At 63.6% G+C, this 56708-nt stretch carries 50 protein-coding genes (1 of these 50 running past the window's edge); 22 read left to right on the forward strand and 28 right to left on the reverse strand.

The features are described from left to right. Positions 1–100 precede the first annotated feature (100 nt). Complete coding sequence (locus ACIQC5_RS16385; RefSeq protein ID WP_400284544.1) at positions 101–715, reverse strand: TetR/AcrR family transcriptional regulator; 615 nt, start codon at positions 713–715, stop codon at positions 101–103. A gap of 313 nt (positions 716–1028) precedes the next feature. On the opposite strand from ACIQC5_RS16385, the gene ACIQC5_RS16390 reads away from it, so the two are divergent. Next, positions 1029–1958, forward strand: coding sequence for a cytochrome b/b6 domain-containing protein (locus ACIQC5_RS16390; protein ID WP_400284547.1), 930 nt, complete (start codon positions 1029–1031; stop codon positions 1956–1958). Positions 1959–2026: 68 nt separating this feature from the next. Here ACIQC5_RS16390 and ACIQC5_RS16395 read toward each other — a convergent pair whose 3' ends face one another. The 5 genes from ACIQC5_RS16395 to ACIQC5_RS16415 all read right to left on the reverse strand — a co-directional run bounded on the left by ACIQC5_RS16395 (position 2027) and on the right by ACIQC5_RS16415 (position 7550). Then, positions 2027–2863 (reverse strand): hydroxymethylpyrimidine/phosphomethylpyrimidine kinase, encoded by an 837-nt coding sequence (locus ACIQC5_RS16395; RefSeq protein WP_400284550.1) that lies wholly within the window; start codon positions 2861–2863, stop codon positions 2027–2029. Between the two features lie 61 nt (positions 2864–2924). Then, entirely contained in the window at positions 2925–3941 is a 1017-nt protein-coding gene (locus tag ACIQC5_RS16400) for a TAXI family TRAP transporter solute-binding subunit (protein WP_400284553.1), read from the reverse strand. Further along, positions 3934–5355 (reverse strand): sensor histidine kinase, encoded by a 1422-nt coding sequence (locus ACIQC5_RS16405; RefSeq protein WP_400284555.1) that lies wholly within the window; start codon positions 5353–5355, stop codon positions 3934–3936. The genes ACIQC5_RS16400 and ACIQC5_RS16405 overlap by 8 nt, the downstream gene beginning before the upstream one ends. Next, on the reverse strand, positions 5352–6014 hold the full coding sequence (locus ACIQC5_RS16410) for a response regulator transcription factor (protein ID WP_400284557.1): 663 nt from the start codon (positions 6012–6014) through the stop codon (positions 5352–5354). The genes ACIQC5_RS16405 and ACIQC5_RS16410 overlap by 4 nt, the downstream gene beginning before the upstream one ends. A 117-nt stretch (positions 6015–6131) precedes the next feature. After that, on the reverse strand, positions 6132–7550 hold the full coding sequence (locus ACIQC5_RS16415) for an MFS transporter (RefSeq protein WP_400284559.1): 1419 nt from the start codon (positions 7548–7550) through the stop codon (positions 6132–6134). A 689-nt stretch (positions 7551–8239) separates the two neighbouring features. On the opposite strand from ACIQC5_RS16415, the gene ACIQC5_RS16420 reads away from it, so the two are divergent. Both ACIQC5_RS16420 and ACIQC5_RS16425 read left to right on the forward strand, forming a co-directional pair. Further along, positions 8240–8614, forward strand: a complete 375-nt coding sequence (locus ACIQC5_RS16420; RefSeq protein WP_400284959.1) for a methyltransferase family protein — start codon at positions 8240–8242, stop codon at positions 8612–8614. A gap of 330 nt (positions 8615–8944) precedes the next feature. Then, positions 8945–9655, forward strand: a complete 711-nt coding sequence (locus ACIQC5_RS16425; protein ID WP_400284562.1) for a queuosine precursor transporter — start codon at positions 8945–8947, stop codon at positions 9653–9655. A gap of 96 nt (positions 9656–9751) precedes the next feature. Here ACIQC5_RS16425 and tgt read toward each other — a convergent pair whose 3' ends face one another. The 8 genes from tgt to ACIQC5_RS16465 form a co-directional block, all read right to left on the reverse strand. Next, positions 9752–11041 carry a tRNA guanosine(34) transglycosylase Tgt gene (gene tgt, locus ACIQC5_RS16430; protein WP_400284565.1) on the reverse strand — a complete coding sequence of 430 codons (1290 nt, stop codon included), beginning with the start codon at positions 11039–11041 and terminating at the stop codon, positions 9752–9754. Between the two features lie 148 nt (positions 11042–11189). Next, a complete protein-coding gene (locus tag ACIQC5_RS16435; protein WP_400284568.1) occupies positions 11190–11900 on the reverse strand; it encodes an SRPBCC domain-containing protein in 711 nt (236 codons plus the stop codon). Between the two features lie 72 nt (positions 11901–11972). Beyond that, positions 11973–12929: a DUF6707 family protein gene (locus ACIQC5_RS16440; protein ID WP_400284571.1), complete on the reverse strand. Its 957-nt coding sequence runs from the start codon at positions 12927–12929 to the stop codon at positions 11973–11975. A 73-nt stretch (positions 12930–13002) separates the two neighbouring features. Then, entirely contained in the window at positions 13003–13542 is a 540-nt protein-coding gene (locus tag ACIQC5_RS16445) for an NUDIX hydrolase family protein (protein ID WP_400284574.1), read from the reverse strand. A gap of 77 nt (positions 13543–13619) precedes the next feature. Then, positions 13620–14228, reverse strand: coding sequence for an RraA family protein (locus ACIQC5_RS16450; RefSeq protein WP_400284576.1), 609 nt, complete (start codon positions 14226–14228; stop codon positions 13620–13622). Beyond that, positions 14225–14635, reverse strand: a complete 411-nt coding sequence (locus ACIQC5_RS16455) for a RidA family protein (RefSeq protein ID WP_400284579.1) — start codon at positions 14633–14635, stop codon at positions 14225–14227. Before ACIQC5_RS16455 ends, ACIQC5_RS16450 begins: the two co-directional genes overlap by 4 nt. Beyond that, the gene (locus ACIQC5_RS16460) at positions 14632–15999 is read right to left on the reverse strand and encodes an MFS transporter (RefSeq protein WP_400284582.1); all 1368 of its coding nucleotides are present in this window, start codon (positions 15997–15999) and stop codon (positions 14632–14634) included. The genes ACIQC5_RS16455 and ACIQC5_RS16460 overlap by 4 nt, the downstream gene beginning before the upstream one ends. A gap of 182 nt (positions 16000–16181) precedes the next feature. Beyond that, on the reverse strand, positions 16182–17393 hold the full coding sequence (locus ACIQC5_RS16465; RefSeq protein ID WP_400284585.1) for a PucR family transcriptional regulator: 1212 nt from the start codon (positions 17391–17393) through the stop codon (positions 16182–16184). Between the two features lie 137 nt (positions 17394–17530). Between ACIQC5_RS16465 and ACIQC5_RS16470 the strand changes: the two genes are divergently transcribed. The 5 genes from ACIQC5_RS16470 to ACIQC5_RS16490 are packed head-to-tail and all read left to right on the forward strand — an operon-like array spanning position 17531 to position 24898. Further along, positions 17531–18862 (forward strand): MFS transporter, encoded by a 1332-nt coding sequence (locus tag ACIQC5_RS16470; RefSeq protein ID WP_400284588.1) that lies wholly within the window; start codon positions 17531–17533, stop codon positions 18860–18862. Beyond that, positions 18859–20481 carry a thiamine pyrophosphate-dependent enzyme gene (locus ACIQC5_RS16475; RefSeq protein WP_400284591.1) on the forward strand — a complete coding sequence of 541 codons (1623 nt, stop codon included), beginning with the start codon at positions 18859–18861 and terminating at the stop codon, positions 20479–20481. The genes ACIQC5_RS16470 and ACIQC5_RS16475 overlap by 4 nt, the downstream gene beginning before the upstream one ends. A 14-nt stretch (positions 20482–20495) precedes the next feature. Continuing rightward, the gene (locus ACIQC5_RS16480) at positions 20496–21902 is read left to right on the forward strand and encodes a gamma-aminobutyraldehyde dehydrogenase (protein ID WP_400284594.1); all 1407 of its coding nucleotides are present in this window, start codon (positions 20496–20498) and stop codon (positions 21900–21902) included. A gap of 9 nt (positions 21903–21911) precedes the next feature. Further along, the gene (locus tag ACIQC5_RS16485) at positions 21912–23633 is read left to right on the forward strand and encodes an amidohydrolase (RefSeq protein ID WP_400284596.1); all 1722 of its coding nucleotides are present in this window, start codon (positions 21912–21914) and stop codon (positions 23631–23633) included. Between the two features lie 8 nt (positions 23634–23641). Beyond that, complete coding sequence (locus tag ACIQC5_RS16490; RefSeq protein WP_400284598.1) at positions 23642–24898, forward strand: M20 family metallo-hydrolase; 1257 nt, start codon at positions 23642–23644, stop codon at positions 24896–24898. Positions 24899–25018: 120 nt separating this feature from the next. Here ACIQC5_RS16490 and ACIQC5_RS16495 read toward each other — a convergent pair whose 3' ends face one another. Both ACIQC5_RS16495 and ACIQC5_RS16500 read right to left on the reverse strand, forming a co-directional pair. Next, positions 25019–26698, reverse strand: coding sequence for a collagen binding domain-containing protein (locus ACIQC5_RS16495; protein ID WP_400284601.1), 1680 nt, complete (start codon positions 26696–26698; stop codon positions 25019–25021). A gap of 377 nt (positions 26699–27075) precedes the next feature. Beyond that, on the reverse strand, positions 27076–27801 hold the full coding sequence (locus tag ACIQC5_RS16500; RefSeq protein ID WP_400284604.1) for a hypothetical protein: 726 nt from the start codon (positions 27799–27801) through the stop codon (positions 27076–27078). 85 nt (positions 27802–27886) lie between these two features. On the opposite strand from ACIQC5_RS16500, the gene ACIQC5_RS16505 reads away from it, so the two are divergent. Beyond that, positions 27887–28492: a YdeI family protein gene (locus ACIQC5_RS16505; RefSeq protein WP_400284607.1), complete on the forward strand. Its 606-nt coding sequence runs from the start codon at positions 27887–27889 to the stop codon at positions 28490–28492. 48 nt (positions 28493–28540) lie between these two features. Here ACIQC5_RS16505 and ACIQC5_RS16510 read toward each other — a convergent pair whose 3' ends face one another. After that, the gene (locus ACIQC5_RS16510) at positions 28541–29755 is read right to left on the reverse strand and encodes a glycoside hydrolase family 76 protein (protein WP_400284609.1); all 1215 of its coding nucleotides are present in this window, start codon (positions 29753–29755) and stop codon (positions 28541–28543) included. 83 nt (positions 29756–29838) lie between these two features. On the opposite strand from ACIQC5_RS16510, the gene ACIQC5_RS16515 reads away from it, so the two are divergent. Beyond that, positions 29839–30657 carry an SDR family NAD(P)-dependent oxidoreductase gene (locus ACIQC5_RS16515; RefSeq protein ID WP_400284612.1) on the forward strand — a complete coding sequence of 273 codons (819 nt, stop codon included), beginning with the start codon at positions 29839–29841 and terminating at the stop codon, positions 30655–30657. Beyond that, positions 30654–31997 (forward strand): acyl-CoA dehydrogenase family protein, encoded by a 1344-nt coding sequence (locus ACIQC5_RS16520; RefSeq protein WP_400284614.1) that lies wholly within the window; start codon positions 30654–30656, stop codon positions 31995–31997. Before ACIQC5_RS16515 ends, ACIQC5_RS16520 begins: the two co-directional genes overlap by 4 nt. A 22-nt stretch (positions 31998–32019) precedes the next feature. Here ACIQC5_RS16520 and ACIQC5_RS16525 read toward each other — a convergent pair whose 3' ends face one another. From ACIQC5_RS16525 to ACIQC5_RS16535, 3 genes are all read right to left on the reverse strand, one after another. Continuing rightward, positions 32020–32847, reverse strand: a complete 828-nt coding sequence (locus tag ACIQC5_RS16525) for a DUF1684 domain-containing protein (RefSeq protein ID WP_400284616.1) — start codon at positions 32845–32847, stop codon at positions 32020–32022. A gap of 145 nt (positions 32848–32992) precedes the next feature. Continuing rightward, a complete protein-coding gene (locus ACIQC5_RS16530) occupies positions 32993–34288 on the reverse strand; it encodes an Ig-like domain-containing protein (protein ID WP_400284619.1) in 1296 nt (431 codons plus the stop codon). 92 nt (positions 34289–34380) lie between these two features. Next, complete coding sequence (locus tag ACIQC5_RS16535) at positions 34381–34998, reverse strand: hypothetical protein (RefSeq protein ID WP_400284622.1); 618 nt, start codon at positions 34996–34998, stop codon at positions 34381–34383. 372 nt (positions 34999–35370) lie between these two features. Here ACIQC5_RS16535 and ACIQC5_RS16540 point away from each other — a divergent pair, with 372 nt between their 5' ends. The 6 genes from ACIQC5_RS16540 to ACIQC5_RS16565 all read left to right on the forward strand — a co-directional run bounded on the left by ACIQC5_RS16540 (position 35371) and on the right by ACIQC5_RS16565 (position 42736). Beyond that, entirely contained in the window at positions 35371–36864 is a 1494-nt protein-coding gene (locus ACIQC5_RS16540) for a sigma-70 family RNA polymerase sigma factor (protein WP_400284625.1), read from the forward strand. 257 nt (positions 36865–37121) lie between these two features. After that, positions 37122–38039 carry an ATP-grasp domain-containing protein gene (locus ACIQC5_RS16545; protein ID WP_400284628.1) on the forward strand — a complete coding sequence of 306 codons (918 nt, stop codon included), beginning with the start codon at positions 37122–37124 and terminating at the stop codon, positions 38037–38039. After that, a complete protein-coding gene (locus ACIQC5_RS16550; RefSeq protein WP_400284631.1) occupies positions 38036–38923 on the forward strand; it encodes a glycosyltransferase family 2 protein in 888 nt (295 codons plus the stop codon). Before ACIQC5_RS16545 ends, ACIQC5_RS16550 begins: the two co-directional genes overlap by 4 nt. A 105-nt stretch (positions 38924–39028) precedes the next feature. Next, positions 39029–39361 carry a hypothetical protein gene (locus ACIQC5_RS16555; protein WP_400284633.1) on the forward strand — a complete coding sequence of 111 codons (333 nt, stop codon included), beginning with the start codon at positions 39029–39031 and terminating at the stop codon, positions 39359–39361. Between the two features lie 118 nt (positions 39362–39479). Continuing rightward, positions 39480–42278: a phosphoenolpyruvate carboxylase gene (ppc, locus tag ACIQC5_RS16560; RefSeq protein WP_400284636.1), complete on the forward strand. Its 2799-nt coding sequence runs from the start codon at positions 39480–39482 to the stop codon at positions 42276–42278. A gap of 152 nt (positions 42279–42430) precedes the next feature. Continuing rightward, positions 42431–42736: a hypothetical protein gene (locus ACIQC5_RS16565; RefSeq protein WP_400284638.1), complete on the forward strand. Its 306-nt coding sequence runs from the start codon at positions 42431–42433 to the stop codon at positions 42734–42736. A 32-nt stretch (positions 42737–42768) separates the two neighbouring features. Here the strand turns inward: ACIQC5_RS16565 and ACIQC5_RS16570 are convergent, their stop codons facing one another. After that, complete coding sequence (locus ACIQC5_RS16570; RefSeq protein WP_400284641.1) at positions 42769–43404, reverse strand: DedA family protein; 636 nt, start codon at positions 43402–43404, stop codon at positions 42769–42771. A 53-nt stretch (positions 43405–43457) separates the two neighbouring features. On the opposite strand from ACIQC5_RS16570, the gene ACIQC5_RS16575 reads away from it, so the two are divergent. Continuing rightward, positions 43458–43997, forward strand: coding sequence for an O-acetyl-ADP-ribose deacetylase (locus tag ACIQC5_RS16575; RefSeq protein WP_400284962.1), 540 nt, complete (start codon positions 43458–43460; stop codon positions 43995–43997). Positions 43998–44001: 4 nt separating this feature from the next. On the opposite strand, the gene ACIQC5_RS16580 is transcribed toward ACIQC5_RS16575, so the two are convergent. After that, entirely contained in the window at positions 44002–44661 is a 660-nt protein-coding gene (locus ACIQC5_RS16580) for a hypothetical protein (RefSeq protein ID WP_400284643.1), read from the reverse strand. 90 nt (positions 44662–44751) lie between these two features. Continuing rightward, positions 44752–45681 (reverse strand): RluA family pseudouridine synthase, encoded by a 930-nt coding sequence (locus ACIQC5_RS16585; RefSeq protein ID WP_400284964.1) that lies wholly within the window; start codon positions 45679–45681, stop codon positions 44752–44754. 151 nt (positions 45682–45832) lie between these two features. Between ACIQC5_RS16585 and ACIQC5_RS16590 the strand changes: the two genes are divergently transcribed. Both ACIQC5_RS16590 and ACIQC5_RS16595 read left to right on the forward strand, forming a co-directional pair. Next, positions 45833–46486 carry an ArsR/SmtB family transcription factor gene (locus ACIQC5_RS16590; RefSeq protein WP_400284645.1) on the forward strand — a complete coding sequence of 218 codons (654 nt, stop codon included), beginning with the start codon at positions 45833–45835 and terminating at the stop codon, positions 46484–46486. Next, positions 46479–47171 (forward strand): SRPBCC domain-containing protein, encoded by a 693-nt coding sequence (locus tag ACIQC5_RS16595; protein WP_400284648.1) that lies wholly within the window; start codon positions 46479–46481, stop codon positions 47169–47171. The genes ACIQC5_RS16590 and ACIQC5_RS16595 overlap by 8 nt, the downstream gene beginning before the upstream one ends. A 61-nt stretch (positions 47172–47232) precedes the next feature. Here the strand turns inward: ACIQC5_RS16595 and ACIQC5_RS16600 are convergent, their stop codons facing one another. Beyond that, complete coding sequence (locus ACIQC5_RS16600; RefSeq protein ID WP_400284650.1) at positions 47233–47820, reverse strand: TetR-like C-terminal domain-containing protein; 588 nt, start codon at positions 47818–47820, stop codon at positions 47233–47235. An 88-nt stretch (positions 47821–47908) separates the two neighbouring features. On the opposite strand from ACIQC5_RS16600, the gene ACIQC5_RS16605 reads away from it, so the two are divergent. Then, positions 47909–48424 carry a DUF4188 domain-containing protein gene (locus ACIQC5_RS16605; protein WP_400284653.1) on the forward strand — a complete coding sequence of 172 codons (516 nt, stop codon included), beginning with the start codon at positions 47909–47911 and terminating at the stop codon, positions 48422–48424. A gap of 25 nt (positions 48425–48449) precedes the next feature. On the opposite strand, the gene ACIQC5_RS16610 is transcribed toward ACIQC5_RS16605, so the two are convergent. Next, positions 48450–49913 carry a PLP-dependent aminotransferase family protein gene (locus ACIQC5_RS16610; RefSeq protein ID WP_400284655.1) on the reverse strand — a complete coding sequence of 488 codons (1464 nt, stop codon included), beginning with the start codon at positions 49911–49913 and terminating at the stop codon, positions 48450–48452. A 60-nt stretch (positions 49914–49973) separates the two neighbouring features. On the opposite strand from ACIQC5_RS16610, the gene ACIQC5_RS16615 reads away from it, so the two are divergent. Then, entirely contained in the window at positions 49974–50603 is a 630-nt protein-coding gene (locus ACIQC5_RS16615; RefSeq protein ID WP_400284658.1) for a YitT family protein, read from the forward strand. A 37-nt stretch (positions 50604–50640) separates the two neighbouring features. Here the strand turns inward: ACIQC5_RS16615 and ACIQC5_RS16620 are convergent, their stop codons facing one another. The 3 genes in view from ACIQC5_RS16620 to ACIQC5_RS16630 are tightly spaced (at most 55 nt apart) and all read right to left on the reverse strand, a layout consistent with a single transcriptional unit that may run on beyond the window. Further along, entirely contained in the window at positions 50641–51471 is an 831-nt protein-coding gene (locus ACIQC5_RS16620; RefSeq protein WP_400284661.1) for a DNA-formamidopyrimidine glycosylase family protein, read from the reverse strand. Further along, complete coding sequence (locus ACIQC5_RS16625) at positions 51464–56389, reverse strand: ATP-dependent helicase (RefSeq protein ID WP_400284664.1); 4926 nt, start codon at positions 56387–56389, stop codon at positions 51464–51466. Before ACIQC5_RS16625 ends, ACIQC5_RS16620 begins: the two co-directional genes overlap by 8 nt. A 55-nt stretch (positions 56390–56444) precedes the next feature. Beyond that, positions 56445–56708, reverse strand: the 3' portion of a protein-coding gene (locus ACIQC5_RS16630) for a DUF4232 domain-containing protein (RefSeq protein WP_400284667.1). It continues 369 nt past the right edge of the window; the window shows 264 of its 633 coding nt (coding positions 370–633); its start codon lies beyond the right edge, outside the window; its stop codon occupies positions 56445–56447.

Consider the following 56708-nt stretch of genomic DNA (forward strand, 5'->3'; position numbering starts at 1 on the left):
CATCAAAAACAGAGCGTCGCAATCATGCCGGGACCGGCAGGCCAGCACACCCACATCCTTCACCAGAAAGGGGCTACGAAAAAGGTAACGAGCGACGGGGCTAGGCGACCAGCCGGGCAACCAGCACCGCAGCAGCATCAACAACGTCGTCCGCGTGGTGCCTGGACGGGCTCAAGGCTACTTCCTGCCCCGCCACCGTGATGATGTCCGTAATCACGGCAACGGTGAGCCGGCCCAGGGTGTCGTCGCTGGCGCCCAGGAGCACTGAGTTTTGCCGGACCCATTCGCGTCCGCGTTCCCGTCGCAGTACCTCGAAGCCCGGGGGAGTGTCGCCCTCGATGAAGACCCGTTCCAAGTCGCGGTGCTTCCAGGTGTAGTCGAAGTAGCTGCGGCTACCCACGTTGAACAGGGCAAGAGGATCGTTCTCGCCGGCCTTCCTCGCCTTCGCAACGGCAGCGGCAACGAGTTTCTCGTGTTCGTTTTGGTAGTCGTCCCAGAGCGCGAGGAAGAGCTCGGTCTTCCCGCCAAAGTGGTGGTAGAGGCTTCCCACGCTGGACCCTGCGCGGGTCACGATGTCCGCGATGCCGGCGTCGGTGAATCCGTGTTCACAGAAAACCGAGGCGGCCGCGTCCAGGAGGTGCCGCTGGGTGGCGGCCGTGCGGGTCCATTGCCAGGAGCCGGCGTTGGTGGCTGCTTCGGACGTCTTGCGGACCATGCTCGGACTCCTCTCGCAGGCTGATCGCGGGCGGACGAACATCGGAGTGTCGTGACGCCCCTTTTTGGAATCCTACCGTCCCGTAATGACGTACTTCCAGCACCAGCCCTTGACCATCCCATGATCCGCGCGAAATAATCCTAGAAGACCGTTCTAGAAATAGAGATTGCAGCACGTATCCAAATGCTGCGATTTTTGACGTCGAACGGCCCGAAAACCCGGAGCCGTTTTCACCGTCGGGCTGCAACTGGTTGAATCGCTATGAGAGCGCCAACTGGTCGCACGCCAACAAGCCAGAGAGGAACGCGGCCTGATGTCCGTTTCAAGCAAGTCGTCCGGGATCACGTCGAGCAGGTGGTTCAAGCCCGCCGTCGTCACCGCAGTGGCGTTGGTTGTGGCACTGATTCTGGTGCTCGTCGCTCAATGGCTCCGCACCATGCAGCCGGTCCAGCAGTTCCTGGTGGACTACCCCGGGCACTCGGCCATCCCCGAAGGCACGCCCACAGGGTTCCCTGCCTGGCTTGGTTGGCAGCACTTCCTCAACATGTTCTTCCTGGTCCTGATCATCCGTTCGGGCTGGCAGGTGCGGACCACCACGCGTCCCGCCGCCAACTGGACCAGGAACAACAAAGGGTTCATCAAGACCAAGAACCCACCCACCAAGATCAGCCTCGACCTGTGGTTCCACCTGACTCTGGATGCCCTCTGGGTCCTGAACGGGATCATCTTCATCGTTCTGCTCTTCGCCACGGGCCAATGGCTGCGGATCGTCCCTACCACCTGGGACGCGATCCCCAACGCACTGTCCGCCGCGCTGCAGTATGCCTCGTTGAACTGGCCGGTGGAGAACGGCTGGAACAACTACAACAGCCTGCAGCTGCTGACCTACTTCGTCACAGTCTTCATCGCATCGCCGCTGGCCATCATCACGGGCCTGCGCATGTCCGGAGCCTGGCCCAAGAAGGCTGCAATCAACAAGTTCTACCCGATCGAACTCGCCCGCAAGATCCACTTCCCGGTGATGATCTACTTCGTGGCCTTCGTGATTGTCCATGTCACGCTGGTCCTGGCGACCGGTGCGCTGAACAACCTGAACCACATGTACGCCACGAACAACGACTACAGCTGGTGGGGCTTCGGTATTTTCGCGGCTTCCATCGTGTTCACCGCCGGCGCTTGGTTCCTGGCCCAGCCCCTGTTCCTGCGCCCGATCGCCTCGCTCATGGGTAAGGTCTCGCGCTAGCCCTCACACACAGAAACAGCCGCCCCGGATTCGTTCGGGGCGGCTGTTTTCGCATGCAAGAGGGAAACCTAGGACAAAGCCCCGCCCTGCCACAGGGCATCGAAGGGCGCACCTGAAGCCACACGGTTCTTGATACCGGCGGTAACGAACGCCTTCGCGGTGCGGGCTGCCTCCAGGGGCGTCGCACCCTTGGCAAGCTCAGCAGTCACGGCTGCGGCCAGCGAGCAACCGGCACCGGACACTGCCACCTGGCCGACTTTCGGTGCGCGCAAGACTTCCAGCGTCTCGCCGTCGTAGTAGACGTCGACGGCGTCAGGGCCTTCCAGCCTCACCCCACCTTTGGCGAGGACTGCTGCGCCGCTCATCTCGTGGATCCGGATGGCTGCAGCCTTGAGCGACTCTTCATCGGTGATCGTGACCCCGGACAACGACTCTGCCTCGAAGTGGTTCGGGGTTACGAAGGTGGCCAGCGGCAGGATCCGGGCTTTCAAGGCCTGGTCGGTGTCCAAGGCGTGCCCGGGCTCCTGGCCTTTGCAGATCAAGACCGGGTCCAGCACCACGTTGGCGAACGAACCGTCAGCCAATGCCTTCCCAACAGTGCTGATCGTCGCGGGGCTGCCGAGCATGCCGATTTTTACCGTGTCCAGCACGGAAGGTGCGCCGGAAGCGGCACCGTATGCCGCCGTCGTCGCTTCCAATTGGTCCGCGATGACTTGCTGGTCAACCGGTGTAAAGCGGTGGTTCCAGTTGTCCTGAGGATTGAAGGAAACGATGCACGTGAGGTTCGCGATGCCGAAGACTCCCAGTTCCTGGAAGGTCTTGAGGTCGGCTTGGGCGCCGGCGCCGCCGGTCGCTTCGGAGCCGGCGATGGTCAGTGCAATGGCGGGGGCAACGGCTGAAGTCATGTCTTCCATCTTGCCATTGCCCGGAGGTGCCCCGATTTTGGGGCAGGGCGTGGGCCGCGACTCAGCCGTGCAGCCTCCGGTAGGCCGACTCGGCCGCGGGATGCAGAGGCACGCCGGCGGTGTTGATGAGCGTTTCGGGGCTGAGAAACTGTACGCCGGTGCTGGATTTCGGGACCAGATCCTGTGCATTTTCGACCATGAGTTCCACGGTCCGCCTGACGACATGATCGGCCAGGTCGCTGCGGCAGAGGAGCAGATTGGCCACGCCCACCGTCCACACGGCACGAGCAGTGCCGTAGCTGTTCGCGGGAATTAGAACGCGATCGTAGAACACTCCATGCTGCTCCCGCATGGTCTTGATGTACTCGGAGAGGTCGATCAGGCGGAGGCCCACGTCTTCTGCGGTCGTCGCGATGGCGGCTGTGGGTACGCCGCCGGACCAGAACAGGGCATCCACGGACCCGTCCCGGAGGGCCGCGAGTCCACCGTTGAGGCCGAGATTGACCTGCTTGATGTGGTTGTTGGGGCCGGCGCTGTTGGGGCCCGCGCTGTTGGGGCCGGCGCCTGCGGTTGCCGCTGCAATAATCCGTGGAGCCGTGAGCGAGGTTCCCGATCCCACCTCACCAACAGCCGCGGTCTTGCCCGCCAAATCGGCGAAGGTCCGGATGCCGCTGCCCTCGCGAACGATGCAGTGAACATAGTTCTGGTACACCTTGCCGAGAGCGGTCAGGCTCCCGGTTCCGGCGAGCTGAGTGGTGGCCAATTGTGCCGCGGCATCGGCCAGGGCGACGGCGAACGTCGCCTCGCCGGACAGCACGCGCTGGATGTTCTCAAGGCTTCCGCCGGTGGTCAGCGGTACGGCGGTTTCGGCGATCCCCTCGCGTTGCAGCAAAGCGGCAAGCAACGTAGCGAACTCCAAATAGAAGCCGCCCGTTTCGCCGCCGGCGACCGTCAGCTTTTGGGGCCTTTCGGTGGGGGTGCAGGCCGTGGTTGTTGGAATCATCAGGCCTGCCAAACCGGCGGAGAGTCCCAACTTCAGCGCCGCACGCCGCGGCGGCAAGGCGTCCCGCCTAGTCATCCGAAGCTCCCGACGGCGGCTCGGACGGAAACTCGAGGCGCGCAATGAGGCCATGAGGGTGGTTCGAGTCGAGGACGAGTCGGCCGCCGTTCGCCTGGGCCAGCCGATCCACGATAGTCATGCCCAAGCCGTTGCCGGGGAGCTTTGTGTGCTGCGGCGCCCGCCAGAACCGGCTGGTGGACGCGGCCCGTTGTTCGGCGGTGAGGCCGGGACCGTGATCGGAAATCACGACGGCGGTGCCTCCCTTAGTGGGCTTGGTCGCCACGGTGATGGTGGCGCCGGGCGCGTATTTGATCGCGTTGGCCAAAAGCTCGCCCACCATGTGCGCGAGTTCGTCCGGATTGCAGGCGATTTCACGTTCTGTGTCCGGGCGCTCCAGTGTCAGGTCCGACCCCGCGCGCGCTGCTGCAGGAGCGGCCCGTTCCACCTCCCCTTGCAGGACAGGAAAGGGGTCGATGACCGTCGGGCGCGAGTGTTCGCTTGATGGTTGCGCCCGGGCCGTCCCCTCAAAGGCGCGGTGTTCCGCCGTCGCGAGCTTCAGCACGCCGTCGAGCATTTCCTCCACCCGCTCAAGTTCCGCGACGACGCCGGCGGCAGCTGCCTTCTCGGGTTCGCCTTTTAGCTCCAGCTGCAGCAAATCGATCCGCAGGCGCAGGGCACCCACCGGGTTGCGCAGTTGGTGCGAGGTGTCGGCGATGAGTCGGCGCTGGGATTCCATGCTCTCAGTCACGGTGCCGGCCATGGATGTGAACGAACGGCTCAGTTCCCGCAATTCCGGTGGACCCGCCTCTGGGAGTTGGCCGGTTTTGCCGGTCGCCTCTAGTTCGTGGACCGCTTTGCTCAGCCGGCTGACCGGACGCAGTACCCAGCCCGTGATGCGCGATGCGGCCAGCAGGAGCAGTGCCCCCAACGCCAGGGCGGCAACCACCACCACGAGCCATCGCTCCCGGAGCTTCTGCCGGGCGGCGTCGAGGCTGACATCAAGGACAGCCTCCCCGAGGACCTGGCTTGCCGTGCCGAAGGATCTGGAGATGACCTCCGTGCCGGAGTCGAAGGGGCGTAGCGGGCCAAGGGTGGTGTCGCTGAGGTTGAGGCTTGCCCTGTTGAGGGCTTGTTTGACGTCGGCCCGGTTCTCCGTGAGGCCGCCGGAGCTAACGGTCTGTTGCTGCAGCCGGATCAGGATTCCCTCCCCGTAAAGCTCGGAATACCGGTCCATTTCACGTTGGAGTTGACTGGTGTCGCTGTCCATCGCGGCATCATTGGCGAGCTGCGCGAACCGGTTCAAAGCTGCAACGCGGTTGATCTGGAGCTCCTGTGTGAGCTCCCGGCTGGCCGACGTCAGTATCACGCTGGAAACCGTCACCACGATGATCACCACAAGCAAGCTCAGGATGCCCAGAACGCGAAGTTTCATCCTTGCTCCACGCGGTACCCCACGCCGCGGACGTTGATGATGAAACCGGGCAGCTGGAGTTTGGACCGGAGACCTGTCAGGTGGACGTCGAGGGACCTCGAGTTGGCCACGAAAGCGTCGCCCCAGAGCGCATCAAGAATCTGTTCCCTCGTGACCACGGAACCTGCGTTCCTGACGAGAAGGCTGAGGAGGTCGAACTCGGTAGCGGTGAGGGCGAGTTGTCTCTGGCCGACGGCAGCCACCCGGCGGTCGAGGTCCACCTCCAGTTCTCCGAGGACCACGTTGTGGGGGGTAGAGTTGCCCGCCCTGGTGGTTCGGCGCGTCACCGCTTCGATTCTGGCGAGTAACTCCACCAGCTTCACTGGCTTCACCAAGTAGTCGTCAGCCCCCGAGCGAAGGCCCAAGACCACGCTTCGCTCATCATCGCGGGCCGTCAGTATCAGGATGGGGATCTGCGTGACCTGGCGGAGCTTCCGCAAAACGTCCAATCCGTCCAGGTCCGGGAGGCCAAGGTCCAGCAGGATCACCTCATGCTGCCTGTGGGCCAGGAGTGCGTCCTCGCCGCGGGACACCCGGGTGTGTTTGTGCCCGGCGGAGGCCACGGCAGCGCTCAAGGCCGACGCCATTGCGTCGTCATCCTCGACGATGAGCACGTGCACTGTGTGGTCCTTTGGCTTGCTGGGCTGTTTCGCTACTAGAGCTTAACGTTGTGAGGCCCGCTCTGCGCCCTCTGGAGTATCCAAGGGGCGCAGAGCGGGCCTCACAAGGCAGCCTGCTTAGACGTTGAGGAGGTCCTTCTTGTCGTCGTCGCGCGAGCCCCGGCCGGCGCCATCCGACAAAGTGCCCTTTGCAGCGAAGGCGTTGCCCTGCTCGGCGTCCAGGTGTGTGGACTTCTTGTTCTTCAGCGCGAAGATGTACACCAGCAGCGAGATGAAGATCGCGGCTGTGACGTAGGTGAAGAACAGGTCCACCTGGTCCGACTTCTGCAGCGCGGCGCCGATCAGCGGAACAGTGCCGCCGAACAGCGAGTTCGCGATCGCGTAACCGAGTCCCACACCCAGTGCGCGGATCGACGCCGGGAACAGTTCGGCCTTCACGAGTGCGTTAATTGACGTGTAACCGCCCACCATCAGCAGGCCGCCGAGCATGAGCAAGAACGCCATGAAGGGATCCTTGGTCCCGGACAACGTGGAAAGCAGGGGCCACGTGAAGAGCACGCCGGTTACGCCGAACCAGATCAGCAGCGGTTTGCGGCCGATCTTGTCGGAAATCAGGCCATACACGGGCTGCAGCAGCATAAAGATGAACAGAGCCCAGAAGTTGATGACGGAGGTGTCGGTCTTGGCGATGCCGGACGTATCATTCATGAATTTCAGAATGAAGTTGGTGTACGTGTAAAACGCCACGGTGCCGCCAAGCGTGATCCCGATGCAGATCAGCAGAGGCTTCCAGTGCTTGGTGAACAGCAGTTTCATGGTGCCAGGCTGTGCCTCGCCCTCAACCTTCACGTGGGCGGCGCGGAGCTGATCGGAGGAGAGGGTTTCCTCCATCGAGCGGCGAAGCCACAGAACAACCAGCGCAGCGACGCCGCCTATAGCGAACGGAATTCGCCAACCCCACTCAGTCAGGTCTTCCTTGCTCATGGTGTTCTGCAGGATCACGAGCACCAGAAGGGCCAGCATCTGACCTCCGACGAGCGTCACGTACTGGAAGCTCGAGAAGAAACCACGGCGCTTGGCCGTTGCGGCCTCGGACATGTAGGTGGCGCTGGTTCCGTATTCGCCGCCCACCGAGAAGCCCTGCACAACGCGGATGAACACCAGCAGGATCAGGGCCCAGAGGCCGATCACATCCTGCGTTGGCAGGATCGCGATGGCGAACGAACCGGCCGACATCAGCGTCACACTCAGTGTCAACGCGGCTTTACGGCCCTTGCGGTCGGCGTAGCGGCCGAAGAACCAGCTGCCGATCGGGCGCATGAGGAACGACGTCGAGAAGACCGCCATTGCTTCCAGGCCGGCCTGCAGTTCGTCCTTGGAGTTGAAGAAGTGCGACTGGAAATACGCCGCAAAAACTGTGTACACGTAGAGGTCGAACCACTCCACGAGGTTGCCCGCGGAGCCCTTGAGGATGTTGCTCACGGCCTTGCGTGTCTGGGCGGCTTCGCTCAGAGGTGCAGCTTGTTGGGTGCTCATCAATGAACCTTCCTGGACGGCGCCTGATCCGGCAGCCGTGTCTTGCATGAGTTCGTTCTGTCCATGAAGCTCGTGCTCATGGCGTCCTTGCGCATGGCTCTTCGTCGACTAAGAAAGGCCCTCCTGGGGTGAAGAGGACTTAGTCCAAGCTATTCGTGATGCGGGGCACAACCAATGTGGGAAGGGATTTCCTAACACTTCCTTAGGTTTTCCATGGGATCGGTTGGGGCTCGACCACGGTTTGGCTGGATCCTCTTTCACGTCCCGCCGGGTTTGGCTGGATCCTCTTTCAGGTCCCGCCGCGGGGGTCTTAGGAACGTCCGACGGCGGTGCTCGGTTTGGGTTTGCGACCCGGCTTTCCGCTGTGGTCCCCTCGAATCCTCTCCCACATCCCGCCGGGTTTGGCTGGATCCTCTTTCAGGTCCCGCCGGGTTTGGCTGGATCATCACTCACGTCCCGCCGGGGTTTTGGCGAACGCTCTATCAGGTCCTTGTGCAGTACTGAGGACATCCGAGACCCGATGGGGTTACCGTTGCGCCATGGTCATGGATTCCGAGTTGGTTCCTCTCGCCATCAAGTGGAGGAAGGCGTTGAGCAACCTTCCGCTGCCGCCTGGGCAAGCGGCCGGTGCTGTTTTGGGTTTCGTCTTGGAGCGGCTGCGACCCTGGCCGCTCCCCGGCGCCGCCAAAATGCACAGCCTGGTGGGATCAGGGCTGTTGTTGGTTGGCGTCGGGTTGAACACGTGGGCCCTGGTCGAACGACACCGAGGATCGGCGGGAAGTTTCGATCTGGAGCGACCGTCGGAACTGGTCACAAGAGGCCCATACGCCTTCAGCCGACATCCTATGTACGTGGGTTGGTGGCTCATTCACTTGGGTGCGGGGACGCTCGCCAGTTCATCCTGGATGCTCGTGACATTGCCGATCGCGACGCTTGTGGAGCATGAGGGGGTGCTCCGTGAGGAGGCCGCCTTGTCGGAGTTATTTGGGGATTCGTACACGGAATATACAGAAAGGGTTCCTCGGTATGTCGCACTCCGGCGTCGCCGCCCCTCACCTTGGTGAATTGAGGATGTGGGTGAGGGTTGCCCGGAACGGGCCGGGATGTGGGTGAGGGTTGCCCGGAAGGGGCCGGGATGTGGGAGAAGGTTGCCCGGAACGGGCCGGGATGTGGGAGAAGGTTGCCCGGAACGGGCCGGGATGTGGGTGAGGGTTGCCCGGAACGGGCCGGGATGTGGGAGAAGGTTGCCCAAAAAGGGGCGGGATGTGGGGGAGCGTAGGGGAGTGGGACAATAAACGTGGTGTCGGGCTGAATGCCCCACCACCCACAGTGCTAATACAGCGGGGCGCGTCACCAAACAGCGCCTACGCGAACCACTACGAAATGGATGACCCATGCCCTCGCCTTCCGGCTCCAGCACCTTGAGCAAGCCTGCACCCCGCTTTGCCTCGATCGGATCCCCGTACTTTGGCATCATGCTCGCCGTCATGGCCGTGGTGCTGATCCTGTCCAACATCGGCGCTTCCAAAGGTGTGGTGCTTGGACCGATCATCACCGACGGCGGCTTCTTCCTCTTCCCGCTCGCCTACATTTTGGGTGACGTCCTGAGCGAGGTTTACGGCTTTAAGGTGGCACGCAAGGCCATTATCACCTCGTTCGCACTCTCGGTATTCGCGTCGCTCTGCTACTGGGTGATCATCGTGCTCCCCGGCTTCACTGACGAGTATGGAACCGCAAAGCAGGCAGCCATCGAAGGCGCACTTGGACCAGTCCCGTTGATCGTTCTCGCGTCGCTACTCGCTTTCCTGGCAGGGCAGACCATCAACTCGTGGATTCTTGTGAAGATGAAGGCGCGCACGGGCGAAAAGACCCTGTGGGCGCGCCTCATGGGCTCCTCCGTGGTGGGCGAGTTCGTGGATACGTTGATCTTCTGCAGCATCGCGGCCTCGGTCATCGGCATCACGGACTTCGGAATGTTCGCGAACTACGTCCTGGTGGGCTTTGTCTACAAGACCGCCGTCGAGTTCCTCTTTGTCCCGATTACTGTCCTGGTTGTTGGCTGGATCAAGAAGCGCGAGCCGAGCTACGGGGTTGTCGCGGCCTAGGTTTGCCGAGATCGCCGGAACCGTGCCAGTTCGTTGGAAGTTCGGAGTTCCACACGCCCTTGCACGTTTCCGGCGAAGTCGGTTCGCCAGCCAAAGCTACGAGTAATACCGCCCCAGCGTCTCCGCCTTGAACTCGAAGAACTCCCCGGAATCGATGGCCAGGCGGGCGTCGTCCACCATCTTCACCACGAAACGCTCGTTGTGGATGGAGATGAGCGTGGCCGAGACCATTTCCTTGGCTTTGAACAGGTGGTGGATGTACGCACGCGAATAGTTGAGGCAGGTGTAGCAGTCGCAGCCATCCTGCAGCGGCCCGAAATCGGTCTTATAGCGCGCACCGGAGAGATTGAAGCGGCCGGACGGCGTGTAGAACGCCGAATTCCGGGCAACACGCGTGGGGGAGACGCAGTCGAAGGTGTCCGCGCCGTTCTCGATGGCCGTGAAAATGTCATCCGGCTCCGAGATGCCCAACAGGTGACGCGGCTTGTCCTCGGGAAGTTCCTCGTTGCACCACCGCACAATCGTGCCCAGGTTTTCCTTCTCCAACGCCCCGCCGATTCCATATCCGTCGAAGGGCATGGCTCCGAGGTCCTGGCACGCTTTGCGCCGCAGGTCCTCGTACTGGGCTCCTTGGATCACGCCGAACAGTGCCTGGTAGGGCTTCCCAACGCGGGAAGACGTCAAAGAAGCGTGCTCCGCCAAACACCGCAGGGCCCACAGCCGCGTCCGTTCCAGCGACTCTTCTTGGTAGGCCCGCGAGTTTTGCAGCGTGGTGAGCTCGTCAAAGGCGAACATGATATCCGCGCCGATCTGATGCTGGACCTGCATGGAGATCTCCGGGGAGAAGCGGTGCCGGTCCCCGTTCAGGTGCGATTTGAACCAGACGCCATCGTCGTCGATGTGCGCCAGCCTTTCCTTGCCGGGCGCTACGGCGTCGTCCGGCCCGGAGGTGTCCACGTGCTTCATGTCGATGACCTTCTTAAAGCCCGACCCCAGGCTCATTACCTGGAATCCGCCTGAGTCAGTGAACGTCGGTCCGGACCAGTTCATGAACGCGCCCAGCCCACCCGCGGCGTCGAGGATCTCGGGCCCGGGCTGCAAATAGAGGTGGTAGGCATTGGCCAACACGGCTTGCGCACCGAGATCGGAGATCGACTCGGGCAGCACGGCCTTGACAGTTGCTTTGGTTCCGACGGCGATGAACGCGGGCGTCTGGATGGCTCCGTGCGGCGTGGTGATAGTGCCGGTCCGGCCGAGGAATTCGCCGCCGTTGGCGTCTACCCGGGAGTTCGACGGCGAACACGTTTCAGTCAGGCGTTGGACCACCGAAAACGAGAACTCCGATTGCCGGGCAGCCAAAGCAGACACAGCAGACACGTCAGACACGTCAGGAACAGGAACAGACACAGGGGAAGCAGGAACGGAAGCTGGCACGCTACCAAGTGTGCCAGCTTTACCGTGGAAGCCCGGCGCAACCCAGCAAGCCCAGGCCAGCCGCGGGCGCAACCAAGCCTAAGTCCGGCGCAACCCCGTCCTACGATCCGTAGTTTTCGGCCTTCCAGTTGTCCCACGAGGACCGGACGTCCGCCAGAGTGTGGGCCCCCAAATCGTAGGTCGAGGCAATCACCATTGACCCGCCGTCGGGCCTTTTTTCGGGAATCGGCAACTGGTCCGCGACGATCAGCAGCCCATCCCCGTGCTCCGCGTACCCGTGGACGGTGACGCCAACTTGGTGCCGGCTCTTGAACCACACTTTGCCGGAAATCGCCTCACCCGTTGTCAGCGTGAGCGAGTACTCGTCGCCGGCCGGTGGGAGGTCACCGAGGCCGAGCTTTTCGATGGCGGAACCTCCGCTCCCGGGCACGGAGAGGAAGTGCGTACGCCGGTGGCCGTGCGGGTGCCGTTCAAGGGCGAAACGGAGTTGGTGCAGGAACGTCAGCCAACCCTGGGTGATGTCCTCGTCCCACTCAGCCCATTCGGAATTGTGGTCCAGCGCGGCCCGGGTGACCTTGACTTCCGTGCCGCCGGAGACGGGATGCAGCTCGAACTCATCGCCGCCATGGACGGTCAAGCTCGTATGCTCGGGCCCTTCCACAACATTTGGATCGAAGTAGATTTGTTTGATTTCGTCGCCGAGGTCATCGGCTTCCCAGCCGTGCCATTGAGCCACCAGCGACGGTTCGCGCAGCATTGTCCAAACCTGCTGCGCGTCGGCATTCACCACAACGCTCAGATTGTTCGTCATGGCCCCGAATCTACCGCCGTTTGGGTCCACGCAACAGGCCTTGAACTTCCCGCCGCGGGGGCTTAAGGAAGGTCAAGCGCGGACGGCGTCCAGTTCGTTGCCGATCCGCCGGCTCAGCTCTTCTTCGCCGATCGTCTCGGAACCGCCGTGGGCCCGCAGGAACAGCAAGGATTCGAGCCGGAGGAATCGCCAGTCGCGCTCGGCTTCATGGTTCCCGCTGTCGATGGCGCGGAAGATTTCCTTGTCGTACAGGTTGGGTTCGTTCAGCGCGCGCTGGCGGACCTTGGCGGCGATCCGGGCCTTGAACGGGTCCGTTTCCTCCGATTCGTGGGCGCGCAGCAGCTTTTCATAGACTGCGGCGCGATCGGTCTGCCCGGCCTCACGGCAGATGAAGCTTGAGAGTGCCAGAGCACGTTCGATCGACGCCCAACGGTCCGGGTTGCCATCGAACGGCAGCACATTCAGGAGGTCTGCAACCGCGAGTGCCTGGTCCGGATCGCGCAGCACGATGCAGAGATCGAAGGCGAGGTTGCTCAGGTCCCGGAGGCAGCTGCCGGACTTCGTGTTGATGCCCTTCGCCAGCCGTTCGCCCAGCACCTGCACGCCGTTCTTGCCCTTGTGACCGGCGACGGCGGCGCGGACCACTGCCTCTGGCGTCCCGGTTGGTTCGGGGATTAGCGCGAGTTCCTCGGCGGCAGGCAAGATCGCGGCGGGCGGCGTCTCCGGGCGTGGCGGAACGACGACGGCGGGACCCGTCGCCGATTCAACGTCATCTTCGGCTGAGGTGCTGGAGCCGCCGGCCGAAACTCCGTCTCCCACTGGCACAGCGGACCCCACAGCGATCCGCACCGTGCCGCCGTCGACCATGGTCACCAGCAGCAGCGCAGGCACGCCGAAATCGTCGTTCTGAACCACTATGGTGCTGATTTCCTCGGCAGGTCCGTCGCCGGGTACGAACACAAAGTCTCCGGGCTGCAGGTCCCCAGCCTGCTTTTCGCGGTATTGCTGTGAGGCTGGGCTGTGAGTCATCGGAAGTCCTTTGGTTCTCTTGCTGTCCGCCGTCCAGTCTACAAAGTCCAGCCGCCGCAGAGGCCGGGACCCGCTAGACGGCCACGCCGGAGAAAGCCAGGGCCTGGCGCACGAGGTTACCGCGGCCGCCCTCGAATTCCTGTTGGACGTCGTCGCTGAGGACCTCTTGCGGTGTCATCCACGTGAGTTCCAGCGCGTCTTGGCGCGGATCGCATTCGCCGGTCACTGGAATGATGTACACGAGCGACACCGCATGTTGGCGGTCGTCAGTGAAACCGGTTTGGGACGGGGCCGGGAAATACTCGGCAACGGTGAACGGAACGGGGCTGATGGGCAGCTGCGGGAAAGCCAGGGGTCCAAGGTCCTTTTCCATGTGCCGCAGGAGGGCAGCGCGGATGGTTTCACGGTAGAGGACGCGGCCGGAGACGAGGTAGCGCACCATGTTGCCGTCGGCGTCGCCCTGCAGGAGTGTGCCAACCTCGTTCACATACCCGAGCGGATCCAGCCTGACCGGAACAGCCTCCACGTAGACCATGGGGAGACGGCCGCGGGCTTCGAAGAGGTCTTCGTCGGAAAGCCAGCCTGGATACGGGTCGGGTGTACGTACGCTCATGGTTAAGTTCTACCCCATCCCCAGCCGAAGTTCCTTGGTGGCGTCCCCGTGGCTCCGGCGTTACGCTCTCGGCTGTATTACAGAGCCAGGATCGACTCGAGCGGCTCCCCGGATGCGATGCGGGCCAGGATATCCGGCTCCGCGTCATCCGATGCCAACGCCCGCCCAAGGACGTCCCGCGCAGCATCGGGTGACAGGACGATCAGCCCGTTGTCGTCGCCGAGGACCAGGTCGCCGGGGTTGACCTCCACGCCACCGCACAGCACCGGGACGTTGACAGCGGAGTCGGTTCCGTGAAGGCGTTTGGTGGTCAGGCACGACGTCCCGCGGGCGAATACGGGCAAGCCGGTCTGCCGCAGTTCCAGGACATCGGTGGCCACACCGTCAACCACGACGGCGGCCGCGCCTTGGGCGAGCGCCGCGGCGGCCGTAACGGCCCCTACGGGCGCATGATGGTGGTCGCCGCCCATGTCCACCACGAGGACATCGCCGGGCTGCAGTGCCAGGAGGGCGCGGTTCATGGCGATGGCGTCATGGTCTGCGATCCGGACGGTCACTGCAGGCCCGGCGATCTTCACGTTTTCCAGCAAGGACTGGATGGCGGGGGAGACGAAGCCGGCCTCAAGGAAGTGGCCGATGGTGGGGTAGCTCACGCCTGTCAGGTCTTCAAGGAGGGTGTGGGTCACTGGGTAGCCTTCGGGGTTTGATCAGCGAGCACGGCCACGCACTCGATTTCCAACGACACGCCCCAGAGGCTCACGCATACCGTGGTCCGTGCAGGCTTGGCGGTGCCGAAGTACTCCACGTAAACACGGTTGTATTCCTCCAGCTGGTCCTGGTTGGTCAGGTACGTGTTGACCTTGACCACGTGCTCAAGGCTGGATCCCGCGGCTTCCAACACGCCCGCGAGGTTTTCGATGGTCTGCCGGACCTGCCCTTCGAAGGTGTCCGGCTGATCGTCCAGGCCCGTGATCGCGGGGATCTGGCCGGAAGTGAACACGAAACCGTTGGCAATGACCGCCGGGGAGAAGGGCCCGACGGCGGGCGCCTGGCCGGGGATACCGGCCAGGCGCTCGATGGTGGTGACGGTCACCGCGTTGCCGTGGCTTCCGTGGAGCGGGCTTCAGCAGGTGCTTCGTCGACGGCGTCGATGTTGCCGTACCGTGTCTCGGTCAGCAGGAAGAGGGCAACCAGCGACAATCCGGCCGCGGCCATGATGTACCAGGCGATCGAGGAGCTTTGGTGTGTCATGCCCAGGAGCCACGTAGTGACGAACGGGGTGGCGGCACTGCCCAGCAGGCCGGACAGCATGTAGGCCACGGACAGACCCGAGTAGCGGACCTTGGATCCAAAGAGCTCAGCCAGGAACGTGGCGATCGGTCCGTAGTTGGCGCAGAACGCGGTCATCATGGCGAGGTAGGCAACGAAGAGCAGTGCCACCGACTTGGTGTCCATGAGCCAGAACATCGGGAAGGCCAGGGCGGCCTCGGCAGCGACACCAGCGAAGATGATCGGTTTGCGGCCGTACTTGTCCGAAAGCCGGCCGAAGAACGGGATGAGGAAGAGTCCCAGGATGCAGGAGGCCAGAACCACCCAGAGCATGAGGCTCTCGGAGTGGCCGAGTTCCTTCTTGCCGTAGGAGACGCCGGAGGCAACCAACAGGGTGAACGTGCTGCCCGTGGAAAGGGTGGCGATGCCGCCCAGGACAACCTGCTTCCAGTACTTGGCCATCAAAGCGGCGAACGGCATCTTGGCCTTGGCGCCAGCGGTCTTGACTGCCTGGAAGGACGGGGTTTCCTCAATGTTCAGGCGGATGTAGATGCCCACCGTGACCAGGAGGACGGAGGCGAGGAACGGGATACGCCAGCCCCACGAATACAGTGCTTCGGTGCTGACCGTGGAGGCCACAATCAGGAATGCGACATTGGCGATCAACGTACCGGCGGGCACGCCAACCTGCACCAGGGAACCGTAGAAACCACGGCGGGTGGGAGGTGCATGTTCAACCGTCATGAGCACTGCACCGCCCCATTCGCCGCCGAGGGCCAGGCCCTGGATGACGCGGAGCAGAAGAAGCAGCAACGGGGCCATAATGCCGATGCTGTTGTAGTCAGGCAGCAGGCCGATGGCGAACGTGGCCGCTCCCATGGTCAGCAGCGAGACCAGGAGCATGGATTTGCGTCCCAGCCGGTCGCCGAAGTGACCAAAGATGATGGCGCCCACCATGCGGGCAATGTAGGCGGAAGCAAAGGTGCCGAAGGCCAGCATGGTGCCGACGATTGGATCGAAGCTGGGGAAGAAGATCTTGTTGAAGACGAGGGCCGACGCTGTTCCGAAGACGAAAAGGTCGTACCACTCGACGGTGGTGCCAATAACGCTGGCAAGGGCAATCTTGCGCATCTTGCTCAGGTCCAACCTGGCTGTGGATGCGGAGGAAGTATCTACCGTGGGGGCCATCTGATTCTCCGGATGGGGTGCGGGGACGAATGTCCGGTGCAAGGTAGATACAACTATGGTGTGTGCCCAATCACACCATCAATGGCATTACTTCCATCAAAACGCGGCTGGAAATGTGAAAACACACAGCGGAGCGGTGCGGCAACGCTCGGCGGCAACTCACGAAGGCGGGACCTCCTCGCTTATGCCCACGCCACCACCAGCCGGGCCGTCTTTGCGGGAACGGCGAGGTCGATCCCGGTCAGCTCCTGAAAGCGGTTGAGCCGGTTGAGAATGGTGTTCCGGTGGCAGAAGAGTTGCTCGGACGTGACCGTGACGTTGCCGGTGCCCAGATAGTTCCGGACCGTTTCCAACAGGCGCTCGCGCTCGCCGCCCCGGCACTCCGCCAGGGCCTCTTCGAGTTCAGCGGCGAGGTCCAGGCCGGCGTCCTGCAGGTTCTGCTGAGCCAATCGCGCCCAAGCAGAATCAGCGGACAGTGGGCCGGCGTCGCGGGGGCGGAGGAGCGCGGCCAGGCTCTCCGCCGTACGGGCGGCCGTGGGGAGGGCGCGAAGGCCAAGGACCTCGGGAACGTAGCCGCACGGGACATTGACGACGCCGGGAGGCAGCTGCTGCGCGTCGGTTTCGGTTCCGTGCGCCTCGCCTCGGGTTTCAGGACCGCGCGTCCGCCGTGTGGGCAAGGCCCAGAAAACGTAGGTGTTGCCCCCGGATTCATGGAGGAACAATCGTTGCCGGGTGTGCTGGCCTGATCCGAATTGGGATGCCGCTGCGCGCAGCCGTGCGCCTGGATCGCCGCTCGCGGCAACCAGTGCAAAGCGTGATTCGGGGTTGATGCCCAATGCCGAGGCAACCTGCGCGGAGGTCTCCAAGGACGGCGTGCTCTGGTTGAACAGGCGGGCAATGAACTCGCGTTGGATGCTCGATTCTTCCTGGGCCATCCTGACGCGTTCGGTCAGGTAACTCGTGTGCGTGCGGGTGGCGAATTCGTCCACGACACGCCACACCTGATCCACGCGCGTCGCCAGTAGCGCGGCGTCCTCGGTGTGCGCGATCTCCAACAGTTCAGCCCAGAGGATGCTGAAATCCAGGCGGACGGCTGAGGTCAGGGACTCTGGTGGGATACCGGCCCTTGCACGCTTGGATCCGAGGTCGGACGCGAAGTCGAGCAGACCCTCCCGGCTATCCGACTGTCCATTCCTGAGGCCGCGGATCAGGCGCCGGAAGGTCTCGCGCGCCGTCTCCTGGATTTCCTGGACGGTCACTTGGCTTTCGCCGTACTCCGGGATCTCACGGACCCTGGTGGTGAAGGCCTGCGCCAGAGTGTCCAGCCGGCCTTCAAGCTGGTCCACCAGCTCAGTCCAACGAACGGCATGCCCCGAGGTTTCAGAATTGTGCATTCACACATTCTAGCGGCATGATTCCGTGGTGGATTGCTAGTCTTTTTGGGAAAAACTACTGGCACTATGGAACGAGTCACACAAAAATTGCCCGGGCATCCCCAACGTCCGGTCCCGTTCGCACTCATGGAGCAACAATGGCAAGCACCGTCAGCGGAGCCACGGACGCCAGTCCCACGGCAGTACGCATCGTCGATGAAAGCGTCACCAAGAAGGTGGCCCTGGCTGCCCTCGTGGGCACTGCGCTGGAATGGTACGACTTCTTCCTTTTCACCACAGCCGCTGCTTTGGTGTTCAACGCACAGTTCTTCGTATCCCAGGATCCCTTCGTCGCTGCCATGGGCTCCTTTGCCACCCTCGCCGTTGGCTTCGTGGCCCGCCCGATTGGCGGCTTCATCTTCGGCGCCCTCGGTGACAAGGTGGGCCGCAAGAAGATCCTCATGGTCACGATCGTTGGCATTGGCATTGTCACCGGGCTCATCGGCCTGCTGCCGAACTACATGACCATCGGCCTGGCCGCCCCCATCCTGTTGGTTGCCTTGCGCATCGTCCAGGGCCTCGCCGTCGGTGGCGAGTGGAGCGGCGCGGTGATTATCGCCGTCGAAAATGCGCCGGTGGAAAAGCGTGCACGCTACGCCGCGCTTCCGCAGATCGGTTCCCCGATCGGTACCATCCTGTCCTCCGGCGGCTTCTTCGGCATGCTGTTCCTGGTAGGCCAGACCAACTTTGACGCCTGGGGCTGGCGCATCCCCTTCATTGCCGCCATCCCGCTGCTGGCCATCTCGCTGTGGATCCGCAGCCGCCTCAGCGAATCCCCGGAATTTGAAGCACTCATGGAGTCCGGCGAAACCGAGCATGCTCCCATCCGCGGCGTCCTGAAGAACAGCTGGCGCCAGATCCTGGTAGGTATGTGCTCGGCCCTGCTCGGCATCGGCGGTTTCTACCTCATCACCAGCTTCGTGGTCTTCTACGGCACCAAGGTCCTCAAACTGCCCTCCGAACTCCTGCTCTTGGGAACCCTGCTGGCCGCGGCCCTCGAAATCGGCGCGCTGATCTGGGCAGGCCGCCTGGGTGAAAAATTCGGCGCCAGCAAGGTCATCCTTTGGGGCGGCGTGGCCTCGGCCCTTATCGCAGTTCCTGTGTTCCTGGCCATCGACTCCCGCAACCCGGTCCTGGTGGTCCTGGGCATGATGATCGGCGTCGCCGTCCTTTCCATCCCGTACGCCGTCTCCGGCACCGCGCTGACCGCGCTGTTCGCCACGAAGGTCCGCTACACCGGCGTCGCCATCACGTCCAACACGGCGGGTGTTATCTCCGGCTTCGTGCCGCTGATCGCCACAGCGCTCGTGGCAGCCAATAACTCCTTCTGGCCTGGCGCCATCATCCTGCTGGTCGTCTCAGCATTGACCGCGCTGTCCGGCCTGTTCCTCCCAAGCCTTTCCATCGAAGAAGAAGGAATGAAGCATTGAGCACAACCACAGCTGGCCACCTGATTGTTGGCCAACTCGAACGGGCAGGCGTCAAGCGCGTCTACACCGTCCCGGGCGAGAGCTTCCTGGACGTCCTTGACGGCCTGCACGGCTCGCCGATCCAGAACGTGGTGGCCCGCCAGGAAGGCGGCGCCGGATTCATGGCACTCGCCGAAGGCCGACTGACCGGGCTTCCGGGCATAGCCATGGTGACCCGTGGCCCGGGCGCCGCAAACGCGTTCATTGCCATCCACACTGCCCATCAGGACGCCACGCCGCTGATCCTGTTCGTTGGACTGATTCCGGTTGCCGACCGCGGCCGTGAGTCCTTCCAGGAGTTCGACATCAACGCCTGGTTCGGCAGCACCGCCAAGAAAGTCGTAACGCTCGACGACGCCGCTTCCGCCGCCCGCGTGGTGGACGACGCCATCTTCACCGCCCTCAGCGGACGCCCCGGCCCGGTGGTGATCGGCCTCCCGGAGGACGTGCTGGTGCACGTCGTCCCGGACGCCACGGTGAAACCGCGCAAGATTGCCCGTCCCGAGCCGGCTGCCGCGGATCTGGACCAGCTGAACCAAAAGCTCAGCACCGCACGCAAGCCGCTCGTCGTCGTCGGCGGCGAAGGGTGGACGCAGGAGTCCGGGGAGCAGTTGGCCGCGTGGGCAAGCCGCAACAGCGTCCCGGTGGTGGCCGACTTCCGCGCTTACGACGCCGTCCCGCACCGGAGCGACGCCTACGCCGGTTTCCTGGGGTACGGCCGCAGCGACGCCAACGCCGAACGCCTCGACGACGCCGACCTGCTCGTCTTTGTGGGCTGCGTCCGCGGCGACGTCCTCTCCGATGGCTACAAACGCGGACTCGACGCCGAGACTGTGGTGGTCAACGCCGACGCCAACCTCCTGGGCCACTTTGGCCGGGTGGACCAGCACATCATTGCCGACGTGACGGCATTCGCCAGCGCCGTGGCTGCCACCAACACCACCGGTGAACGTGCGGAAGGCTGGTTCGCCAGCGCCCGCGCCGACCAGCTCAAGTTCTCCACGCCACAGCCCGACGGCGGCATCGGCGTCGACCTGGGCGTCGCCATGGAGGTCCTCAAGAAGGAAATGGACGCCGACGCCGTCCTCACCTTCGGCGCCGGGAACCACGCACTGTGGCCCGCCCGCTACCTGGACCACAACTCGGCCGATTCCTTGGCCGCACCCCGCAACGGCGCCATGGGCATGGGAATCCCCGCAGCCGTGGCAGCATCCCTTGCGTACCCCGGGCGCCAGGTCATCTCTGTTGCCGGTGACGGCTGCTTCATGATGAACGGCCAGGAAGTCGCCACGGCCATGGGCTACGGCGCCAAGTTCATCGTCCTGGTGGTGGACAACGGCATCTTTGCCACCATCCGCGAGCACCAGGAAGCGCACTACCCGGACCGCCCTTCGGGCACGCATATGACCAACCCGGACTTCGCCGCACTCGCCCGTTCCTACGGCGGTTACGGCGAGCGCGTGGACCGTACGGAGGACTTCGCAGCCGCGTTCCGCCGGGCCGTCGACTCCGGCCTCCCGGCCCTGCTGCACCTGCCACAGGACCCCACCACGCGTTCCCCCAAGACTTCAACAAACTGACCGGAGCCCTCACTGTGATCCAGCTTCAGAACATCATCAACGGCGAGTCCGTGGACGCCGCGGCCAGCCTGCCGTTCTTCGACCCCGCCACGGGCCAGCAGATCGGCACCGCGCCGGACAGTGACGCTGCCGCCGTCGACGCCGCCTTCCAAGCCGCTGCCGAAGCTTTCAAGAGCTACAAGCGCACGACGCCGGGTACGCGGCAGTCGCTGCTGCTGCAGTTGGCCGACCTCATCGAGGCGAATGCTGACCGTCTCCTCGAGGCCGAGGTTGCTTGCACCGGCAAGCCCGCAGCCTTGACCCGTGAGCTCGAAATCCTTCGCGGGGCGGACCAGCTCCGCTTCTTCGCGGGAGCTTGCCGCGTGGTCTCCGGGACTGCGCAGACGGAGTACGTGGAGGGTTTCTCGTCCACCATCCGGCGCGAGCCCATTGGCGTGGTCGCGCAGATCACGCCGTGGAATTACCCGTTCATGATGGCCATCTGGAAGATCGGTCCGGCTCTTGCCGCGGGCAACACTCTGGTCCTCAAGCCTGCAGACACTACTCCTTGGTCCACTGTTGTCCTGGGCGAACTGGCGCAGCAGGTCTACCCGGCCGGCGTAGTGAATATCGTTTGTGGCGGTCGTGAAGCGGGGGCTGCAATGGTGGAGCACGACATCCCGGAGATGGTCTCCATCACCGGTTCCACCCGTGCCGGTGCGCAGGTCATGTCCGCTGCGGCCAAGACGCTCAAGGACGTCCATCTGGAGCTGGGCGGCAAGGCACCCGCAGTGGTGTTTGCCGACGTCGATATCCAGCGCACCGCCGGCGAAATCGCTTTGGCCGCTTTCTTCAATGCCGGGCAGGACTGCACCGCCGTGACGCGGGTGCTGGTCCACCAAGACATCCACACGGAGTTCGCGGCAGCACTCGCGGACGCTGCTTCAGCGCTGAAGGTGGGCGGATCCGATGCGGATCTCGGCCCGCTCAACAGCGCCGCGCAGCTGGAGCGTGTGGAGGGCTTCATGTCCCGCCTCCCGGCCAACGCCAGGGTCCTTTCCGGCGGCAAGCGCACCGGAACCGGCTTCCACTTTGAACCCACGGTCATCGACGGCGTGTTCCAGACTGACGAAGTGGTGTGCGACGAGATCTTCGGCCCCGTGCTGACGGTCCAGCCGTTCGCCACCGAGGAAGAAGCAATCGAACTCGCCAACGGCACCAAGTACGCCCTCGCGTCCAGCGTCTGGTCCGAGAACCATGGCGTGGTGACCCGTGTGTCCAACGAGCTCGATTTCGGTGCCGTGTGGATCAACTGCCACCAGGTGATTCCGGCCGAAGCGCCGCACGGTGGCTTCAAGCACTCGGGCACCGGCAAGGACCTGTCCGTGTACGGCCTTGAGGACTACACGCGCATCAAGTCCGTTACCACCTCGCACCGCTAGAACCCGCTCATGAAACTCGACCTCCTCCTGCGGAACGCAGAGATCATCACCATGGATCCGGCCCGTCCCCTGGCCAGTTCGCTGGGCATCTGGCAGGGACGCATCGTGGGCCTCGACGAGGACCTGGACGGGTTGGATGCCCTTCAGGTACTCGACCTCGGTGGTTCCACGGTTACTCCCGGCTTCATCGATGCCCATTGCCACACCACCTGGTTCGGGCTGGGCCTCGCGGAACTGGACGTGTCCGGTGCCCGTGGCTTGGACGAGCTGTATGGGCTTCTCCGCGGTGCTGTGACCAACAACGGGGCCGAAGGCGATGCTTGGCTTTTCGCCACCGGGTTCAGCCAGACCCAGCACGGCGGTTCCTTCCCGGACATCGCCGAGCTGGACCGCATCACGGGGGAGCGGCCGCTGTTCATGCGGCATAACTCAGGGCACATGGCCGTGGTCAATACCGCCGCGCTGCGCCTGGCGGGTGCGGCGTCGCCGTCGTTCCCCGATCCCGACGGCGGAGCGATAGTCCGCGACGCAGCGGGACGTCCCACCGGACTCGTCCAGGAGACGGCGCAGGAACTGATCCAGCAGCTGATCTTGCCGTATTCGTTGGACGACATCGAGGACGCTCTTGAACGGGCCACCCTGTACTACGCCTCCGAGGGCATCACGAGTTTCACCGAGGCCGGGGTGGGTGGGGGCTGGATCGGGCACAGCCCGGCCGAGCTCGCGGCCTACCAGCGCGCTGCCGCCAACGGCCGGTTGCACGCCCGTGCACAGGTGATGCCGGTGTTGGATGTGCTGCACGGATTGGACAGTCATGCGTCGGACAGTCCGGGAGTTGCGCCAGCCGGGCTGGACCTGGGGATTACCAGCGGATTCGGGAACGAGTACTTGTCCCTCGGCCCCGCGAAGGTGTTCCTGGACGGCTCACTCCTGGGCGAAACCGCCGCCGTGAGCCATGAGTTCTGCAGCCATGGACACCGGGACAACACCGGCAATGTTGGCTACTTCCAGGCCGATCCCGCCCAGCTGAGGGAACGCATCGAGGCCGCCTACGCCGCGGGTTGGTCCATCGCGGCCCACGCCATCGGTGACCGGGCGATCGACCTCGCCGTGGACATCATCACGGATTGCCAGGCCGTGTATGGGCCGCGCCGGCTGCCCAACAGGATCGAGCACGCCTCCATTACGCGCCCGGACCAGTTAGCCAGGCTCGCGTCCGCCGGAATCGCCGTGACGCCGCAGGCCAGCTTCTTCCGCGATGGCGGGGACGGCATGACCGCTTCCCTCGGACCGGACCGCTTGCCATGGGCGTACCGTGCGGCCAGTTTCCTGGAAGCCGGCGTGACGCTTGCGGGAAGCTCGGACCGGCCGGTCGCCGACGGAAACGTGCTCCGCGGCATGCAGGCGTTCGTGGACCGCCGGACCGAATCGGGGGCCGTTTTTGGAAACCTCGCGGAACGCCTCACCCCGCAGCAGGCACTGGCCGCCTACACGTCCGGCGCGGCCGCGGCAACAGGGACCTTGGACGAGAAGGGCACGCTGTCACCAGGCAAACTTGCCGACTTCACGGTCCTGTCCGCCTCGCCCTTGGAGGCACCCACCATCAGCGAACTACAGGTCCAGGCCACCGCCGTCGGAGGCCGCTTTACCTACCAATCAACAGAGTTCCAGCACGCTGCGCTGTCGCCGTTCATTCAGAGCGGCCGAGTTCAGTCGCGGCAGAGTTCATAGGGGAGACCATGACAACCACCACACGTTTCACCGCCCAGGACACCGCCTTCGTGCAGGACTTCCGGACCATGAGCGCGTTCGGCGCCACAGAGAACGGCGGCGTGGACCGCCAAGCCGCAACCATTCCCGACGGCGAACAGCGCCGTTGGCTCGCAGGACTCCTGGAAGACCACGGCTTCACAGTCAAGTTCGACCACGCCGGCAACCAGTGGGGCCTCTACGAGGCTGTACCCGGTGCGCCCTTCGTGGTGGTCGGCTCGCACATGGATTCACAGCCGACGGCGGGACGGTACGACGGCGCGTACGGCGTCCTCGCCGCGGCCCACGCCGCGTTCCGCTTGGCCGCCCGCTGGGAAGCCGGCGCCCCAGCACCCAAGTTCAATCTCGCCGTCGTCAACTGGTTCAACGAGGAAGGCAGCCGCTTCAAGCCCTCCATGATGGGCTCGTCCGTCTACACGGGGAAGCTGGAACTGGAAGACGCGCTCAACACCAAGGACGCCGCCGGGATCACGGTGCGCGACGCTCTGGACGCGATCGGTTGCCGCGGAACCTTTGAAGGGCCGGAGGCTGCGTACTGCGCTGAGATCCACATCGAGCAGGGCCGCAGCATGGAGCGCGAAGGCATCACGATCGGTCTGGTCAGCTCCAACTGGGCCGCCAACAAGTACGAGTTCGTGGTCCATGGCGAGCAGGCGCACACCGGTTCCACCGTGATTGCGGATCGCAAGGATGCCCTCTTGGGTGCCTCCATGCTGGTGGTTGCCGCGCGCGAACTCGCTGATCGTTTCCCCGGCCTCCTGCACACGTCCGTGGGCCAGCTCAACGTCTACCCGAACTCGCCCGTAGTGGTGCCGTCCCGCGTGAACCTGCTCCTGGACCTGCGCAGCGCCGACGAAGCCGTCCTGGCCGAGGCCGACGCCCTGCTGCACGCCCGCATCACGGAAATCGAACGCCTGGCCAACGTCTCCGTGGAGAAGCACCACTCGCACTCCTGGGCCGTGACTCCGTACCAGCCCGAAGGAGTGGAGCTCGCCGCCAAGGTCGCCGCAGACTTGGGGCTGTCCAACAAGGAAGTCATGACCCTGGCCGGGCACGACTCCACCAACATGAAGGACATCGTTCCCACCGTGATGCTCTTTGTGCCCAGCGTTGACGGCATCTCCCACAACGAGCACGAATACACTACGGACGAGGACATCGTGGCCGGGCTCACCATGCTCACTGAGGTTGTGGGCCGGCTCTGTGATGGGGCGTTGGAGGACTAGCTGCTTGGGGTTGCCGCACGGAAGCACCCCCGCCGCACGGAAGCACCCCCGCCATATGACGGGGGTGCTTCCTGGTGTAGGTGAACGGTGGCCATGGATCGGCCGCGATATCCGCTTCCGTTACTGCGGAATGGCTACGTTCGCCGGGTGGTCTCCGAACTTCTTATCATCGTAGGCAGCACCGCCGAGGCCGCACAGCTGTGCAGCGGTGAAGCCTGCCGGGGCTGTACCCAGTGAGGTGAGGTCGACGCCGTCGACCGTCACTGTGCTCGGATACAGCGAGTTGTCTGCGGACTTGCAGACAAGCACGATGATCTTGAAATCACGGGGATCCGTGAAGGTCAGGCTGACCGTACCGCCAGCCCCAACCGTTGCCCGTTGATCCGCTGCAGTGTCGTAGCCTGCGGGTGTCGTAGTCTCAACCACCCAGTACTCGCCAGCAAGAATGTCCGTGAACGAGCAATCGCCGCTGGCATTCGTGGTGCAGGTGAGGCCTGTTGTGGTGTCTTCAGCGCCACGCGTTTCAAGCGGTGCCACGTTGTTGTACAACGTGAAGACGGCACCAGCCAGGGATGCTCCGCTGCCTGTTCCATCGTCCCGCTTGTGGACGTTGATGGTTCCCTTCGCAGTGTTCGTGTACGTGCAATCAACGGTGCCTTGGAATCCGAGGACGATGTCGACTGTGGCCCCGCTCGGAGTCGCGGATGTACCCGTTCCGGATACCGTGCAACTCAGGTCCGTAAGAGTCCAGCCCGAGGGCAGTGTGCTCTCGGTGACGCTGTACGTTCCCGGCTGTACCGAGGTGCCGTAGTCACGGGTTCCGCCGTTGCTCAGGTTGAAGGTCGACGGCGTCAGCCCACCAGTGGTGGTGTAGCCGAACGTTCCGTCGCCGCCCACGGTGACCTTATGGATCTTGATGGAACCGCACTTGCTGAAGTTCAGCGGCACAGGTGCAATGAAGTCCTTCAAAGCCGCAGTGAAGGAGTCGGAGGACCGGCTCTTCAGGTAGGCTCCGCTGAAGGTTTCGCATGAACCGGCCGGGATGATGCCGGCATCGGTCAGGTTGATGGCGGCCTCGCCGAAGGTGCGGGCAGACAGGTTGCGGGGTGCATTCGGGGCGATCGGGTCAACTACCGTACCGGACGGTGGGTTGTTGGCAGGATCGTTGATGGATCCCTCGAAGTTGCCGGTCAAGGGCTGTACGGGACCCCAGCACGGAGTGCTGTTTGCGGAGTCGCACAAGGACTTGGGTCCAGTGGCGACCCACCGGTGGAAGCCCAGTGTCGGATTTGTGCCGCCCTGCGAGAGGTCGTACTTGATCAGGACGTCACCAGCGGTCCGGACCGGAGTCACACCATTGGCCGAAACCGCGGTGCTCTTGTTGAACTCGAAGTCCATGTTGGTGGTGCCCGTAGGCTCCTGAACGCGCTCCCAAGCCAAGTAGGCGTAGTCCTTGCCGTTGGATTCGGTCTTCAAGTAGGCGTAGAAGCGGAGCAGATCGCTCTTGTTGTTCGGGATGGAACCTGTGACCACAGTCGGGACTTCTGTGTCTTCCTTGGTGCCTTGGCCGAACGAATTGTCATTCTGGCCGGTGTCCAGGTCGATTCCACATCCGGAGATAGGAGCAACGCAACTGATGGGGGCCGTGGCCCAATCCTGTGTTTCGTCGTTGAGGACCAGGTTTCCGTCGGCCGCGTCAAAGGGGCTTCCGGTGAGGTTGGCTTGGGCAGCTGTTGCTGAGAGGACTAAAGCCAGACAGGCTGCGGCTGCGCCAATCGAGGTAAGTTTCTTGTTTCTCATTGGGGTGCCTGATTTCTAGTGAAACCGTTCGGCCCGGACGGGGTTATCCGGTGCCGTGACAATCCCCCCGCTGTGCCAATCCAGAGGACTGGCGTGTGGATATCGAGTCACCCTGAGACCTTGGGTGACGGCGCCGTTGGACGGTTTCCCGCGAACAGCGACGTTGCGCAGCGGCCTGTGAAAGGCGGCGGTGTTTGTAGTGCCTGCCAAGCAAACAACGGGTCAATCTTCAAGCCCGGCCATACTCACCGGGAAGCTCGTCCCGGCGTGGGTCAGGGCGCGCAAACATGTTGCCTTTACCTATCCCAGACACGTTGATAGTAGGCTCGGCCGGTCACCAAATCAACGTTCTCCGCAGGAATTGTTTCCCGGGATTTTCACGCCGTCGAGGCCGGAGATTTCTCCACCAGGATCGACGCCGGCGCTGCTCCGCTCGCGGCATCCGGATTGGCCACATACAGGATGCCATCCTCAATGCGTGCCTCGATTTCCACGGCCTTGAGGCGATCCAGTAAACGTTCCAGCCCGCCGTCGTACTCAAACGCCAGATCCCCGTTGGTGGCATCGGCTCCGTGGATAATCCGCAAAACTCCGCCGTTTTTCGTGCTGAACGTGGCCGATTCGTCGTTCGACGTCCGCGGCCGGGCACCGATGTTCCGGAGCTCCTGCGAGGAACCATCGACGTCGGGACTCACCCACGTTGCGACCACCGCGAGTGCCTGGTCGGCTCGGCTTGAGGTAGCCCACGTGCCGTCTTCCGCTTTCTGCGACTGGTCTGCCAGGAACTGGAAGCCATCCTTTGCTGAGACTTGGACAGTGGTTCCATGGGAGGCGTCGATGACCTCGGCGTTGGTGCCGTCTTCCCGCGTACGCCGGGCGAACTCGTCCAGGATTCCGACTTCGACGCCGAAAATGGTGGTGCCGTCCTCGGGTGATCCGGGCGCCGGTGTGTGTTCCACGCGGTGCAGCGCCAGGCGACCGGAACCGGCGTCGAACTCCAACCAATCGCCGTCATTGACCGTGTTCACCAGGCCCAAGGTCGTCAGCAGCGCAGTCCACTGCTCCGGGCGAGAGGTGAAATGGATGGGGCGGGCTCGCAACATTGGTCCTCCTGGGCTTTGCGTTTGTGCTCCAGCCTATTCCGCGTGGCCGGGTCCATGTCAGGCCTTGTTCACGCAGAATGAAGCCATGCCCATTGAGCTTGAAGAACTTCTTGTCCGAGACGGTGCCGAGTGGCGTTCCTGGCTTTCGGCGCACGCCGCCGAGAGCCCGGGCGTCTGGCTGATCCTCCACAAGAAGGGCGGCAACGTCACCGAACTGGATTACGACGCCGCCCTGGACGAGGCACTGTGCTTTGGCTGGATCGATGGTCAGTCCAAGAGCCGCGACGCCGAGAGCTACTTCCAACGCATGACCCCGCGCGGCCGCCGCAGCATCTGGTCCGTTCGGAACGTGGGGCACATTGCGCGGCTCGAAGCCGAAGGCAAGATGACCGACGCTGGACGTGCCGCCGTCGAGGCCGCCAAAGCCGACGGTCGATGGGAAGCTGCCTATGCGGGCCCGGCAGATTCGGTGGTCCCGGACGACCTTGCCGCGGCCATAGAGGCCGTTCCCGAGGCGCAGGCAATGTTCGATGTCCTGACCTCACAAAACCGTTTCGCCCTCATCCACCGCACGAATCTGGTGAAGAGGGCCGATACCCGGGCTCGGAAAATCGCCGGATTCGTCGAGATGCTGGCCAAGCACGAGGCCCCCTACCCGCAGAAGAAACGCCCGGCCTCCGAGCCCAAGTAGGTCGCATTTAAGCGCGTTTTGAGCGCTCAAAACGCGCTTAACTGCTACCTACTTGGGTTGGGCGGGCGTCAGTGTCGCTGCCGCCTCGAAGGTCATCCAGGCTTGCAGTTGGGTGGAAAGTTCGACGGCGGTCCCTGGCGGATACGTCTCGCTGGCCGGTCGCAGGGGGTCGGGCGAGAAGATGAGGCGTGGGACTTCTTTTGGTGGTTCGCCGGTGGTTCGCGTTTCGCCGGTGGTTCCAGGGCCCGCTTGGTGACGACCCTGCCACAACGCCTCTGCTGTGTCCTGCACCAGAGCCTGTGCTGTTCTGCGGCTGGCTTCAGGAAGTCGATCGTCCCGTGCTGCGACAGCCAGATACCGGACGAGGATCCCGGTGAAGAGTCCGCCGTCGCCCGTGCCGTCGCCGTGGATAATACGCGTGCCGGGGACGGTCAGCTCCCGCGCAACGGCCTCAACCAGGCGCGCAGCCCGGTCCAAGTTCTCCTGCCCACCCAACTCCAAGAGTGCGCCGAGGACGGGCCCCTGGTTGTAGGTGTACACCGCGTCCTCCAAGATGGTCTCGCCATTCCGAATGCGGAGCCCGTCCAGGTACAGCCCACGGGCATCGTCAAACAGCTTGGCGTTGAGCCAGCTCACCAATGCCTGCGCTCGCTCCCGGCGACCTGTCCTGGCGAAATAGAGGGCCACCGGCGCCGTGGCCGGGGTGTTCTTGAAGTCCCTGGCGGTGCTCCAGAACGTTCCGCCGCCCAGGTCCTCCGTGGAGGCCGAATCGAATTGCAGTGTCAGGCTCTTGCGGACATAGGCGTTGCGTCGGCGGCCAGGTTTCCGGGTTTCCTCCGCCAGCCTTTCGAGTCGGAGCGTGGAGAGAGCGAGCCAAGCCATGTCGTCGTAGTAATGGTTCACGAATCTCAGGACGTTCCTGAGCCGGATGGTGGTGACCAGTCGCGATGCCAGACGTCCGGCACTCGGGCGGGCGTCGCCGTCGAACTTCACTTTCGTAGTCAATTCACGGCGACCGGCATCCACCAGGCAGTCCACATAGTGGGCCTGCCACCAGTAATGCCAAGGGCCGAGGACTCGTTGTCTGACTGTTGACGGAACGCTGACCGCGCCGATATGTGTGCCGGGGATGAACCATAGCCTGCGGCCGAAGGTGCGCGTCACCGAGCGGGCGGCTTGGTTGGCGCGTGCCGCCCACTCCGTTGTGTCAGCGATGGGAAGCGACTGGTCGGCAGGGGAGGTGTCGAAGGTTTCGGCTGGCATGGGCCCAGCCTACCGAGGGTGCGCCGGCTCACAATTCCAGTTAACATGCATTAACGGATTTGAGTCTGCATCAAGGAGGATGGATGGACATCAAGGGCACGGTTGCGCTGGTTACCGGCGGAGCATCAGGGTTGGGCGCCGCTACCGCAAAGCGCCTGTTCGACGGCGGAGCATCAGTGGTGCTGGTGGATCTTCCACAGTCGGCCGGGGAGGCCTTCGCAGCAGAATTGAACGCGAGTGCGCCGGGCGTGGAGTCGGGCGGCGCCGATTCCGGTCCCCGCGCCGTCTTCGTCCCCGCAGATGTCACCAACGAGGCCCAGGTGCAGGCCGCCGTCGACGCCGCGGCTTCCTTGGGCACGCTCCGCATCGTGGTCAACTGCGCCGGGGTGGCCACTCCCGGCAAGGTCCTCGGCCGCGACGGCATCTTGCCGCTGGAGAACTTCAACAAAGTCATCCAGATCAACCTCGTGGGAACCTTCAACGTGATCCGCCTTGCCGCCGCGGCCATGGTGGAAAGCGAACCGGTGTCCACTGACTTGGGCGGTCCCGAGCGCGGAGTCATCATCAATACAGCGTCCGTTGCGGCCTTTGAAGGCCAGATCGGCCAGCCTGCCTATGCTGCCTCGAAGGGTGCGGTGGCTGCCATGACGCTCCCGTTGGCACGTGAGTTTGCGCGCTCGCTGATCAGGGTCGCCACCATCGCTCCCGGCATCTTTGAGACACCCATGATGGCGGGCCTTCCCCAGGCAGCCCAGGATTCACTAGGCCAGCAGGTCCCACACCCCGCGCGACTCGGCCGCGCTGCAGAATACGCCAATTTGGCCGCACACATCGTCGAAAACGCCATGCTCAACGGAGAGACCATCCGCCTCGACGGCGCCATCCGCATGGGACTCAAATGATGGGCGACTACAACGGCAGCGCAGCTTCGGAGGCTCCCGCTGCCGGTTCCCTTGATTCGGCTGGTCCGGATGCTTCTGGTTCTTCGGTCCTGGACAGCGCTGGTTCGGGGCGCGCAACACGTTCCTCAGTGGCAGATCTTCCGAACGCCGATTTCTTCGACTTCGAGTCGCTGTTGAGTGTGCAGGAACAACGAAAGCTCAATGAACTGCGGGCCTTCCTCGCGACAGAGATCGCGCCTTATGCGGGGCAGTGGTGGGAGAAGGCCGAATTCCCGGACCACATCCTGCCCAAGCTCGCCGCACTCCGGCTCAGCGCGCCGGCGCAGCGTGGTTACACACACCTGTTCGCCGGCCTGGTGATCGCCGAAATGACGCGTGTGGACACTTCGATCGCCACTTTCTTCATGGTTCACCACGATCTCTTCGTTGAATCGCTGTACGACTTCGGTTCCGACGCACAGCAGGACCGCTATCTCGACGACGCGTCAAACCTTCGGACGACGGGGTCGTTCGCGCTCACCGAGCCGGAGCACGGCTCCGACGTCGCCGGCGGTATGGAAACTTCTGCGCGGCGGGTCGCCAGGGCAGAGTCCGACGGCGGGGACTACTGGGTGATCAACGGCGCCAAACGCTGGATTGGCAACGGGACGTTCTGCGACTACATGCTCGTGTGGGCCAAGGATGAGGCCGACGGGTCGGTGCGTGGATTCATCGTTGACGCTGCTCTCCCTGGTGTCTCACGGAGCAGGATCGAGCACAAGATTGCCCTTCGTACCGTTCAGAACGCCGACATCGTCTTCAAGGATGTTGAGGTGGCCGAGGCAGATCGCTTTGCCGGCATCAACAGCTTCGCCGACACCAACCATCTCCTGCGGGGCTCACGAATTATGGTTGCCTGGCAAGCCGTAGGGCAGCAACTGGCCGCCTTCGACGTCGCCCGGCAGTACGCCGTCGAGCGCATGCAGTTCGGAAAGCCGCTCGCCAAATTCCAGCTCATCCAACAACACTTGGTGGACATGCTCGGCAACGCGGTGGCCAGCATGGGCATGATGGTGCGGATCGCGCAGCTCCAAGAGGGGATCTTCACGGATGCTCAGGGCGCCCGGCATGGCGGCGCTGACATGGCGCAAGTGGCGCTCGCCAAGGCCTACTGCAGCGCCAGGATGCGCGAAACCGTGGCACTGGGTCGAGGCATCCTGGGTGGCAATGGCATCGTCACCGACTATCGAATGGCGAAGATCTTTGCCGACGCTGAGGCAATCTACACGTACGAAGGCTCGTACGAAATCAACTCGTTGATCGTGGGGCGTGCGGTGACAGGGGTGTCCGCGATCGTCTGAGGCTGGGGCGCTCCGCCGCCGATCAGCTTTGCGGGATCTTTTCTCCGGCCTCCACGCTGACGTCGATGGAGTTCCCTCGGACGGGCATGGGGCACGTGCCGTAAGGAGTGAAGGCGCTGGGGTAGTTGATGGCCCGGTTGAAGTCGATCACTACGGAACCGTCAGGGCGTGGGCGCGGGATGAACACCTTGCGCCACTCGTCCGTGGTCTTGCCGTTGGTTTCATCATGGAACGTGACGTTGAGCGCGCCGAGCTTCTCCTCTTCGGCATGCAGCCGGATCTCATGCGGGATCCCTGGCACACGGAACACGACTTCCCCCACGGACCGGTGAACTCCGTCCACCAAGGGATTGGCAGTTCCGATGGGTACATCGACTGGCTCCGGGTAGGCCTCGTAGCGACCTTCAATGACCCAATCGGGGTTGTATTCGTACGTGGGCACCCCGTCGAATTCCGTCAGGACCGGTGATCCGTCATCTCGCGTGCGGATAGCGTATTTGTCGGCCCGCATGGCGAGTTCCACCACGACCTGCGCGCCGTCATTGCCGCCGAATTGAACCCACATCAGCGACTCTTCGTCCTGAAGGATAGCCGTGGCAGACCCCACCAAGGGTTCCCCGGTCTCGACGAAGGTGAGGCCGTCCTCGACGCTCGCTGTGACGGTGGCTGCCTTGCCGTCGGTTGACCAAAGCCCTGGAGCGAGATCCACACTTGCCGGTTGCGACTCGAGCCATTGGAACGACGTGAGGGTCAGCCAGCCGTGTTCCGTGGCCAAAGCTGCGTTCCGTCCTGCACGGAAGCGCTCCCAACGGGCGAGTTGCGCGTCTAATGAGGTGGTGGGCGAGCTCATGGGTCTCCTCGGTTGGCCGTCTCTTGCACTTCCCACAACCATGCACCCGTGGTCATCATTCCCGAAACTGCCTCGATGGTTCGGCTCGCGCTGGCCCCCGATGCATGCCAGCGCGAGCCGAGGTGGATGGACCCACAGATGCGGACTAGTGCTGCCGCCTGGCAGAGCGTCGGGCGCCGACGAAGGCGAGCAACGATCCTATGGCCAGGAGCGCTGCAGCCATATAGATGAAGGCCGGTCCTGGGGCACCCGTGCTGGCCAGCGGCTTGGAGCCGTCTGCTGGATGGGCAGGCTCCTCAACTGCCCCAATGACAGGGCTGGTTGTGCTGGGGCTCGGCGTGGCTGTGGCGGTTGCTGAAGTCGTGCTGGGGCTCGGTGTCGGCGTGGCTGTGGGGGTTGCTGAAGTCGTGCTGGGGCTCGGTGTCGGCGTGGGCGTGGGCGTGGGCGTCGGTGTCGGCGTGGGTGTGGGGGTGGCCGTTCCTTCGCCAGTACCGCCACCGCTCGTTCGCTTTGTCTCGGCACCGACGGGTGTCTCCTGGCCTGCAATGGTGACAGTTCCGTTGTTGCTGTAGGCGTTCAGGTCCTTGTCCGTCACTATGGTGATGACGAACAGCTCAACACGTTCGCCCTTGGGCAAGCCGGTCCAGCGAACCGTGACTTCCTCCTTAGTGCAGTCCACTGTGGCCGGGTATTTCTCGTTTTCCATGGGCTCAATGATGTTTCCGGCGCTGCTGGCAATCATGCCCACGCGGGGCGTGATCCGGTCGCAGTCGATTTCCATTCCGGCCGCCGGAGTATCGGTGACCACTACATCGTTAGTGTCCGAAGGCATGGGAGGCATGTAAAAGAGTGCCTCAAGTTCAGTCTGGGCAGCGTTGGCCCACCACATTGATTTGCCAGCTGAGGTCGGGACGCCCGGATCGCAATCCGAGGTGCACGGACCCTCGACCTCCACCGGTACGCGGACCACAGTGGATCCCACAGTGAAGGACAGATCGGTTGTTTCGCCGGTGCCTGGCGCCACAGCATACCGAGTGCTGAAACTGCAGGTCCCGCCCACGTTGAGGGGATGCGTGGCCACAAAGTCGGTCAGCGTGAAGACCACGCTGCCGTCGTCTTCCGCTAAAGCGGTGGCGACTGTTTCGCCGTCGGAGTTGTCCAGGTCAAACGACGCGGCACCAAACCAGCGAAGCTCGGCTGGGAGCTGAAGGTTGAAGGTATCGCCCGGTTGTGAATTGTCCGGAACGGACCACTCACACGTCAGATCCACTTGGTCCCATTGTTCGGTGACCACTGAGTCCGTGCTGAGGGTGACCACTGCGTCCGGGATAACGGCAGCGTTGGCGGGCAATGCCGACCAAGCCAGTCCCATGGCAGTCATGACGACAGCCAATAGCGCGGCCACCAGTGAGGCGGGCTTTAGATAGATCTGCTTATTCATATGCTGGATGGGTCCTTCGAATCCGTAGGCGTTTTTCGTCCACTTATGTGTGTCCCGCCCGCGAGGTTCGTGACGGTGCCCGCCAACTTTCCTCACGAAGCTTCCGGGACTGAATCCTGTGGCACTGCTCCGGAAGGCGCAGCCGGCAGCGGGTAAAACTTGATGCGTGATTGACCCGGAGTTCCTTCATTCAGGCATTCAATGGCCCGTTGGCACTCCATAAGTCGCGCAAGGTTGCGCTCCGTCACAGCGAACAGCACGTGGAGAGCGGTGTCCTGGAACATCGCCGACGCTCCGGTCCCTTTGAGGTGGTGTTCCACAACTTCACCCAGCCGCGCCAGCAGGGTCCAGCAATGGCTGCGGCTTTCGCCGGGTGTGGGCAGCGAAATGATGGCAAGGGCGTGAGGGCGGGAGCACTCCGGCCCAAAAACAGACAGTTCGTGGACGCGACGCTGGAAATAGGACCGTGTAGCCAACCCCGTGTAGACATCAGTGCAGGAAATGGGAGGTGCTGATTCGGCCCCCTCGGCCCAGCCTTCAGCAAGCGACTGGAGCGCATCTATGTCCAGTCTTTGGTCTGCTGCGGCGAAGAGGGCCCGGAAGTCCGTCATGGTTTCACTGATGCTGACGCCGTTCCGGGCTCGGGCGGCGCCAAGGGATTTGGCGGTAGGAGCCGGAACCGTGGCCCTCGTCGCGAGGGAAGTCACCACTGTCCGGACTTCGGGAAGGAACCAATCGGCCCGGAAGCGCCAACCCCTTTGATAACTGGTCGTCTGCCACCTGCGCATCAAAAGGTGTCGCGAAAATGTACATTCGGCGATGGATTTTGTCCGGAACGATGTCATATGCCATTAGTGCACCCGAGGCCGGATTCATGACGAAGTGGTAGCGAGTTCCCTGTTGCTAAAGACTTTGTACAAATTCGCGTCATGACTTGCGACACGAGCCCACTACGTATATATGGGCACGATTTCAAACGTTGTGGGGATGCCTTAATGGCGTCCAGGACAAGTACAGGAAGCAGTCAAAACACCGGTGTTGAGAGCGACGGACAACTTATCAAGCTGGTGCGTGGCGGAGACATGTCTGCTTTCGACATGTTGTACGAGCGTCATCTGCCAATCGCCCACACTGTGGCCCGACGAAACGTAGACAACCCAAGCGACGCCGAGGATATTGTGGCCGAGGCCTTTCACGCCGTGCTGCAAAACCTCGTTGCCGGAAAAGGGCCGGACAACTTCTTCCGGGCATATTTGTTGTCCACCATCACCCGCCTTTCGCATCATCGGAACCGGAAGGCGGGCAAGACGCTGCCTATTGGTGACGACTCCGTCCTGGACAGCTCGCTGGCCGAACCTGATGCAGCAGTGAAGGCCTTCGAATCGCACACCGTGGCAAAGGCGTTTCGCTCCCTTCCGGAACGGTGGCAGGCCGTGCTCTGGTATCTGGATGTCGAAGGAATGAAGCCTGCTGCTGTGGCCCCTATGCTGGGGCTGACGGCCAACGCCGTCTCGGCCCTGGCACTGCGTGCCCGGGAAGGCTTGAGGAGGCAGTACTTACAAGCCCATGTCGCCGAAGAACCGAGCAATGATTGCGCCGGATACGTCTCAAAGCTAGGCAACTTCATTCGAGGGGGACTCTCCAGTGCTTCTGAACGCAAGGTGCGGGAACACCTGACCGGGTGCTCGAAATGCACACGTGCCCTGTCCGAGCTCAAGGACATTCAGGGGAGTATGAGAGCTGCGCTCCTCCCGCTGATCACTGGAATTCCCCTCGCGGCGTGGGTCGGACAGGGCGCAGGGCTGGGCGCTTTGGGAGGGCTGGTGCCAGTCAAAGCTGCCATTGTGGTCCCCGCCATTGCACAACCCGCCGTAATGGCCATGATCGCAACCGCGGGACTTGGACTCGTGCTGGGCACCGTGGGAATCGTTGACCACCTGAGACCGGATGCCTACATGGAGGAGCCCACCGTGGTGACAAGTTCTTCCCAACAGTCACCCACTGCAGTCCCGTTCCTGCCAGCTCCAGCTGCAGAGACGCCGAGCTCTCCGGTTCCTGCTTCCTCGGTTCCGGTTGAGCCCGCACCGCCGGTGGTGGTTCCGGAACCGCCTGTCGAGATATCGGCGCAGGAGGTTGCGGAACCGCCTGTCGGGATATCGGCACAACCGGGCCCGGAGACCCCTTCTTCACCGGTCCCGTCGTCTCCGGCCATGACGCCGTCCAAGGACCCTCTTGGCGCGGTGACGGCTTCCGCGGAAGACACGGGGGAACGATCCAACACCACAGCTGTGCAGGTGGACTTTTCAGTCAGCGGTTCGCATCCGCTTGGCCCTGGTAAAGCAGTGTTTTCCGTGCGAAAGAATGCGCGGATCGAGGAAGGTTCACTCGTTGCTCCGGAGGGATGGTCGTGTTCGTTGGCGGACCGGAACGTCGCCACCTGTTTCACGGACTCGGTACAGCGAGGCGATCTGCATTTTCGTGTAGTCACGGCGTCCAAAGGTCAAAGCGACGGCGTTCTTACATACTCCCTGAGTGGAACCGGGCTTGCCCCGGGCGAGTTTGTTTACAACTACTGACCATGATTTCGCAGCACGGACAGCGTCACGAAGCTCCTGGTTCCGCCACTATTTCAACGGCGGTTCCCAAAGGGACGGGAGTCGCGCACTATCCATGCAATTTGAGGGAAATATGCACCGCAACCAAGAGGGCAGGCGTACATGAGCGCCGAGAGGGTCCGCAGTCTCGCGGCTTTTGGGGGCTCACAGGTGAAGACCTCGTGTCGAGTGGGCTTTGAGCAGATTCGATTGCTCGGCTCGGCTGTAGGGGAGTTCTAATGGTGCGGGTACTGGTAACGGGCGTCGGAGGGCCGGCCGGACGTTCCTTGGCGCGTCAATTGATGGATCAGGGCCACTGGGTTCTGGGTGTCGATATGCAACAGGTACAGGCTTCTGCAGCGGATGTGGTGGCAGTAGTGTCGCCCTCAAGTTCCCCCGGTTATCTATGGGAACTCCGAGGGCTCGTAGGCAGTTATGGAATCGAACTCCTGGTGCCCACTGTCAGCGATGAGCTTGTGCTGGTATCTCAGGCCAGGGATGGCTTCGCTCCGGGCGTCGAAGTCGTCATGGCCGATTCCGCCCCCGTTCGCATGGCGAATGACAAGCACCTCACCATGAAGTGTCTTGCCAAAGCCGGAGTTGCCGTGCCCGGGTTCGGCTTACCTGGAGATTTCGGTTCGCTCGACGAAGCAATGAACGTGCTTGGCGGATCGCTGGTGGTCAAGCCCCGGGTTTCGCACGGTGGACGCGGGGTCCAAATACTGGAATGCAACGCTCCCGGTGGCCAGCCCACCGACCTCATATGGTCGTCCCTGGACAATTCCTGGATTGTGCAAAGCTTCGCGCCCGGAACGGAGTATTCGTCGATGGTTTTCCGCTCCGCTGCGGGGCCTGAGGAAAAGGACCTTGTGGTGGTTCTGGAGAAAACCGGGCTCAAACAAGGACACGAGGCTGTCTCTGTCAAGAGACTGGAATCGGCAGAGGCCGCCGACGTAGCCTACTTGGCCAGGGAAGCCGTGGTTGCCTTGGGACTGACAGGACCAATCGACATGGACATCCGGCGAATGCCGGATGGAAGGCCTGTAGTGCTGCAGATCAACGCCAGGTTTGGCGCGAACAGCGCCCACGCACCAGAGCTTCTGGAACGCGTCCTGCTTCGCCATGTTCCAGCACGAATGCTCGGTGGGGTCTTGTGACGTTTCTGGATCTGGCCTTGGCATTTGTCCAGGTTGGCGGCCTGGTGATTCTCAGCGTCGGCATGATCAAGACTGCCTACGTTCCTTTGGCTTTGCACGTCAATCGTCTCCACCGGCCCACCTCCTCCAAGCATCGTCATTCCGTGCTCAACCAGCGACCCTTGGTATCGGTTATCGTCCCCGCCTACAACCAGGCGGTGGTCATCACCAGCTGTGTGGAGTCGATCCTCGCGAGCCGTTACCTGAGACTGGAGGTGATTCTTGTGGACGACGGATCCACCGATTCGACGGCCGGCATCATGAATGGCCTGGCGCAACAGTATGACCGGGTCCGGTTCCTTTCCCAGGCCAACGCCGGGAAGGTGGCTGCCTTGAACTATGGCATTGCCGCAGCCCACGGTGACATTCTGGTCTTTGTCGACGCCGATGGGATCATTGCGCCGGACACCCTGATGCATTTGCTTGACGGTTTCGATCATCCAAAGGTTGGAGCGGTATACGGCGGTGATCGGCCGTTCAACCTGAATCGCCTTCAGAACATGATGCTCGCTGTCCTCAGCCATGCAGGGACGAGCCTGGTACACAGGGCCCTGTCACCTGTGCTTTGCCTGCCCATCGTTTCCGGAAATATTTCCGCATTCCGCAGGGACGTGATTCAGCAGGTTGGCGGTTTCCATGAGGTCAAGCTGGGCGAGGACCTCGAGCTCACCCGGCGTGTCTACACTGCCGGTTACAGGGTCCGGTTCCACCGCGAACATCGGCGCGACTTTAACACCCATCTCACGCGCGCATCGGCTGGCGGCGTGGCGAAGCCATGGCGGACATCGTGCGTTAGGTGCGTTCCGCCGTCGAACCTTTTGGCGTCTGGGCGGAGATGGATGTGACGCCAGCCAGCCTCATGGATGACCGGCATTGGGACGCTCTGTGCAAGGCGCGGGCCGGGAAATCGCATGCTGTCCCGGTCTGGTCTCACGGCGTAGCCTAGGCCCATGGGGATCGAGACTGTAGTGGCCGTAGTTGTCAGCTTCGCACTCATTGCGGGGTCCATCTGGGCAGGGACGCGTCTAGTGCAGCACGGCGTTTCCCACAAGGGGGCTACCGGCACATTGGGGAGCGTCCTGTCCATGATCGAACCGGCCACGGGCGCGCCCACCAGGCAGGAGGCGGCCGCAGCTTTGGAGGAGATACGGCAGCAGCGCCACGAGAGGTTGTCGGCAGGTCCCGGTTCCTTGGGCGGTGACCCTTACGACGGCAAGATGTGGCTGCCTCCCAGCGGGATGGCGGGCCCAGGACAGCCGGCGTCCGACGACGACAAAATCTGAGACGCATTCCCGCGGGGGAGTCGGGTGCGGGTAAGATCCCGTAGGAAACACTAGTAATCCGGCTCACAGTATCCAGCGCAGTGTACGGGCCAAAACCAGATCCCGAAGGTATGTATTCATGGTTCACACTGCCCATCAAGACACCGATCTCGCCGCGGAATTGCGCGCTGACGTGCGCCGCGTTTCTACTCTGCTCGGCGAATCGCTGGTCCGCCAGCACGGTCCCGAACTGCTGGCACTCGTGGAGCAGGTGCGCCTGCTGACCAAGGAATCCAAAGAAGCCGCGCGTGGCGGTGCCGACGCTACCGGTCCTTGGAGCGCGCACGACGTCGTTGCACAGGTCCGCGAATTGCTCGCCTCCCTGCCGCTGGACCAGGCGACCGACCTGGTCCGCGCTTTCGCTTTCTATTTCCACCTCAGCAACGCGGCGGAGCAGGTGCACCGCGTCCGCGGGCTCCGGACCCGGCAGGAAAAGGACGGATGGCTGGCCAAGGCCGTCTCCGAAATCGCTGGACAGGCAGGTCCACAGGTCCTCCAAGACGTCGTTAACGAACTCGATGTCCGGCCCATTTTCACGGCCCACCCCACGGAAGCTTCACGGCGTTCCGTGCTCGACAAGATCCGAAAACTCTCCGACGTCCTTGCTCAGTCCACGGCAGAGGGGACGTCGGCCCGTCGTCGCCAAGACCGCCAACTTTCCGAGATCATCGACCAGATGTGGCAGACGGATGAACTTCGCCAGGTGCGCCCCACGCCCGTCGACGAGGCCCGCAATGCCATCTATTACCTGAACAGCATCCTGACCGACGCCATGCCGGAAATGCTGACGGACTTGTCTGAACTCCTCGCCGAACACGGAGTCGTCCTCCCTGAGAGCAATTCGCCTATCCGATTCGGTTCCTGGATCGGTGGCGACCGCGACGGTAACCCCAACGTCACCGCCGCTGTCACTCGTGAAATCCTGCAGTTGCAGAACCAGAATGCCGTCCGCATCAGCATCGCCCTGATCGACGAACTGATTTCCATCCTTTCCAACTCCACGGCACTGTTCGGAGCTGATCAGGAACTCTTGGCCTCGATCACCGAGGACCTCAAGAACCTCCCTGGCCTGGACAAACGCATCCTTGAACTCAACGCCCAAGAGCCTTACCGACTCAAGCTGACCTGTATCAAAGCCAAGCTGATCAACACCGGTCGGCGTATTTCTGCGTCGACTTATCACCAGCCTGGCCGCGACTACGCAGCCACGTCCGAGTTGCTGGCAGAGTTCGGCTTGCTTGAAGCCTCACTTCGCAATCACTCCGCTGGTCTTGCGGCCGACGGCGCCTTGGCCCGCGTTCGGCGCGCAATTGCTGCGTTTGGCCTCCACCTGGCAACCCTGGATATTCGTGAGCATGCCGACTACCACCACGACGCCGTCGGGCAACTCGTGGATCGCCTCGGTGCCGACAAGCCTTACGGCTCGCTCAGCCGGGAAGAGCGGTTCGCGTTCCTGGGTGCCGAGCTGGCATCCCGCAGGCCGCTGTCCGGGCACCCGATCAGGCTCGAGGGTACCGCGGATGGCACCTACGATGTCTTCCGCAGCATCCGTCAGGCCCTTCACACCTACGGCCCGGACGTTGTAGAGACCTACATCATTTCGATGACCCGTGGTGCCGACGACGTCCTGGCGGCAGCAGTTCTGGCCCGCGAAGCCGGCCTGATCGACCTGTTCGGCGCCAAGCCGCATGCCAAGATCGGGTTCGCGCCCCTGCTGGAAACCGTGGAAGAGCTGCGGGCTTCGGCCGAGATCGTTGACTTGTTGTTGTCCGATCCTTCCTACCGGGAGCTTGTCCGCCTGCGCGGGGACGTTCAGGAAATCATGCTCGGCTACTCCGATTCCAACAAGGAATCCGGAGTGATGACCAGCCAGTGGGAGATCCACAAGACCCAGCGCAAGCTGCGCGACGTTGCCGCCAAGCATGGTGTTCGCGTGCGCTTGTTCCACGGCCGCGGCGGCTCTGTTGGTCGTGGTGGCGGGCCCACGTACGATGCCATCATGGCCCAGCCGAACGGCGTGCTCGAAGGCGAAATCAAGTTCACCGAGCAGGGTGAGGTCATCTCGGACAAGTACTCCTTACCGGAGCTTGCCCGCGAAAACCTGGAGTTGTCTCTGGCCGCCGTCATGCAGGGCTCGGCCCTGCACCGGACCCCGCGCACCTCGGAGGATGAGCGCGAGCGCTATGCCGGCGTCATGGAAACCATTTCCGATGCCGCGTTCGCGCAGTACCGCACGCTGATCGACGACCCCGAGCTGCCGGCTTACTTCCTGGCCTCCACCCCCGTGGAACAGCTTGGTTCCCTCAACATCGGCTCGCGCCCGTCAAAGCGTCCTGATTCCGGCGCGGGCCTTGGCGGCCTGCGCGCCATCCCGTGGGTCTTTGGCTGGACTCAGTCGCGCCAGATCGTGCCCGGATGGTTCGGTGTGGGGTCCGGTCTGAAGGCTGCCCGCGAGGCCGGTGACACGGACCAACTGCTGGAAATGATGGACCGCTGGCACTTCTTCCGTTCCGTGATTTCCAACGTCGAAATGACGCTCGCCAAGACGGACATGGAAATCGCCGGGCACTACGTTTCGTCGTTGGTTCCTACGGAACTGCACCGCTTGTTCCACATGATCCGCGATGAGTACGAACTCACCGTGGCAGAGGTGGAGCGACTCACCGGTGAGCTCGAGCTCTTGGATGCGCAGCCCACGCTGAAGCGTTCCTTGGAGATCCGCGACCAGTACCTCGACCCCATCAGCTATCTGCAAGTTGAGCTGCTGCGGCGAGTACGCGAGGAATCAGTCTCCGGCTCGGAAATCGATGAACGCCTCCAGCGGGCCATGCTCATCACCGTCAATGGTGTTGCCGCCGGCCTCCGCAACACCGGCTAGCCTCGGCTTCAAATGCGGAACGCTCTTCCCCCTCGGTGGAAGAGCGTTCTTGCTTAAGCGGGATGTGGGAGAGGGTTTCCCGAAATGGGTTGGGGCGTGGGAGAGGGTTTCCCGAAATGGGTTGGGATGTGGGACAGGGTTAGGGTTGTGGGATGCCATCGTTCCAGACCAAGTTGAAGATCACTGGCCTCAAACCAGGCAACCCGCCGGAAGCTGTGATGGCGGCTGCGCTCGAAGCTTTGGAAACCCGTCACCATGTGGAGTCAAACCAGCTGGACATCGTCGGCGGAGTCCCGCAGATCAGCTTGCGTTTCCTGGTGGATGCCCGGGACTACGTTGGCGAGAACAACGAGGCCCGGACGTCGGCCGCAATGATGCGCGACGCCGTCGAACGCGTTGCGCTGACCGGGAGCCTTTACGTGTTGCGCCGAAGCCGCGGACGCTGGGCGCCCGTCTAGCCTGACTCGCCCGTCTAGCCTGCTTCGCCCAGCTAGCCTGCCTCGCCAGGCCGGTCGGCGTCGTACGGTTCGTCAACAGGGGAGCGGCTTCCTCGGCGCCGCGTCACGATCAACCCAACCACCACACCAATGACCAAACCGACGCCCACGCCGATCAGCGAGCTGGCCCAGAACGGCAGTTTGGTGGCCGAACCCGTGAAGTAGCCCAAACCGACTTGCCACACGGCCCACAAGACGGCGCCCAAGCCGGCGCAAAGGCTGAATCCACGTGCCGATACATTGGCGATTCCGGCGGCGGACGACGTCGCGAGCCTGCCCCCAGGGATGAAGCGTGCGCCGATAATGGCGCCGTACGTCGAGGAACGGCCGGCCCGTGCGATGGCTTCGTGGATGGCGCGGTGGACCCTTCGGCCCCACGACCATCGGTCCAGCACGTGGCTAAGGCGCCGCTTGAACAAGAGGAAAACCAGCATGTCGCCCAGCCAGGACGCAAAGGCGGCGAGGAGCAGGATCAGCCAGAAGTTGGCGTGACCGTCGGCTGCCAACGCGCCGCCGGTGATGACCACCATTTCGGAGGGGATGGGCGGGAAGATGGCATCGCCCAGCACGATGGGTACGATCCACAGGTAGATTGCGGATCCCCACGTCTCAGGGGCGATGAAGTCCATTGGCACAAGGTACCGCACTTGCCGCCGCAGCCGCTCCGGCGGAGACTGTCGCCATGCGGATCGACATCATTCAAGGCGACATCACCACACGCGGCGTTGACGCGATCGTCAACGCCGCCAACTCGTCCTTGCTCGGGGGCGGGGGAGTGGACGGAGCCATCCACAGAGCCGCGGGGCCGGAACTTCTCGAAGCCTGCCGCGAGTTGCGCCGCGCGGAGCTGCGGGGCGGGCTGCCGGTGGGCGCCGCCGTCGCAACCCCTGGATTCCGCCTCCCTGCACGATGGGTCATCCACACTGTTGGTCCCAACCGGCATGCGGGCCAGACCGACCCGGCACTGCTGGCGTCCTGTTTCCGTGAAAGCCTGCGTGCGGCAGCATCGCTGGGTGCCCGGTCCATCGCGTTTCCCGCCATCAGTGCCGGGGTCTACGGCTGGGACGCACGTCAGGTTGCCGAGGTAGCGTTCGACACCGTCGGCTCGTTTTCGTCGTCGGGTTCAGGAGGTGCGGCGTCGGACAGCCCGCTCGAGGTGGTTGAGTTCGTGCTGTTCTCCGAAGATACGACGGCGGTCTTCCGGACTGTGTTTGAGTCGTAACCCTTCAGGCTGCCTCGGGCGTGACGGCGCCAGGAACTTCAACGGGGCGCTTGTGGCCAAGGAACCTGCCCGCTTTGAAATACCAGTAGGGCCAGGCGGCCCACGATGAAGCCCCAGCGACGAAGCCTGCGCCCATGACCGTATAACGGAGCCATTCAGGGCCGGGAATAAGGAATCCCACACCCGCAAGAGGCAACCCGACAACCAGCGCACCGCCAATGAACCTGCCGAGCTTCGCGAGTCCGCGCGGGTAGCCTTCAACACCCAGAAGCGTGTTGTGGGCCGCCAGGAACCACACTGCTTGGGCGGTGATCGCAGCGACGGACACGATCGTCGATGGCTCAAAGGCCAGGACCTTGAACACCAGCAGGGCCGAACTCGTGGCTCCGGCTGCACAGGCGGCCACCGTTATCCATTTCAGCGGCTCGGTCCATGCAGTCTTCGGAAGGCGTTTGTGGACTTGGAGGATCACCGGAATGACCAACACGTTGAACACCGCACCAGTGGCGTCGTTGATGGCCCCGAACACGAAGGGTCCGCCCTTGGGGACCTCCACGGCGTACATTGCGCCCAGCGTTAGGACGCCCGCCACGCCCACCGCAGCGGCAGAGTAGGCGAAGGCCGACGCGGTCTTATCGCCCGGCAACTCAACGAAATTATCCATCGGACGCTCCCGGATGCTACCCAGCAGAATCATGGTAGACCTGCGCCGGACCGGATGGAACGGCATCCGGGAACGCGCAGTGGAACGCGCTCAGGAGTGGGCCTGGCTCAGCTCCAATTGGCTGCGGTATTCTACGCGCTGCTTGCTGATGGGGTCCACGAAAGTGATGCCGCGGGCCAACAGTTGGAGGGGCTTGCTGTAATCGTCCGGCGCCTTGTCCAGGAGGTCCGGATAGAAGGCATCGTTGACGATTCCGAGGCCCAAGGACGCCATGTGGACACGGAGCTGGTGGGTCTTGCCGGTGTGCGGTTCAAGGCGGTACAGCGCGCGCTGGTGCGTCCCGGCGTCGAAAGTTTTGATCTGCTCGATGCGCGTTTCCGCGTTCGGTTCACCGTCGATGACCTCGGCCAACAGGTAACTCCGGGACTTGGTCATGCGGTTGCGGACCACTGCGGGGAACTCGACGGCGGGATAGCCCGCGGCGGGCGTCGCGGCGGACACGCACTCGTACTCCTTCTGGACCTGGCGCTTCTCGAAGAGGACCTGGTATTTGCCACGCGTTTCCGGGTTGGTGGAGAGCAGCAGGATGCCGGCGGTCATGCGGTCGAGGCGGTGCATGGGGATGAGGTCCGGGAGGTCCAGCAGGTTCCTGAGCCTGACGAGCGCGGATTCCTGGATGTACGTCCCACCGGGTGTAGTGGGCAGGAAGTGCGGTTTGTCCACAACCAGGATGTTCTCGTCCTGATGCAGGATGTTGATGTCCACGGGCAGGCGCGTCTCCGGTGGGAGGGTGCGGTAGTACCAAATGAACGTGTGGTCCTCGAGCTTGGTGCTCCGGTCCAGCGGTACGCCGCCCTCGCCCACGATTTCGCCGGCGTCGAAGCGGTCCTCGATGCCTTGGGGGTCTATATGACCCCAACGGTGCATCATGTAGTCCATTGCGGTGTCCCACGGCCCCTCGTCCGGGAGGCGCAGACGGGTAGCGTTCACGCCGTCGCGCACGGGAAGGGGGGATTGCATCACCGAACAATTCTACTGTTGTTGCGTTGCGGGGCCCGCTCTGCGTCTCTGGGGAGCGCTGGAGCGCGCAGAACAGGCCTCACAACGGCAGGAGGAACCGACGATTAAAAAGTTCTTGACAAGAAAAGTTGTCGGTGAGCATACTTGAAGCATGTTGGACATCGAAGTGATCGAGGACCCGGCAGCGGCGGAAGCGTCGCTTGACCCGATCCGCACCCGCATCCTCCAGGAACTCGCCGAACCGGCGTCAGCCACGCAACTCGCCGCCAAGGTGGGCCTGCCTCGCCAGAAGGTCAACTACCACCTCAAATCACTTGAGCGTCACGGGCTTGTGGAACTGGTTGAGGAGCGGCGGAAAGGCAATGTCACCGAGCGTGTGCTGCGTGCGACGGCGGCCTCGTACCTGATCTCGCCTGTCGCCCTGGCCTCCGTGGCACCGGATCCGCGGCGTTTCGCCGACCGTTTCTCGGCCTTCTGGCTCCTCGCCCTCGCCTCCCGGACGGTCCAGGAGATGGGCAAACTCATTTCGGGAGCGGCCGCCGCGAAGAAGAAGCTGGCGAGTTTCGCGATCGACGGCGAGATCACCTTCCGCTCAGCCGCGGAACGCGCCGCGTTCGCTGAAGAACTTGGCGTGGCCGTGACGCGGCTCGTGGACAAGTACCACGACGGCGGTGCTGCCGCGGTGGCGAGCGGCGCGCGCAAGCACCGGCTCGTCGTCGTACTTCATCCCACACTCAAGACGCCAGCAACGGAACCAGCTCCCTCAGCGGAACAAATATCAGAAAAGGACCAAGGCAATGACTGAAAACCGGAAATTCGAAATCGTGGCGGACACCGAACTGCCGGGCACTCCTGAACGGGTGTGGCAGGCCGTTACTGCGGACACCTCGGCATGGATGTTCCCCACCGATCAGTGGCCGGATGTGAAAACCGTGGAGGAATACCCGACGCATCTGGTGTCACGGATGGACGGCCCGGATGGCTGGTTCAACCAGCTGGAACACGTCCTTGAGCCGGTCGATGGTGGCCGCGCCAAGCTCCACTACGTCCACAGTGGGATCTTTGCTGATAACTGGGACGAGCAGTACGACGGCGCCAGCAAGCACACTGAGTTCTACCTGCACACGCTCGGCCAATACCTTCAGTACTTTGACGGCCGACCCGTAGTGTTCACGGACATCCAGGGTCCCGCTTCGTCGCAGACTCCCGTGGGCTTCGTTCAGCTGAAGGAGGCCTTGGGCGTGGATGGCCTTACGGCCGGCACGGCTATTGAACTGGACGTCGACGGCGTCGGGCGGCTGAGCGGCGAGGTGGACTTCGCCAACGAGAACTTCCTTGGCCTCAGGACCTCCGACGCCTTGTACCGCTTCTTCGGCCGGAACGTCTTCGGCGCTCCGGTGGGCATGACGGTCCATGACTTCGGTGGCTCTGGCGATACCGAGCTCACGGCCAAGGCCTGGGGTGCGTTCCTGGAAAAGGTCTACGCGTAGAGGGTTACCCACCGCCCCAAGCGGGGGGCAGCAAGCGTCCTATTGGAACACGTGCTGCCCCCTACTGGGGTCTCCAGGGCGCCCAGGCGCGGGCCACTGCTTCAAGCGCGGCCTCGTAGATTCCTGGCCAGTCCGTTTCCGGGGCATTCATTTGGGCGAGCTCCAGGCTGACGAGGCCGTGAACCTGGCCCCAGATGCCCATCGCGATGGTCGAGGGATCGTCGGGGCGGATCCTCCCCGCGGTTTGTGCGGCGACTACCGCCTCCATCAACGGGAGCATTGAATCCGAGGCGACTTCCGGCGTCGGGCTGCAGTCAACATACGCGGCCAGAGCACCGCCGAACATCAGCCGATAGAGTGCCGGATGTTCCAAGGCCCAGGCACGATACGCGTGGCCCAGCTCCAGCAAGCCGCCGTGGGCGGCTTCTCTCTGGGACTCGCCAAAGGAGCGAAAACCGTCGTCGACGGCGGCGGTCAGCAGCTGCGCTTTTCCGCCAAAGAGGGAGTAGATCGCCGTGGTGGACGTGTCCGCGGCGGCTGCAACATCGCGGAGAGTGACGCGGGCCGGGCCCTCCCGGTCGACGAGCTCAGCGGTCACCGCCAAGAGCCGTTTCTGGACGAGCTGATCATGAACGATGGGTCTTGCCATACCCCCAAGTGTTTCATAACATTGTTTCATAACGTCGTTATGAAACCAGAAACCCGGAACTTAGCGGTTCCACAATCGAAGGATTCCCATGGCGCAGGAGATCTTCCCGGGTCGCTTCACAGCGGACATCGGGCGCGAAACAGTGACCGTGTTCCTCATCGGAATGCGGGCCAACCGGTGGTGGAAAGCAGGCAAGGTTGGGCGCGTGGCATCTGCAATGCCGGCGATGATGCGGCACCTCGCCACGAATCCCGAGGCCGGGCTGCTAGGCAGCGAACAGTGGTTTGGGCGGACCACCATCCTGCTCAGTTACTGGGAAAGTCCCGAGCACTTGCGGCGTTTTGCGGCTGACAGGGATTCGCCGCATCTGGCTCCCTGGCGGAAATTCATGAAGGAAATTGCCGGCGGCGGAGATGTTGGCGTGTGGCACGAGACGTACCAGGTGCCGGCGTCGGGCATTGAAGTGGTCTACAACGGGATGCCACTCTTCGGGCTTGCCAAGGCGACCTCCCATGTCCCCGTCGGCCCCGGCAGCAACACGGCGAAGCAGCGCATGGGGTCCTCCGCGGCATCCCGGCAGGCTGCCTCCCAACCCCATATGTAGCAGATCGGTCCGTTCCCAGCCGGCGTCAGGCGACCGCGACGGCGGCCGGCCGGGTGGACTTGAGGGTCCGGCGCAGTTGGGGTGAGGCGTCGAGTTTGTCCTGGGCGGCGCGGAGCGAACGGACTGCCTGCTCCAGTTGCGCGGGAGCCAAGGTGTAGGGCAGGCGCAGGTAATGTTCGAAAGCACCGCCCACCCCAAAACGCGGGCCGGCGGCCAAACGCAGCCCGAAGTCCGGCGCCAGGACGGTCAGCGCAGTGCTGCAAGGACTCGGCAAGCGACACCAGGCTGTGAGCCCACCCTGGGGTCGCTCCACTTCCCATTCCGGTAAGTGCTCGCCCAGCAGGGACAGGAGTGATTCCCGGTTGTGGCGCAGCTCCTCCAACCGGGCGTCGAGCGGCTCGGAGAAACACTGCACCAGCCGCGCAGCCGCCAACTGCTCCACGACTGGTCCACCCAGGTCCATGACCGTCCGAGCTGCCACGAATCGCGTGATCATGGCCTCGTCTGCCCGGATCCACCCGGTCCGGAGCCCGGCCCAGTGCGATTTGCTCAGCGAACCGATGGACACCACGCTGGGACTGAAGGCCGACATCGGCCGGGTGCGGACGCCGTCGAGGTTCAAGCCCCTCAGTGTCTCGTCCACCACCAACACAGTCCCGGACGCAACAGCAGCGCGCACCAAACGCCGCCGCTGCAGCTCGGACATGATGCGCCCGGTGGGGTTGTGGAAATCAGGCACAAGGTAGGCCATTGCCGGCCGCTGCTGGTTCATGGTGGCAACCATGGCGTCGATGTCCCACGCGGGCGAGGTGCTGGACGGGATTGCCGGCAACGCCACCGGCAGCGGGCGGCAGCCAGCTGCCCTGATCGCGTCCAGCGCATTGGGATACGTCGGGTGTTCCACAAGGACCTTGTCCTGTTTCCCAGCCAGCGTCCGGAGCACGATGTTGAGCGCGTGCTGGGCGCCGGACGTTACAAGGATCTGATCGGCCGTAGTGGGCACTCCCTCCGCGGTGTACTTGTCCGCGATGGCTTCCCGCAACGCTGGGACCCCAACGGCGTCGTACCCAAAACCGGGAAGGAGCGCGGGCAACTCGGTGAGGGCATCGGCGAAAGCCCGGTGCACCACCTCGCCAGCTGCGGGCAGCGACGCATATGCCAGATCCAGGAGCCCGTCCGGCACGGCAAGGCCGGGTGCGCTGACCGGAACGCTCCGGTGGGGGATGCTGGTCCTGCCGCGGCTGCCTTGGCCGGCGGTGAGGAAGCCCTGCTCGCGCAGGCTCGTGTACGCCGCCGTGACTGTGGTGCGGCTGAGGGCGAGCGTCTGTGCCAGCGCCCGTTCGCTTGGCAGTGCAACGTCCAGCGGGATACGCCCGTCCATCACCAGCAAACGTACGACGTCGGCCAGCTCGCGGTAAGCGGGCAGGGCGCCGGAGTTCCACGAGCCCAGAAGACGGACAAGTGCGGTGGGATTCAGTGAGCCGGACATAAGACCAGTATCCCAAACTGGCTATGGAATACAAGGCCAGTTTTCCGCGACCATGGATTCATGATGACCCGCAGAATCACCCAACTCCTGATCGGCCTGGCGATGTACGGCATCTCCCTGGCCATGTTCATCCGTGCCGGGCTTGGCTTGGACCCCTGGGACGTGTTCCACCAAGGTGTGTCCGGGAAGACCGGCTTCAGCATCGGCGTCGTGGTCATTGCCGTCAGCTTCCTGGTCCTCCTCCTCTGGATCCCGCTACGGCAAATGCCCGGCATCGGAACCTTGGCGAATGCAGTGCTCGTGGGCCTGTTCGCCGACTTGGGGTTGTGGCTCATTCCTGAGTTCTCGCACCTGGGCGGTCAAGTAGCCATGCTCGCCGGTGCCGTGATCCTTAACGGAATTGCGTCGGCTTGCTACATCGGGGCCCGCCTTGGACCCGGTGCCCGCGACGGCCTGATGACGGGCCTGGTCCGACGCACTGGATGGTCAGTCCGCCTGGTCCGGACCGGAATCGAAGTTGCCGTCCTGGCTGTCGGCTGGGTGCTGGGTGGGTCCGTGGGCGTCGGCACCGTGGTGTACGCGCTGGCCATCGGGCCGATTGTTCAGGTGTTGCTGCCAAAATTCATGGTCCCGGAACCGGACAAGGCAACGGCACCCACCGAGGTTGTGGAGGCTGCACCCGCAACGTGACGCTTGGCGGCGACGGCTTCCTGCAGTTGGAAACCGCTTACGGCGCAGGCTGGCAGCGCGGACAGAAGTAGAAATCCCGTTCCTCGGTCCCATCCGGTGCCGCCAGCGTGCTTCGCCGAATGGGTGTTCCGCAGCGCCGGCACGGTTGGTGTTCCCGCCCGTAGACCCAATACCCGGGCCGGATTGCCCGGGGACCCAGGGTGCTCCGCCGGCCGGGACCGAGGTTCTCGCTGAGGAGTCGCTTGGCGTCGTTGACTGTTTTGGCAAGGTCCGGGACCTCCGCGACAGCCAAACCGGGGTGGATTCCGGAAAGAAAGCACGCTTCGCAACGGTAGATGTTGCCGATGCCTGCGAGCTTCCGTTGGTCCAGCAAAGCGTAGCCCACAGGCACGTCCGGTTCCGCGCGGAGCCTGCGCAGGGCTTCGTCTTCATCCCAGTCAGGACCGAGTAAATCCGGTCCAAGGTGCCCGACAATCCGGTCTTCCTCGCTGCTGGGCACGACGTCGAGGATGCCCAGAGAGAACCCCACAGCATCAGCCGAGGCGGTGCGGAGCACACATCGTGCGGTGTGCCCGGGCTTGGTCCAGCGTCCGCCGGGTGCATAGACTTGCCAGCTGCCCTCCATCTTGAGATGGGAGTGGATGGTCAGCGCCCGGGGTCTCCGGCTGGCGCCCGGTTCCTCATCCGCAGGTCCCGCCAAGCGCATGAGCAGATGCTTACCGCGCGGGACCACCTCGGTCATGGTCCACCCCGCCAGGTTCAAGGTGGCGAAACGGGGCACACGGAAGTCGGAAGCCGTGATGATTTGCCCGGCCAAGGCCTCGTTCAGCTGCGATGCTGCCTGCCAAATGGAATCTCCCTCAGGCACGGATCCGCAGCCCCTTCGGCGTCGAATAGGCTCCGGCAGCTGTCAGGGCGGCGGCGATCGGGGTATCCAGGAGGTCATGGCCATTGACCTTCTCCATGAAGAGTTTGTCCACGGCGCCGCGTCGCACCACGTCCACCAGAGCGGCAGCGGAGGCGGTCAGGACGGCGTCGTCCTGGCTGAAGGTGAGCAGCGTCTTACCACCACGTTCCACGTAAAGGACCAGGGCGCCGTCGACCATCACCACCAAAGCGCCGGCCTTTCGCCCCGGACGGTGCCCCGATCCGGCGTCGACGGACAACGCCGGCCACGGCAAGGCGGCGCCGTAGGGGTTGGCCGGATCAGTTGCTGCCAGTGCCAAGGCGGCGGGTTCGGCCTTGTTGATACGGGCGTCCTCGGTGAAGGAACGCAGCCGGTCCACGGTGGCGGGAACCGCGAACTGAGCAGCACCCAGGTGCTCAATGAAGTAGCCTCGGCGGCAGCGCCCGGCTTCCTCGAGCCGGGCCAGCACTTTGTACATGAGCCCGAAGCCGCCAATGATGTTCTCGGCCATGACCGAGCCGCGCGTCACCACCCCGTATCGGTCCAACAGGAGCTCAGCGGTGCCGCGCGCATGGATGGTGGGGTCCAGTTCAGGCGCGGGCAAAGCAGACCATCGTCCCACAGCCAGGGGCGGGGTGGGCGCGGCTCCCGTCACCGACCCGTACCTTCCACCAGTCAGCCCCGGCGATCCCAGCAGGCCCGTGCCATGGGAACGGCCAAGCCGGCTCATCCGCGGGGCTCGGGCCCGCGGCGTCCTGGCGACCTGCCGGTGGGCCGTGCGCCCACCCGCGATCATGGCCCGGACAGGAGCGAACGTATCTCCCGTGACCCGCCCTGCCCAGACAAGATCCCAGAGCGCCGAGACCACCGCGTCGTCGCTCAAAACCGCGTCCATGCCTCCCGCGACATCGGTCAGTTGACGGAAGAAGTAGCCGCCGCCGGCGCTGAAGTGTTCAAGGAGCCTCTGTTGAGCGTCACCGGGTTCGAAATCCAGGGCAGGATTCAGGGTCAACTCGGCGGAGTCGGCTACGTGGAGGCTGATCCATCCGTCGTTTCCCGGCAACGAACCAGCGCCCGACCACAAAAGCTCACCGGCCGCCATCAGTTCGTCCAGCATGGCGGGCTTATAGTCGGCAACTCGGCTTGAGAGCACCAGTGGCTCCCACGCTGACGCCGGGATGGGCACTCCGGAGAGCTGATCCACTGCCGTGATGATGCCGTCGAGACCCCGCAACGCAGAGCTCCTGGACGAGCCGGGGGCGGTCACGTTCTGCCAAGCGGGAAGGAAACGCCCGTAGGCCGCGGTATCCACGGGCTCCACCTCGGCGCGCAGCGCAGCAAGCGAACGACGCCGGAGCTTCCGGAGCACTTCAGCGTCGCACCACTCGCTCGACGGCGGCGCGTCCGGGGCCATGAGCTCCGGATTCACGTCCTCGGTGGCACTGCTCTCGGCGGCAACGGCATGCGGGCGGAACTCGCCTTCCACTACGCGACCGTCGGCGGCCAGCCGCTTTAGCGCGGTATTGACGACGGCCACCCCAAGACCCAGCCGCGCTGCGGCCTCGGATGCGGTGAAGGGTCCGTGCGTGCGGGCATAGCGTGAAACGAGGTCGCCCAGGGGATCATGAACGGGCTCGATGAACGCGAGCGGGACGCCCATGGGCAAGGGGACACCGATGGCGTCGCGGAGTCGCGCGGCATCTTCCACCGCAGCAAAACGTTCGACGCCGCCGATAGTCACCCGGAGCGCACGGTTGGCCTTGTGCAGCGCCGCAAGGTGCGCCTCGGCGTCGAGCATGTTGCCCTGACAACCGATTGGCTCAGACTCTTCGGCGACTTCGAAAAGCTCCGTTGCCGCATCAGCCTTTTCCAGCCGCTCTGCAACTTCCTCGATACTCAGCGGGCCCAGCAAACGCAGGAGGTCCGCGACGCCTTCCATGCCCCGAACCCGACGGTCGGGTGCAAGCCGCTGAAGCTCCCGCTCCGTGGAGTCGATGACTGCCGCATCCAGGAGTTCGCGCAGCTCCACGCGCCCCAGGAGCTCATTGAGGAGTGTGGAGTCCAGTGCCAGCGCGGCAGCCCGGCGTTCCGCCAAGGGGGAGTCGCCCTCATAGAGGAATTGGGCCACGTACCCGAAGAGCAGCGACTTGGCGAAGGGAGACGGCTGCTGCGTGGTGGTCTCCACGATCCGGAGCTCGCGTCGCTCAACCGAGGCCGCAATGTCCTTCAACGCTGGAAGATCGTAAACATCCTGCAGGCATTCGCGCACGGTTTCGAGCACGATAGGGAACGACGGGTATTTGCGGGCGACATCCAGTAGCTGCGCCGAACGTTGCCGCTGCTGCCACAAGGGTTGTCGTTTGGCGGGGTTCTGACGGGGCAGCAAGAGAGCACGCGCTGCACATTCACGGAAGCGCGAGGCGAACAGTGCGCTGCCGCCGACCTCGGACGTGACGATTTGTTCGAGTTCCTCAGGATCGAAGAGGAATAATTCGGCGCCAGGCGGCTCGTCCTCCATCATGGGGACCCGCAGGACGATGCCGTCGTCGGCGGCCATGGCGGAACCGTCCAGGCCATAGCGCTGCTGGAGGCGTTGCCCGACCGCGAGAGCCCACGGAGCATGAACGGGCATGCCGAACGGGCTATGGAGAACTACCCGCCAGTCACCGAGTTCGTCGTGGAAGCGTTCCACCACCAAAGTGCGGTCACTCGGGACCACCTCAGTGGCTTGTTTTTGCTCGCGGAGGTACTGGAGCAGGTTCCCGGCAGCGAACGCATCCAATCCGCTGGCCTGGCAGCGCTCCATGGCGGGGGCGTCGTCTGCAGCTGAAAGTTCGCGGATGAAGGCACCGAGGGCACGGCCGAGATCCACAGGACGACCCAGGGAGTCGCCCTTCCAAAAAGGGAGCTTTCCGGGCTGGCCAAAAGCAGGTGAGACCAGGACGCGATCGTGGGTGATGTCTTCGATTTTCCAACTGGTGGCGCCGAGGGCGAAGATATCGCCGACGCGGGATTCGTAGACCATCTCTTCGTCCAGCTCGCCGACCCGGCGGCCACCCTTCGCGGCCCGGGCCGAGGCACTCGGAGCGTCGGGCTCGGCGCTTGCCGGGGACGAGCCTTCGACTTCCGTGCCGATGATGTACACGCCGAACAGGCCGCGATCCGGAATAGTGCCGCCGGAAGTGACGGCGAGCCGTTGTGCTCCCGGCCTGCCTTCTATGGTGCCTGCGTGCCGGTCCCAAATGATGCGCGGCCGGAGTTCAGCGAACTCGTCCGAGGGGTAGCGTCCGGCCAGCAGGTCCAGGGTGGCTTCGAACGCAGACCGGGGCAGGCTGGCGAACGGCGCTGAGCGGCGCACCGTGCTGAACCATTCCTCGACGTCGATGCTCCCCAAAGCCGTAGCGGCGACGGTCTGCTGGGCCAGGATGTCCAGTGGATTGGCGGGGATGCTCAGCCGCTCGATCTGCCCGCTGAGCATTCGCTCCACCGTCACCGTGGTGTGGAGAAGGTCAGCCCGGTGTTTGGGGAAGAGCACACCTTCGGAGATCTCACCCACTTGGTGCCCGGCGCGCCCTACGCGTTGGAGGCCGCTGGCCACTGACGGCGGCGACTCCACTTGGACGACCAAGTCCACGGCACCCATGTCGATGCCGAGTTCAAGGGAAGACGTGGCAACGACGCAACGCAGCCTCCCGGATTTGAGGTCGTCCTCGATCATGGCGCGTTGGTCTTTGGACACCGAGCCGTGGTGCGCGCGGGCCAACACGGGGTCGGCGCCGCTTGTACTGCCGGCTTGGGCCATCATGTGGGCTGGGGTCGCCGTCGATGCCGGGACTCCGGGGTCCGGCGCGGCGGGGTCGTCCCACACTGAGCCACCAACGGCCATCAGTTGGCGCTCCGCGTAGATCTCGTTGAGCCTGGCGGTTAGCCGTTCGGCGAGTCGCCGCGAGTTGGCGAAGACGATAGTGGATTGCTTCGAGAGGACAAGATCGACAATCTGCTCCTCCACATGCGGCCAAATGGACGCTTGAGGCTGCAGCCCTGATGCCGGCCCGGAGTCGAAGGCCCCGGCGGCGCCTTGCAGGTCAGACATGTCCTCCACAGGAACGGTGACCGTGAGGTTCCAGTTCTTCTTGGAGGGCGGCGCAACGATCTCCACCGGTGCTTGGCCAGCCAGGAATTGCGCCACAAGTTCCCTTGGTTGGACTGTCGCCGACAGTCCAATGCGTTGGGCAGGCTTGGTCAGCAGCGCATCCAACCGTTCCAAGGAGACGGCCAGGTGCGCCCCGCGCTTGGTCCCGGCGACGGCGTGGACTTCGTCGATGATGATGGTGTCTACCTCGCTGAGCGTCTCCCGGGCGCGGGAGGTCAGCATGAGGAAGAGGGACTCCGGTGTGGTGATGAGGATGTCGGGTGGGTGGGTCAACAGCGTGCGGCGGTCTGCCGCCGTCGTATCTCCTGAGCGGACGCCAACCGTCACCAGCGGTGCGGGCAGCCCCAATCGTTTGGCAGTTTGGGTGATTCCGATCAACGGTGAGCGGAGGTTGCGCTCGACGTCCACACCCAATGCCTTCAGCGGCGATATATAGAGGACGCGGGTCTTGGTCTTGGGCCTTTTGGCGCGGCCCGCGGGAACCGATTCAAGGCCTGGCAACGTGTCCGATGGCTTCGAATGCAACTTGTCCAAGGCCCACAGGAAAGCCGCCAGTGTCTTGCCGGAACCCGTGGGGGCCACCACCAGAGCGTGTGCGCCCGACGAGATGGCGTTCCAGGCACCGTCTTGCGCAGGAGTGGGCGTGGAAAAAGCGCCGAGGAACCATTCCCTGGTTGCTTGGCTGAAACGGCCGATGGCGCCGCCAGACGCCTGCTGCTCCTGCATTCCTCCATCATGCCCCACGGCTCCGACAGAATAAGCCGGAGCCGTGGGGGAGGTGTTAGACCGCCTGGAACGCTGTGATGGTCAGGAGCTTGATGCCGGCATTGCTGCAGGCGTCGTGGGGTTCGGCGACGAACAGGGATGCGGTGTCGTTGGGCGGGTAGATCCGGTAGCCCGCCGCGGGAACCTTGGTGCAGTCACCGTAATTTCCGGCCTGCGTGTACCGGAGTTCAGCCCACGCCGACTTGCCCGGGGCAAGCTCGATTTTGGTGACAGGAGTGGTGGTTTCGCGGGTGGCCGGTTCGCCGATCGGGGCACCATT

It is taken from the genome of Paenarthrobacter sp. NPDC092416 (genome assembly GCF_044755025.1).
In the GTDB taxonomy this organism is placed as follows: Bacteria; Actinomycetota; Actinomycetes; order Actinomycetales; family Micrococcaceae; genus Arthrobacter.

Bases quoted from the DNA above. Each gene is read 5' to 3' on its own strand.
- ACIQC5_RS16390 (WP_400284547.1), top strand. From the start codon at position 1,029: ATGTCCGTTTCAAGCAAGTCGTCCGGGATCACGTCGAGCAGGTGGTTC.
- ACIQC5_RS16495 (WP_400284601.1), bottom strand. From the start codon at position 26,698: ATGAGAAACAAGAAACTTACCTCGATTGGCGCAGCCGCAGCCTGTCTG.
- ACIQC5_RS16505 (WP_400284607.1), top strand. From the start codon at position 27,887: ATGCCCATTGAGCTTGAAGAACTTCTTGTCCGAGACGGTGCCGAGTGG.
- ACIQC5_RS16490 (WP_400284598.1), top strand. From the start codon at position 23,642: ATGACAACCACCACACGTTTCACCGCCCAGGACACCGCCTTCGTGCAG.
- ACIQC5_RS16470 (WP_400284588.1), top strand. From the start codon at position 17,531: ATGGCAAGCACCGTCAGCGGAGCCACGGACGCCAGTCCCACGGCAGTA.
- ACIQC5_RS16615 (WP_400284658.1), top strand. From the start codon at position 49,974: ATGATGACCCGCAGAATCACCCAACTCCTGATCGGCCTGGCGATGTAC.
- ACIQC5_RS16605 (WP_400284653.1), top strand. From the start codon at position 47,909: ATGGCGCAGGAGATCTTCCCGGGTCGCTTCACAGCGGACATCGGGCGC.
- ACIQC5_RS16485 (WP_400284596.1), top strand. From the start codon at position 21,912: ATGAAACTCGACCTCCTCCTGCGGAACGCAGAGATCATCACCATGGAT.
- ACIQC5_RS16575 (WP_400284962.1), top strand. From the start codon at position 43,458: ATGCGGATCGACATCATTCAAGGCGACATCACCACACGCGGCGTTGAC.
- ACIQC5_RS16515 (WP_400284612.1), top strand. From the start codon at position 29,839: ATGGACATCAAGGGCACGGTTGCGCTGGTTACCGGCGGAGCATCAGGG.
- ACIQC5_RS16530 (WP_400284619.1), bottom strand. From the start codon at position 34,288: ATGAATAAGCAGATCTATCTAAAGCCCGCCTCACTGGTGGCCGCGCTA.
- ACIQC5_RS16545 (WP_400284628.1), top strand. From the start codon at position 37,122: ATGGTGCGGGTACTGGTAACGGGCGTCGGAGGGCCGGCCGGACGTTCC.
- ACIQC5_RS16600 (WP_400284650.1), bottom strand. From the start codon at position 47,820: ATGGCAAGACCCATCGTTCATGATCAGCTCGTCCAGAAACGGCTCTTG.
- ppc (WP_400284636.1), top strand. From the start codon at position 39,480: ATGGTTCACACTGCCCATCAAGACACCGATCTCGCCGCGGAATTGCGC.
- ACIQC5_RS16415 (WP_400284559.1), bottom strand. From the start codon at position 7,550: ATGAGCACCCAACAAGCTGCACCTCTGAGCGAAGCCGCCCAGACACGC.
- ACIQC5_RS16580 (WP_400284643.1), bottom strand. From the start codon at position 44,661: ATGGATAATTTCGTTGAGTTGCCGGGCGATAAGACCGCGTCGGCCTTC.
- ACIQC5_RS16525 (WP_400284616.1), bottom strand. From the start codon at position 32,847: ATGAGCTCGCCCACCACCTCATTAGACGCGCAACTCGCCCGTTGGGAG.
- ACIQC5_RS16405 (WP_400284555.1), bottom strand. From the start codon at position 5,355: ATGAAACTTCGCGTTCTGGGCATCCTGAGCTTGCTTGTGGTGATCATC.
- ACIQC5_RS16420 (WP_400284959.1), top strand. From the start codon at position 8,240: ATGCACAGCCTGGTGGGATCAGGGCTGTTGTTGGTTGGCGTCGGGTTG.
- ACIQC5_RS16445 (WP_400284574.1), bottom strand. From the start codon at position 13,542: ATGAGCGTACGTACACCCGACCCGTATCCAGGCTGGCTTTCCGACGAA.
- ACIQC5_RS16610 (WP_400284655.1), bottom strand. From the start codon at position 49,913: ATGTCCGGCTCACTGAATCCCACCGCACTTGTCCGTCTTCTGGGCTCG.
- ACIQC5_RS16510 (WP_400284609.1), bottom strand. From the start codon at position 29,755: ATGCCAGCCGAAACCTTCGACACCTCCCCTGCCGACCAGTCGCTTCCC.
- ACIQC5_RS16595 (WP_400284648.1), top strand. From the start codon at position 46,479: ATGACTGAAAACCGGAAATTCGAAATCGTGGCGGACACCGAACTGCCG.
- ACIQC5_RS16465 (WP_400284585.1), bottom strand. From the start codon at position 17,393: ATGCACAATTCTGAAACCTCGGGGCATGCCGTTCGTTGGACTGAGCTG.
- ACIQC5_RS16425 (WP_400284562.1), top strand. From the start codon at position 8,945: ATGCCCTCGCCTTCCGGCTCCAGCACCTTGAGCAAGCCTGCACCCCGC.
- ACIQC5_RS16460 (WP_400284582.1), bottom strand. From the start codon at position 15,999: ATGGCCCCCACGGTAGATACTTCCTCCGCATCCACAGCCAGGTTGGAC.
- ACIQC5_RS16570 (WP_400284641.1), bottom strand. From the start codon at position 43,404: ATGGACTTCATCGCCCCTGAGACGTGGGGATCCGCAATCTACCTGTGG.
- ACIQC5_RS16565 (WP_400284638.1), top strand. From the start codon at position 42,431: ATGCCATCGTTCCAGACCAAGTTGAAGATCACTGGCCTCAAACCAGGC.
- ACIQC5_RS16395 (WP_400284550.1), bottom strand. From the start codon at position 2,863: ATGACTTCAGCCGTTGCCCCCGCCATTGCACTGACCATCGCCGGCTCC.
- ACIQC5_RS16555 (WP_400284633.1), top strand. From the start codon at position 39,029: ATGGGGATCGAGACTGTAGTGGCCGTAGTTGTCAGCTTCGCACTCATT.
- ACIQC5_RS16385 (WP_400284544.1), bottom strand. From the start codon at position 715: ATGGTCCGCAAGACGTCCGAAGCAGCCACCAACGCCGGCTCCTGGCAA.
- ACIQC5_RS16435 (WP_400284568.1), bottom strand. From the start codon at position 11,900: ATGACGAACAATCTGAGCGTTGTGGTGAATGCCGACGCGCAGCAGGTT.
- ACIQC5_RS16440 (WP_400284571.1), bottom strand. From the start codon at position 12,929: ATGACTCACAGCCCAGCCTCACAGCAATACCGCGAAAAGCAGGCTGGG.
- ACIQC5_RS16400 (WP_400284553.1), bottom strand. From the start codon at position 3,941: ATGACTAGGCGGGACGCCTTGCCGCCGCGGCGTGCGGCGCTGAAGTTG.
- ACIQC5_RS16585 (WP_400284964.1), bottom strand. From the start codon at position 45,681: ATGCAATCCCCCCTTCCCGTGCGCGACGGCGTGAACGCTACCCGTCTG.
- ACIQC5_RS16500 (WP_400284604.1), bottom strand. From the start codon at position 27,801: ATGTTGCGAGCCCGCCCCATCCATTTCACCTCTCGCCCGGAGCAGTGG.
- ACIQC5_RS16540 (WP_400284625.1), top strand. From the start codon at position 35,371: ATGTCTGCTTTCGACATGTTGTACGAGCGTCATCTGCCAATCGCCCAC.
- ACIQC5_RS16625 (WP_400284664.1), bottom strand. From the start codon at position 56,389: ATGCAGGAGCAGCAGGCGTCTGGCGGCGCCATCGGCCGTTTCAGCCAA.
- ACIQC5_RS16590 (WP_400284645.1), top strand. From the start codon at position 45,833: ATGTTGGACATCGAAGTGATCGAGGACCCGGCAGCGGCGGAAGCGTCG.
- ACIQC5_RS16520 (WP_400284614.1), top strand. From the start codon at position 30,654: ATGATGGGCGACTACAACGGCAGCGCAGCTTCGGAGGCTCCCGCTGCC.